This window comes from Pseudomonas sp. GL_103, assembly GCF_057835175.1.
The window spans coordinates 6099077-6153629 of the sequence record NZ_CM174420.1 but is presented as its reverse complement, the minus strand read 5'-3'; the positions used below and the strand labels follow the sequence as shown (position 1 = coordinate 6153629).

Annotated in this window: 55 protein-coding genes and 1 pseudogene (2 of these 56 cut by a window edge); 25 read left to right on the top strand and 31 right to left on the bottom strand. The window is 60.7% G+C overall.

The genetic code is table 11. From position 1 onward, the window contains the following. The 3 genes from phoU to AC3IP0_RS27885 form a co-directional block, all read left to right on the top strand. Positions 1 to 556: the 3' portion of a phosphate signaling complex protein PhoU gene (gene phoU / locus AC3IP0_RS27895; protein WP_046038908.1), read on the top strand. It extends 206 nt beyond the left edge of the window; 556 of the gene's 762 nt are visible here — the last part of the coding sequence; its start codon lies beyond the left edge, outside the window; its stop codon occupies positions 554 to 556. A 169-nt stretch (positions 557 to 725) separates the two neighbouring features. Beyond that, on the top strand, positions 726 to 1628 hold the full coding sequence (locus AC3IP0_RS27890; RefSeq protein WP_489317702.1) for a response regulator: 903 nt from the start codon (positions 726 to 728) through the stop codon (positions 1626 to 1628). 209 nt (positions 1629 to 1837) lie between these two features. Beyond that, complete coding sequence (locus AC3IP0_RS27885; protein ID WP_489317701.1) at positions 1838 to 2734, top strand: peptidoglycan DD-metalloendopeptidase family protein; 897 nt, start codon at positions 1838 to 1840, stop codon at positions 2732 to 2734. Positions 2735 to 2849: 115 nt separating this feature from the next. On the opposite strand, the gene AC3IP0_RS27880 is transcribed toward AC3IP0_RS27885, so the two are convergent. The 3 genes from AC3IP0_RS27880 to phoB all read right to left on the bottom strand — a co-directional run bounded on the left by AC3IP0_RS27880 (position 2850) and on the right by phoB (position 6371). After that, complete coding sequence (locus AC3IP0_RS27880; protein ID WP_489317700.1) at positions 2850 to 4190, bottom strand: hemolysin family protein; 1341 nt, start codon at positions 4188 to 4190, stop codon at positions 2850 to 2852. A gap of 124 nt (positions 4191 to 4314) precedes the next feature. Then, positions 4315 to 5601 (bottom strand): phosphate regulon sensor histidine kinase PhoR, encoded by a 1287-nt coding sequence (gene phoR, locus AC3IP0_RS27875; protein ID WP_489319831.1) that lies wholly within the window; start codon positions 5599 to 5601, stop codon positions 4315 to 4317. A gap of 80 nt (positions 5602 to 5681) precedes the next feature. Then, positions 5682 to 6371, bottom strand: a complete 690-nt coding sequence (phoB, locus tag AC3IP0_RS27870; RefSeq protein WP_003229608.1) for a phosphate regulon transcriptional regulator PhoB — start codon at positions 6369 to 6371, stop codon at positions 5682 to 5684. A 153-nt stretch (positions 6372 to 6524) separates the two neighbouring features. Here phoB and AC3IP0_RS27865 point away from each other — a divergent pair, with 153 nt between their 5' ends. Beyond that, positions 6525 to 6908: a COG4315 family predicted lipoprotein gene (locus tag AC3IP0_RS27865; protein ID WP_489317699.1), complete on the top strand. Its 384-nt coding sequence runs from the start codon at positions 6525 to 6527 to the stop codon at positions 6906 to 6908. Positions 6909 to 6968: 60 nt separating this feature from the next. On the opposite strand, the gene ubiA is transcribed toward AC3IP0_RS27865, so the two are convergent. Then, complete coding sequence (ubiA, locus tag AC3IP0_RS27860) at positions 6969 to 7859, bottom strand: 4-hydroxybenzoate octaprenyltransferase (protein WP_489326354.1); 891 nt, start codon at positions 7857 to 7859, stop codon at positions 6969 to 6971. Next, the gene (locus tag AC3IP0_RS27855) at positions 7859 to 8422 is read right to left on the bottom strand and encodes a chorismate--pyruvate lyase family protein (RefSeq protein WP_489326352.1); all 564 of its coding nucleotides are present in this window, start codon (positions 8420 to 8422) and stop codon (positions 7859 to 7861) included. Before AC3IP0_RS27855 ends, ubiA begins: the two co-directional genes overlap by 1 nt. Positions 8423 to 8621: 199 nt before the next feature. Here AC3IP0_RS27855 and AC3IP0_RS27850 point away from each other — a divergent pair, with 199 nt between their 5' ends. The 3 genes from AC3IP0_RS27850 (at position 8622) to AC3IP0_RS27840 (ending at position 10429) form a co-directional block, all read left to right on the top strand. After that, positions 8622 to 8792, top strand: coding sequence for a rubredoxin (locus tag AC3IP0_RS27850; RefSeq protein WP_007995385.1), 171 nt, complete (start codon positions 8622 to 8624; stop codon positions 8790 to 8792). 18 nt (positions 8793 to 8810) lie between these two features. Further along, a complete protein-coding gene (locus AC3IP0_RS27845) occupies positions 8811 to 9959 on the top strand; it encodes an NAD(P)/FAD-dependent oxidoreductase (protein ID WP_489326351.1) in 1149 nt (382 codons plus the stop codon). Between the two features lie 194 nt (positions 9960 to 10153). Continuing rightward, positions 10154 to 10429, top strand: a complete 276-nt coding sequence (locus AC3IP0_RS27840) for an HU family DNA-binding protein (RefSeq protein WP_003195589.1) — start codon at positions 10154 to 10156, stop codon at positions 10427 to 10429. Between the two features lie 89 nt (positions 10430 to 10518). Here AC3IP0_RS27840 and AC3IP0_RS27835 read toward each other — a convergent pair whose 3' ends face one another. Next, positions 10519 to 10911: a DUF6124 family protein gene (locus AC3IP0_RS27835; protein WP_489317695.1), complete on the bottom strand. Its 393-nt coding sequence runs from the start codon at positions 10909 to 10911 to the stop codon at positions 10519 to 10521. Between the two features lie 388 nt (positions 10912 to 11299). Between AC3IP0_RS27835 and AC3IP0_RS27830 the strand changes: the two genes are divergently transcribed. Then, entirely contained in the window at positions 11300 to 11683 is a 384-nt protein-coding gene (locus tag AC3IP0_RS27830; protein ID WP_489317694.1) for a helicase, read from the top strand. Between the two features lie 98 nt (positions 11684 to 11781). Here AC3IP0_RS27830 and AC3IP0_RS27825 read toward each other — a convergent pair whose 3' ends face one another. From AC3IP0_RS27825 to exbB, 6 genes are all read right to left on the bottom strand, one after another. After that, positions 11782 to 13185: an aminoacyl-tRNA deacylase and HDOD domain-containing protein gene (locus AC3IP0_RS27825; RefSeq protein WP_489317693.1), complete on the bottom strand. Its 1404-nt coding sequence runs from the start codon at positions 13183 to 13185 to the stop codon at positions 11782 to 11784. A 78-nt stretch (positions 13186 to 13263) separates the two neighbouring features. After that, complete coding sequence (gene recG, locus AC3IP0_RS27820) at positions 13264 to 15339, bottom strand: ATP-dependent DNA helicase RecG (protein WP_489317692.1); 2076 nt, start codon at positions 15337 to 15339, stop codon at positions 13264 to 13266. 9 nt (positions 15340 to 15348) lie between these two features. Then, entirely contained in the window at positions 15349 to 16278 is a 930-nt protein-coding gene (locus AC3IP0_RS27815) for a hydrogen peroxide-inducible genes activator (RefSeq protein ID WP_253558150.1), read from the bottom strand. A 285-nt stretch (positions 16279 to 16563) separates the two neighbouring features. Then, positions 16564 to 17313 (bottom strand): energy transducer TonB family protein, encoded by a 750-nt coding sequence (locus AC3IP0_RS27810; RefSeq protein ID WP_489317691.1) that lies wholly within the window; start codon positions 17311 to 17313, stop codon positions 16564 to 16566. Then, entirely contained in the window at positions 17310 to 17738 is a 429-nt protein-coding gene (gene exbD, locus AC3IP0_RS27805; protein WP_007975187.1) for a TonB system transport protein ExbD, read from the bottom strand. Before exbD ends, AC3IP0_RS27810 begins: the two co-directional genes overlap by 4 nt. 6 nt (positions 17739 to 17744) lie before the next feature. Further along, positions 17745 to 18716, bottom strand: coding sequence for a tonB-system energizer ExbB (gene exbB, locus AC3IP0_RS27800; protein ID WP_489317690.1), 972 nt, complete (start codon positions 18714 to 18716; stop codon positions 17745 to 17747). A 187-nt stretch (positions 18717 to 18903) separates the two neighbouring features. Between exbB and AC3IP0_RS27795 the strand changes: the two genes are divergently transcribed. After that, positions 18904 to 19761: an SDR family oxidoreductase gene (locus AC3IP0_RS27795; protein ID WP_489326350.1), complete on the top strand. Its 858-nt coding sequence runs from the start codon at positions 18904 to 18906 to the stop codon at positions 19759 to 19761. A gap of 88 nt (positions 19762 to 19849) precedes the next feature. Here AC3IP0_RS27795 and AC3IP0_RS27790 read toward each other — a convergent pair whose 3' ends face one another. The 6 genes from AC3IP0_RS27790 to AC3IP0_RS27765 form a co-directional block, all read right to left on the bottom strand. Then, positions 19850 to 20590 (bottom strand): hypothetical protein, encoded by a 741-nt coding sequence (locus tag AC3IP0_RS27790; RefSeq protein WP_489317688.1) that lies wholly within the window; start codon positions 20588 to 20590, stop codon positions 19850 to 19852. Between the two features lie 68 nt (positions 20591 to 20658). After that, positions 20659 to 21039, bottom strand: a complete 381-nt coding sequence (locus tag AC3IP0_RS27785; protein WP_003229509.1) for a RidA family protein — start codon at positions 21037 to 21039, stop codon at positions 20659 to 20661. Between the two features lie 24 nt (positions 21040 to 21063). Next, on the bottom strand, positions 21064 to 23169 hold the full coding sequence (gene spoT, locus AC3IP0_RS27780) for a bifunctional GTP diphosphokinase/guanosine-3',5'-bis pyrophosphate 3'-pyrophosphohydrolase (RefSeq protein WP_008047084.1): 2106 nt from the start codon (positions 23167 to 23169) through the stop codon (positions 21064 to 21066). Positions 23170 to 23226: 57 nt separating this feature from the next. Next, positions 23227 to 23490: a DNA-directed RNA polymerase subunit omega gene (gene rpoZ / locus AC3IP0_RS27775; protein WP_007921129.1), complete on the bottom strand. Its 264-nt coding sequence runs from the start codon at positions 23488 to 23490 to the stop codon at positions 23227 to 23229. A gap of 167 nt (positions 23491 to 23657) precedes the next feature. Next, complete coding sequence (gmk, locus tag AC3IP0_RS27770; RefSeq protein ID WP_489326349.1) at positions 23658 to 24278, bottom strand: guanylate kinase; 621 nt, start codon at positions 24276 to 24278, stop codon at positions 23658 to 23660. Positions 24279 to 24291: 13 nt separating this feature from the next. Next, positions 24292 to 25155, bottom strand: coding sequence for a YicC/YloC family endoribonuclease (locus tag AC3IP0_RS27765; RefSeq protein ID WP_489326347.1), 864 nt, complete (start codon positions 25153 to 25155; stop codon positions 24292 to 24294). 268 nt (positions 25156 to 25423) lie between these two features. Between AC3IP0_RS27765 and rph the strand changes: the two genes are divergently transcribed. Together rph and AC3IP0_RS27755 are read left to right on the top strand one after the other, a co-directional pair. Then, positions 25424 to 26146 carry a ribonuclease PH gene (gene rph, locus AC3IP0_RS27760; protein ID WP_007989575.1) on the top strand — a complete coding sequence of 241 codons (723 nt, stop codon included), beginning with the start codon at positions 25424 to 25426 and terminating at the stop codon, positions 26144 to 26146. 28 nt (positions 26147 to 26174) lie between these two features. Next, positions 26175 to 26543 (top strand): DUF4870 domain-containing protein, encoded by a 369-nt coding sequence (locus AC3IP0_RS27755; RefSeq protein ID WP_489326345.1) that lies wholly within the window; start codon positions 26175 to 26177, stop codon positions 26541 to 26543. Between the two features lie 90 nt (positions 26544 to 26633). Here AC3IP0_RS27755 and crc read toward each other — a convergent pair whose 3' ends face one another. Further along, positions 26634 to 27413 carry a catabolite repression control protein Crc gene (gene crc / locus AC3IP0_RS27750; RefSeq protein ID WP_053163881.1) on the bottom strand — a complete coding sequence of 260 codons (780 nt, stop codon included), beginning with the start codon at positions 27411 to 27413 and terminating at the stop codon, positions 26634 to 26636. Positions 27414 to 27495: 82 nt separating this feature from the next. Between crc and pyrE the strand changes: the two genes are divergently transcribed. Next, a complete protein-coding gene (gene pyrE, locus AC3IP0_RS27745) occupies positions 27496 to 28140 on the top strand; it encodes an orotate phosphoribosyltransferase (RefSeq protein WP_008047079.1) in 645 nt (214 codons plus the stop codon). A gap of 184 nt (positions 28141 to 28324) precedes the next feature. Here the strand turns inward: pyrE and argB are convergent, their stop codons facing one another. The 4 genes and pseudogenes from argB to coaBC form a co-directional block, all read right to left on the bottom strand. Beyond that, positions 28325 to 29230, bottom strand: a complete 906-nt coding sequence (argB, locus tag AC3IP0_RS27740; protein WP_008047078.1) for an acetylglutamate kinase — start codon at positions 29228 to 29230, stop codon at positions 28325 to 28327. Positions 29231 to 29247: 17 nt separating this feature from the next. Continuing rightward, a pseudogene (locus AC3IP0_RS27735) lies at positions 29248 to 30624 on the bottom strand (phosphomannomutase/phosphoglucomutase); the annotation flags it as partial. Between the two features lie 257 nt (positions 30625 to 30881). Further along, positions 30882 to 31337, bottom strand: coding sequence for a dUTP diphosphatase (dut, locus tag AC3IP0_RS27730; protein WP_007975171.1), 456 nt, complete (start codon positions 31335 to 31337; stop codon positions 30882 to 30884). 5 nt (positions 31338 to 31342) lie between these two features. Further along, positions 31343 to 32551 (bottom strand): bifunctional phosphopantothenoylcysteine decarboxylase/phosphopantothenate--cysteine ligase CoaBC, encoded by a 1209-nt coding sequence (gene coaBC / locus AC3IP0_RS27725; protein ID WP_489326344.1) that lies wholly within the window; start codon positions 32549 to 32551, stop codon positions 31343 to 31345. 135 nt (positions 32552 to 32686) lie between these two features. On the opposite strand from coaBC, the gene radC reads away from it, so the two are divergent. Then, on the top strand, positions 32687 to 33361 hold the full coding sequence (gene radC, locus AC3IP0_RS27720; RefSeq protein ID WP_489317685.1) for a RadC family protein: 675 nt from the start codon (positions 32687 to 32689) through the stop codon (positions 33359 to 33361). Between the two features lie 133 nt (positions 33362 to 33494). On the opposite strand, the gene AC3IP0_RS27715 is transcribed toward radC, so the two are convergent. Further along, entirely contained in the window at positions 33495 to 35081 is a 1587-nt protein-coding gene (locus tag AC3IP0_RS27715; RefSeq protein ID WP_489317684.1) for an ABC transporter substrate-binding protein, read from the bottom strand. Positions 35082 to 35526: 445 nt separating this feature from the next. Between AC3IP0_RS27715 and rpmB the strand changes: the two genes are divergently transcribed. Further along, positions 35527 to 35760: a 50S ribosomal protein L28 gene (rpmB, locus tag AC3IP0_RS27710; protein ID WP_007975166.1), complete on the top strand. Its 234-nt coding sequence runs from the start codon at positions 35527 to 35529 to the stop codon at positions 35758 to 35760. 11 nt (positions 35761 to 35771) lie between these two features. After that, positions 35772 to 35927 (top strand): 50S ribosomal protein L33, encoded by a 156-nt coding sequence (gene rpmG / locus AC3IP0_RS27705; RefSeq protein ID WP_003177274.1) that lies wholly within the window; start codon positions 35772 to 35774, stop codon positions 35925 to 35927. A 123-nt stretch (positions 35928 to 36050) separates the two neighbouring features. Here rpmG and AC3IP0_RS27700 read toward each other — a convergent pair whose 3' ends face one another. Further along, on the bottom strand, positions 36051 to 36413 hold the full coding sequence (locus AC3IP0_RS27700) for a cupin domain-containing protein (protein ID WP_489317683.1): 363 nt from the start codon (positions 36411 to 36413) through the stop codon (positions 36051 to 36053). 233 nt (positions 36414 to 36646) lie between these two features. Between AC3IP0_RS27700 and AC3IP0_RS27695 the strand changes: the two genes are divergently transcribed. After that, positions 36647 to 38140 carry an aldehyde dehydrogenase gene (locus AC3IP0_RS27695; protein WP_489317682.1) on the top strand — a complete coding sequence of 498 codons (1494 nt, stop codon included), beginning with the start codon at positions 36647 to 36649 and terminating at the stop codon, positions 38138 to 38140. A 190-nt stretch (positions 38141 to 38330) separates the two neighbouring features. Further along, positions 38331 to 39476 (top strand): MFS transporter, encoded by a 1146-nt coding sequence (locus AC3IP0_RS27690; protein ID WP_489326343.1) that lies wholly within the window; start codon positions 38331 to 38333, stop codon positions 39474 to 39476. A gap of 126 nt (positions 39477 to 39602) precedes the next feature. On the opposite strand, the gene AC3IP0_RS27685 is transcribed toward AC3IP0_RS27690, so the two are convergent. Beyond that, the gene (locus AC3IP0_RS27685) at positions 39603 to 41183 is read right to left on the bottom strand and encodes a phospholipase D family protein (RefSeq protein WP_489317680.1); all 1581 of its coding nucleotides are present in this window, start codon (positions 41181 to 41183) and stop codon (positions 39603 to 39605) included. 60 nt (positions 41184 to 41243) lie between these two features. Next, positions 41244 to 42677, bottom strand: a complete 1434-nt coding sequence (locus tag AC3IP0_RS27680; protein WP_489326341.1) for an aminotransferase-like domain-containing protein — start codon at positions 42675 to 42677, stop codon at positions 41244 to 41246. A gap of 179 nt (positions 42678 to 42856) precedes the next feature. Here AC3IP0_RS27680 and AC3IP0_RS27675 point away from each other — a divergent pair, with 179 nt between their 5' ends. Then, positions 42857 to 43102 carry a DUF1127 domain-containing protein gene (locus AC3IP0_RS27675; RefSeq protein WP_489317678.1) on the top strand — a complete coding sequence of 82 codons (246 nt, stop codon included), beginning with the start codon at positions 42857 to 42859 and terminating at the stop codon, positions 43100 to 43102. A gap of 143 nt (positions 43103 to 43245) precedes the next feature. Here AC3IP0_RS27675 and AC3IP0_RS27670 read toward each other — a convergent pair whose 3' ends face one another. After that, complete coding sequence (locus AC3IP0_RS27670; RefSeq protein WP_489317677.1) at positions 43246 to 44553, bottom strand: NAD(P)/FAD-dependent oxidoreductase; 1308 nt, start codon at positions 44551 to 44553, stop codon at positions 43246 to 43248. 147 nt (positions 44554 to 44700) lie between these two features. On the opposite strand from AC3IP0_RS27670, the gene AC3IP0_RS27665 reads away from it, so the two are divergent. After that, entirely contained in the window at positions 44701 to 45054 is a 354-nt protein-coding gene (locus AC3IP0_RS27665) for a YkgJ family cysteine cluster protein (RefSeq protein WP_489326340.1), read from the top strand. Between the two features lie 80 nt (positions 45055 to 45134). On the opposite strand, the gene AC3IP0_RS27660 is transcribed toward AC3IP0_RS27665, so the two are convergent. Next, positions 45135 to 45623 carry an Lrp/AsnC ligand binding domain-containing protein gene (locus AC3IP0_RS27660; protein ID WP_007975155.1) on the bottom strand — a complete coding sequence of 163 codons (489 nt, stop codon included), beginning with the start codon at positions 45621 to 45623 and terminating at the stop codon, positions 45135 to 45137. Positions 45624 to 45780: 157 nt separating this feature from the next. On the opposite strand from AC3IP0_RS27660, the gene dadA reads away from it, so the two are divergent. From dadA to AC3IP0_RS27630, 6 genes are all read left to right on the top strand, one after another. Then, entirely contained in the window at positions 45781 to 47085 is a 1305-nt protein-coding gene (gene dadA / locus AC3IP0_RS27655) for a D-amino acid dehydrogenase (RefSeq protein ID WP_489317675.1), read from the top strand. Further along, on the top strand, positions 47057 to 47410 hold the full coding sequence (locus tag AC3IP0_RS27650) for a RidA family protein (RefSeq protein WP_489317674.1): 354 nt from the start codon (positions 47057 to 47059) through the stop codon (positions 47408 to 47410). Before dadA ends, AC3IP0_RS27650 begins: the two co-directional genes overlap by 29 nt. A 98-nt stretch (positions 47411 to 47508) precedes the next feature. Next, positions 47509 to 48582 carry an alanine racemase gene (gene alr / locus AC3IP0_RS27645; protein ID WP_489317673.1) on the top strand — a complete coding sequence of 358 codons (1074 nt, stop codon included), beginning with the start codon at positions 47509 to 47511 and terminating at the stop codon, positions 48580 to 48582. Positions 48583 to 48709: 127 nt separating this feature from the next. Then, positions 48710 to 49258, top strand: coding sequence for a cupin domain-containing protein (locus AC3IP0_RS27640; protein ID WP_008023455.1), 549 nt, complete (start codon positions 48710 to 48712; stop codon positions 49256 to 49258). Between the two features lie 182 nt (positions 49259 to 49440). Beyond that, positions 49441 to 49860: a c-type cytochrome gene (locus AC3IP0_RS27635; protein WP_150725225.1), complete on the top strand. Its 420-nt coding sequence runs from the start codon at positions 49441 to 49443 to the stop codon at positions 49858 to 49860. Positions 49861 to 50011: 151 nt separating this feature from the next. Beyond that, positions 50012 to 51934: an acetyl-CoA hydrolase/transferase C-terminal domain-containing protein gene (locus AC3IP0_RS27630; protein WP_489326339.1), complete on the top strand. Its 1923-nt coding sequence runs from the start codon at positions 50012 to 50014 to the stop codon at positions 51932 to 51934. 130 nt (positions 51935 to 52064) lie between these two features. On the opposite strand, the gene AC3IP0_RS27625 is transcribed toward AC3IP0_RS27630, so the two are convergent. Continuing rightward, positions 52065 to 52637, bottom strand: coding sequence for a xanthine phosphoribosyltransferase (locus AC3IP0_RS27625; protein WP_046038985.1), 573 nt, complete (start codon positions 52635 to 52637; stop codon positions 52065 to 52067). Between the two features lie 57 nt (positions 52638 to 52694). Further along, on the bottom strand, positions 52695 to 54553 hold the 3' portion of the coding sequence (gene rep / locus AC3IP0_RS27620) for a DNA helicase Rep (RefSeq protein ID WP_046038986.1). Its footprint extends 151 nt past the window's final position; 1859 of the gene's 2010 nt are visible here — the last part of the coding sequence; its start codon lies beyond the right edge, outside the window; it ends in the stop codon at positions 52695 to 52697.

The following is a 54553-nucleotide window of genomic DNA, read 5'->3' as shown; positions in this document are numbered from 1 at the left end:
CGACGAAGAATGCCTGCGCATTCTGGCCCGTCGCCAGCCGGCGGCTTCCGATCTGCGCCTGATCATCAGCATTTCCAAGTCGGTGATCGACCTGGAGCGCATCGGTGACGAAGCGACCAAGATCGCCCGTCGTGCCATCCAGCTGTGCGAAGAAGGCGAAGCGCCGCGCGGTTACGTGGAAGTGCGCCACATCGGTGACCAGGTGCGCAACATGGTCCGCGACGCACTGGACGCCTTCGCCCGTTTCGACGCCGAACTGGCCTTGTCGGTGGCGCAGTACGACAAGATCATCGACCGCGAATACAAGACCGCCCTGCGTGAGCTGGCCACCTACATGATGGAAGATCCGCGTTCCATTTCGCGGGTTCTGAGCATTATCTGGGTGCTGCGTTCGCTGGAGCGTATCGGCGACCACGCGCGCAATATCTCGGAGCTGGTGATCTACCTGGTACGCGGCACCGACGTGCGGCACCTGGGTCTCAAGCGCATGAAGGAAGAAGTCGAAGGAACCAGTGGCGAAAGCGCTAATGTTCCGGGCAAAACTGACGATAAGTAAGGTTGCCCAAGTAAAGCGCCCGGCCTTTTGGCCGGGCGTTTTTGTTTGCGGCGTACGAATTCGAAAAGCAGCACCCCGCGAACGAAAAGTCCGGCGTGACTGAAGGTTTTTTGGCAATGTGCCATCAGCAAGGCGGTATGCTGGCCGGGATTTTTTAAAGGGGTTTTGGATGAGTAAGGTCAGTGTGTTGGTCGTGGACGATGCGTCGTTCATTCGTGATCTGGTGAAAAAGTGCCTGCGCAATTATTTCCCGGGCATGCGGATCGAAGATGCGATCAACGGCAGAAAGGCCCAGGCCATGCTGGCCAAGGAAGCTTTCGACCTGGTCCTGTGTGACTGGGAAATGCCGGAAATGTCCGGCCTGGAATTGCTGACCTGGTGCCGCGAGCAAGACAACCTCAAGGCCATGCCTTTCGTGATGGTGACCAGCCGTGGCGACAAGGAGAACGTTGTCCAGGCGATCCAGGCCGGGGTATCCGGCTACGTCAGCAAGCCGTTCACCAACGAGCAACTGATCACCAAGGTCAAGCAGGCGCTGCACAAGGTCGGCAAACTCGACGCCTTGATCAACGTAGCCGCGACCAAAACCAGCCCTGCCTTCGCTAACGACTCCCTCGCCGCATTGACCGGTGGCAAGGCCCCCGTCGTTACGCCAACGGCCGCACCCGCACCGTCCAAAGGCTTGCTCAACAGCCCGCCGGTCAAGGCGCCTGCGGCCTCTTCGGCACCCACCAGTGGCCGTGGCCAGGGTCAACTGCGTTTGCCCAACGGTATCGCGCAATGCGTGATCAAGGCCTTGAGCCTCAAGGAAGCCCTGTTGGTGGTCAAGCGCACCGAGGCCTTGCCGCAGATCCTCGACAGCGCCGTGCTGGACCTGGAGCAGGGCGACAACGCCGAGATCGCCCGCCTCAACGGTTACCTGCACGCCGTCGTGGCCCACGAACCGAAGCCCGACAGCGACTGGCTGCAACTGACCTTCCGATTTGTCGACCAGGATGCACAGAAGCTCGATTATATTTCGCGCCTGATTGCGCGTGGTACGGCGCAGAAGCACTTCATTCCTGGCGCTTGATCCAGCGCCGTCTGCGAGTTCGCCTTCGCGAGCAAGCCCGCTCCCACATTTGAAATGCATTCCAATGTGGGAGCGGGCTTGCTCGCGAAGGGTCCATTGGCCTTGCCGAAAATCTTCTGAACGGCCCATTTTGAAACATCTGCCGACTACCCGGGTCCATTGCAGCTGCTAGGCTCCATCCCAGATCTCACTCGACAGAATCCTTGCTCATGTTCTCGCGCCTGCTGCTTTTATGTGGCCTGTTCATGGTCGCCAACTCGGCCATGGCCATGACCATCTACAAATCCAAAGATGCCTATGGCGTGGTTTCCTACAGCGACCGCCCCAGCAAAGGCGCCCATGTGTTCGTTTTTCGCGATGGCATGGTCGAGCACCTTGAGCGTCAGGTGCGCCTCATCATCATGAAGAAGAACGGCGTGCACAGCGTGTACGTGCGCAATGACCTGTATGCGCCGGTAGAAGTCGAATTGAGTTTTGCCGGGGTGAAGAACGCCAGCGGTGTGCCGGGCGGGACGATTCGGCGGGTGATACCGCTACGCAGCAGCGTTCGTCTGGCGCAGCTCACGGCGGCTAAAGGTGGGAGGTCCCTCGCGTACGTCCCGAAGTTCAAATACTCCCTGGGCGACCCCTCAGGGCCCACGGTGGGCTATCGGTACCCGTTGCCCTGGCGTGGCGGACCGTTCCGGATAAGCCAGGGCGCCAATGGCCCCTACAGCCACTTCGGGCCCAAGAGCCGTTACGCCATAGACATCGCAATGCCTGAGGGCACGCCGATCATTGCCGCGCGAGGCGGGGTGGTGGTGAAAACCGAGAACAGACAGAGCGGGCGCGGCACCGACGCATCCGGCAATTTCGTGCGGGTGCTGCACGATGACGGGACCATGGGGGTTTACCTGCACCTGAAGAAAGGCTCGGTCTGCGTTCGGGAAGGTCAGCGGGTAACGGTGGGCAGTGCGTTGGCGTTGTCGGGCAACACCGGCAACAGCACCGGGCCGCATTTGCACTTCGTGGTGCAGCGCAATACCGGGTTGGGGCTGGTATCGATTCCGTACCAGTTCAACCAGCCGGTCGGCGCGCTGCCCAACTTTGCGTTGGGCAAGCAGTGAAGCCTTGAAGCAAAAGATCGCAGCCTTCGGCAGCTCCTACAGGGTCATGTGTACACCCTGTAGGAGCTGCCGAAGGCTGCGATCTTTTGGGATCAATGCGGTTTAACGAATCGCATCAATCCAGCATCAACACCTTGGCCAGTACGATCTTCGGCCCTTTCATCTTCTTGATGATGATCCGCAGGCCTTCGACTTCCAGCACTTCTTCCTCTTCAGGAACGCGCTTGAGGCTCTCATAGACCAGCCCGGCAAGGGTTTCGGCTTCGACGTGGTCGAGGTCGATGCCCAGCAGTCGTTCAACCTTGAACAGCGGCGTATCGCCCCGCACCAGCAGCTTGCCCGGCTGATACGCGAGGATCCCGCGTTCGGCCTTGCGGTGTTCGTCCTGGATGTCGCCCACCAGCACTTCCAGCACGTCTTCCATGGTCAGGTAGCCGATGATGTTGCCGTCGGCCTCTTCGACCACGGCGAAGTGCGAGCCGCCCTTGCGGAACTGCTCCAGCAACTGCGACAGCGGCATGTGCCGCGACACGCGCTCCAGCGGGCGGGTCAGTTCGGCCAGGTTGAACGACTCGGGAATGTGGTCCAGCGCCGCCAGTTCCAGCAGCAGATCCTTGATGTGCAGCAGGCCGACGAACTCCTGGCGTTCGCTGTCGTACACCGGGTAGCGGCTGAACTTGTGGCGACGGAACATCGCCAGGATCTGCTTGAGCGGCGCGTTGAACTCCAGGGTCACCAGGTCTTCGCGGGAGTTGGCCCAGTCGACCACTTCCAGTTCACCCATTTCCACTGCCGAGGCCAAGACACGCATGCCTTGGTCGCTCGGGTCCTGGCCACGGCTGGAGTGCAGGATCAGTTTCAGTTCTTCACGGCTGTAGTGGTGCTCGTGATGCGGGCCGGGCTCACCTTGCCCCGCAATGCGCAGGATGGTGTTGGCGCTGGCGTTGAGCAGGTAGATGGCCGGGTACATGGCCCAGTAGAACAGGTACAGCGGCACCGCGGTCCACAGCGACAGCAACTCGGGTTTGCGGATCGCCCAGGATTTGGGGGCCAGCTCGCCGACCACGATGTGCAGGTACGAAATGATGAAGAAGGCGGTGAAGAACGAGATGCCTTTGACCACTTCGGCCGATTCAACGCCCACGGCACTCAGCAACGGCTCAAGAATGTGCGCAAACGCCGGTTCGCCGACCCAGCCAAGGCCCAGCGAGGCCAGGGTGATACCCAACTGGCAGGCGGACAGGTAAGCATCGAGCTGACTGTGTACGGTGCGCAGGATGTGGCCGCGCCAGCCGTGTTGCTCGGCGATGGCTTCGACCCGGGTCGAGCGCAATTTGACCATGGCAAATTCCGCCGCAACGAAAAATCCGTTGAGCAAAACCAGGATCAGAGCAAAAAGAATCATGCCGAAGTCGGCGAAAATTGTAGCGAGGGTCAAGCCAGGGGAAGGGTCCATGATGGAGTTTTGCGGGTTCCGTATATTCGAGAGGGAAGTAAAAAGCCGCGCCTGAAAGGCAGGCACAAGTCAGCCAATGTAGCGGCTGACCGGCCAGTTGCCTAGTGGTGCGTGCTGACCGGTATCAGTCAGCGGTGCTGATAACCCGTGATTTGGTGACCTGGGCCGGGGCAAAGTGGCAGGTAAAGGTGCTGCCGTGGCCCGGTACGCTGCTGATTTCCATCCGTGCCCGATGTCGTAACAGGACGTGTTTGACGATCGCCAGCCCCAGGCCGGTGCCCCCGGTGTTGGAGTTGCGGCTGGAGTCGACGCGATAGAAGCGTTCGGTCAGGCGCGGCAGGTGTTTGGCATCGATGCCGATCCCGGAATCCTGCACGCTCAGGTGCGCCCCCTGGTCATCGGCCCACCAGCGAATGCGGATATTGCCTTCGGCCGGGGTGTATTTCACCGCGTTGAATACCAGATTGGAAAACGCACTGCGCAACTCAGCTTCGCTGCCCTTGAGCAGAATCGTCGGGTCGGCTTCCAGGGTGATTTTCTGGTTTTTCTGGCCGGACAACTGCTGCGCATCGCTCTTGATCGATTGCAGCAAGCCGTCGATCGGCACCGGCTGGTTGTCCGACGGATAATCGGTGGCTTCCAGCTTGGCCAGCAACAACAGATCGTTGAGCAGGGTCTGCATGCGTCCGCCTTGCTGCTGCATCTGCTGCAAGGCGCGGCCCCAGCGCGGGTTCACCTCGTCGACGTTGTCGAGCAAGGTTTCCAGGTAACCGCAGATCACCGTCAACGGCGTGCGCAGTTCATGGGAAACGTTGGCGATGAAGTCTTTGCGCATCTGTTCCAGCTGATGGATGCGCGTCACATCGCGCACCAGCATCAAGTGTTCGTTGTTGCCGTAGCGGGTGATGTACAGCTGAATGCGCACGCGGTCGTTGGTCGGCGAGGGGATTTCCAGCGGCTCGGCGTAGCTGTCTTGCTCGAAGTATTCCTTGAAGCGCGGATGGCGCACCAGGTTGGTCACCGGTTGGCCGCTGTCCTGTGGCGTCTTGAGGCCCAGCAGGGTTTCGGCGGCGCGGTTCCACCATTCCAGGTTGCCGTCGGTGTCGAGCATGATCACCGCATCCTTGAGCGCGGCGGTGGATTCCTGAACCCGGTCGATCACCGCTTGCAGGCGCCCGCGTACCCGTTGGTCGCGGCGTTGCAGGTGGTAGATGCTGTCGAACACCTCGCCCCACAGGCCGTAGCCGTCGGGTGGCGCTTCATCGGGTTTGTGCAGGCGCAGCCACTCGTGCAGACGCAGCAATTGCTTGAGGGTCCATGCCAGGTAAAGACCCAGGCCTGCGGCGAGGCTCCAGCCGTAATAGCCGGTGATCAGGCCGATCACCAGGCAGGCGGTGACCAGCAGCAGCATGTGGCGAATCAGGGTGCCATGCCAGTTTTGGTTCACTTGACGCGCGTCCTTGTCAGCTTGTCGGGCGGTAAAGGTCCGGGTCAGGCTTTGGTAGAAAAGCGGTATCCGGTGCCGCGCACGGTTTGTACCAGATTTTCGTAAGCATCGCCGAGGGCTTTGCGCAGGCGTCGAATGTGCACATCAACGGTGCGCTCTTCGACGTAGACGTTGCCGCCCCAGACCTGATCCAGCAACTGGCCACGAGTGTAGGCGCGTTCCTGGTGGGTCATGAAGAATTGCAGCAGGCGGTATTCGGTCGGGCCCATCTCGGCAGGACGGCCGTCGATGGTCACGCGGTGGCTGATCGGGTCCAGCAGCAGGCCGCCGACTTCGATTGGCGCCTCGCCATCGGTCGGGCCGGCGCGACGCAGCACGGCCTTCAGGCGCGCCACCAGCTCACGGGGGGAAAACGGCTTGGTGATGTAGTCGTCGGCACCGACTTCCAGGCCCTGGATCTTGTTGTCCTCTTCACCCTTGGCGGTGAGCATGATGATCGGGATGTCCCCGGTCAGTTCATCACGCTTGAGACGACGGGCCAGCTCGATGCCGGACGTGCCGGGCAGCATCCAGTCGAGCAGGATCAGGTCCGGTTTGCGGTCGACGATAATGGCGTGGGCCTGCTGGGAGTTCTCAGCCTCCAGGCAGTCATAGCCGGCCATTTCCAACGCAACGGCGATCATTTCGCGAATAGGCGCTTCGTCGTCGACGATCAGAATGCTCCTGCCAACCATGCCCTTAATCCTCTTGTCATTTAACTGTCTTGCGCCGCATTAGATAACGGAATTATTGCAGTCGTGTGACAGTATTTTAGTCGACCGGCGATTGGCTGGATCCTGGGCTAAGCTCTAAGTCCGAATCCTGACAACCACAAAGGAAGGTTTCAAATGAATCGACACTCGCATTCCATCAAGGCCCTGCTGCTGGCCGCGGCCCTGGCATTGCCTTCGATGGCCTTCGCCGCCGAACCGGGCATGATGAAAGACGGCATGATGACCGACCACAAAGGGATGACCCTGTACACCTTCGACAAGGACTCAGGCGGCAAATCGGTCTGCACTGGTGAGTGTGCAGAGTACTGGCCACCGCTGAAGGCGGAAGCAGGCGCAAAGGCTGAAGGTAAATGGTCAGTCATCAAGCGTGACGATGGCACGATGCAATGGGCCTACGACGGCAAGCCGCTTTACTACTTCCAGAAGGACAAGGCACCCGGAGAAATGAAAGGCGACAAGATGAAAGACGTCTGGCACGTCGTTCGTGAGCACATGTAACACTGCAAGAAGATCGCAGCCTCCGGTAGGAGCTGCCTTGGGCTGCGATCTTTTCAACGGTCAACGCAACGCGTAGTCCAGCACAATCCCGACGAAAATCGCCAACCCCGCCCAGTGATTGTGCAAAAACGCCTTGAAGCAACGCATCCGGTCCTTGCCGCGGGTGTACCAGAACTCCCACGCAAAGCAGCCCGCCGCCACCAGTAATCCGAGGTGGAACCAGCCACCAAGGTCGAACTTCGAACCCGCCAGCAACAGGCAACCCAGCGCCAGCCCTTGCAGGGTCAGGATGATCGCCCGGTCCGCGTCGCCGAACAGGATTGCCGTGGACTTCACGCCGATCTTCAGGTCGTCATCGCGGTCGGTCATCGCGTAATACGTGTCGTAACCCACTGTCCACATCAGGTTGGCGATCCACAGCAGCCACGCGGCAGCCGGCAATTCACCGGTTTCTGCGGTGAACGCCATCGGCATCCCCCACGAAAATGCGGCGCCCAGCACCACTTGCGGGTAATAGGTGTAGCGCTTCATGAACGGGTAACTGAACGCCAGCGCCAGGCCGCCCAACGACAGCCAAATGGTCGCGGCATTGGTGCACAGCACCAGCAGGAAGCTCACGCCCATCAGCAATGCGAAGAACACCAGCGCCTCTTTGGAGCTGATCTTGCCGCTCACCAGCGGTCGCTGCTCGGTACGCTTCACATGACCATCGACCTTGCGGTCCGCCCAGTCGTTGATCACGCAGCCGCCGGCGCGGGTCAGCACCACGCCGAGGACGAAAATCACAATGTTGGCCAAGGACGGCGAGCCCTTGCCGGCAATCCACAGCGCCCACAGCGTTGGCCAGAGCAGCAGGTAAATGCCGATCGGTTTGTCCATGCGGGTCAGCTGAATGAAATCCCAGGCCCGAGGGTTCAAGCGGTTTAAGGACTTGAGCAGGCTTTGGTACATCAACGGTTCTCCGATTGGGCGCAGGCGGCGTCCCACAGGGAAGGCAGGAATATTTCGGCCACCAAGACGCTCAAGGCACCGCGGTCGAAGCGCGAGCGGCGGCCCCACAGCTCAGGCGATTGCACCTCGGCGGGCAGCCAGGCTTGCGGATAATGGCAAACCTCGATGGCTCGGCGCTGGAAGGCCTGATCGCAAAACAGCAATTCGCCCAGCGAGCGGCTGCCCAGTTCGTCCATGTGCAAGCCGTCGCCTTGCAATGCACTGCGTGACGCCACGCTGCGCGCAAACACCCACGCCTGGCCATGACCGCGCAAATACACCTCGCGCACCCAGCCCTCACTGCCATCGGCCAGGTCCAGCGCTGCGCATTCGTCGGCACGCAGGGGTTGCCAGCCTTCGAACATCGGCGAGACGCTGAAGGCATCATTCGACAGATGAATCAGACGTCTGGTCAGCGAGCCTTCGTCGAACAGCCAGTCGAGGGTGGAGGCATCGGGGAGGGGCGCCAGTTCGCTGTGCGAGAGCCAGAGAGGAGCTGGAGAGGGGGATTCTGTGTGATGCACAATGAGTCATTATTGGCAGCAAATGAGGCAGCGAGCTTAACATGTCAGCCGCCGATATCGATTGAAATGGCCTGCCGTTGCGCCGAACAGACTTGCATCCGACGGCCCCGATCAGTACAAAACGCGCTGAGTCGGACGGCAGTGCTGCAACCATCGACCGTCCGGCCGGCAAAACGCCTGAACCCTGAGGAAGTACCTGATGAAAAAGTGGCAATGTATCGTCTGCGGCCTGATCTACAACGAAGCCGACGGTTGGCCGGATGACGGCATTGCGCCGGGCACCCGTTGGGAAGACGTCCCGGCAGACTGGCTGTGCCCGGACTGCGGTGTGGGCAAAATGGATTTTGAAATGATCGAAATCGCTGCCTGAATAATTGAGGAGTAAGGAATGAACGCACCTGTCGTAATCATTGGCACCGGCCTGGCGGGCTACAACGTGGCCCGCGAGTTTCGCAAACTCGATAGCGAAACCCCGCTGCTGCTGATTACCGCCGATGACGGGCGCTCCTACTCCAAGCCGATGCTCTCCACCGGCTTCGGCAAAAACAAAGATGCCGACGGCCTGAGCATGGCCGAACCCGGCGCCATGGCCGAGCAGCTCAAGGCTGAAATACGCACCCACACGCGCATTAGCGGCATCGACCCGGGCCACAAACGCCTGTGGATCGGTGAAGAAGCGGTGATCTACCGCGACCTGATCCTGGCCTGGGGCGCCGAAACCGTGCGCGTGCCCATTGAAGGCGACGCGGCGGATTGCGTATTCCCGATCAACGACCTGGAAGACTACGCACGCTTCCGTGCGGCGGCGGCCGGCAAGCGCCGCGTGCTGCTGCTTGGCGCCGGCCTGATCGGCTGCGAGTTCGCCAACGACCTGACCCTGGGCGGCTACGAAGTGCAACTGGTTGCACCGTGCGAACAAGTCATGCCGACCCTGCTGCACCCGGCGGCCGCGGCGGCCGTGCAGGCTGGCCTCGAAAGCCTCGGAGCGCGCTTCCACCTCGGGCCGGTGCTCAACCGCCTGCAACGCGTGGCTGACGGTCTGGAAGCGCACCTGTCCGATGGCCAAGTGATCCCGTGCGACGTGGTGGTCTCGGCCATTGGCCTGCGCCCGCGCGTCGACCTGGCGGCAGCGGCCGGTCTGCAGGTCAACCGCGGCATCATGGTCGATCGGCACCTGAAGACCTCCCATGCCAACATCTACGCCCTGGGCGACTGCGCCGAGGTCGACGGGCTGAACTTGCTGTACGTGATGCCCCTGATGAGCTGTGCGAGGGCGCTGGCGCAAACCCTGGCCGGCAACCCGACCGCCGTCACCTATGGCCCGATGCCGATCACCGTCAAAACCCCGGTCTGCCCGCTGGTGGTGTCCCCGCCTCCACGGGGCGCGGAAGGCATCTGGACAGTCGAAGGGCAGGGCGCCGACATCAAGGTTTTGTGTCGCGATGCCGCGGGCAAGCTGCTCGGTTACGCCCTCACCGGTACCGCCGTGATGGAAAAACTGGCCCTGAACAAAGAGCTTCCGGCCTTGTTGGCGTAAATACCGGTCGTTCTGTCGGAATCACCCCCCTTTTGTCCTAACAATGGCCGCGCCGATACTGGCGCGGGGCCTCACTGCGTGCCATCCTCACTCCCGTCTGCCGCAGAGTAGAGCACCTGCGGCGCTTTTGGCGCTGCTCCGCAGAGAGCAGCACGGACATAACAACAACAAACCGTCAAAGGGGCTTCACTCACATGCGTAAACCAGACCTCGCTGCAGCCATTGCTGAAAAAGCAGACCTCACCAAAGAACAAGCCAACCGCGTTCTCAACGCCGTTCTTGAAGAAATCACCGGTGCCCTGCACCGCAAAGACAGCGTGACGCTGGTGGGCTTCGGTACCTTCCTGCAACGCCATCGCGGTGCCCGCACCGGCAAAAACCCGCAAACCGGTGAACCCGTCAAAATCAAGGCCAGCAACACCGTTGCGTTCAAACCAGGCAAGTCGTTGAAAGACAGCGTTAATCCGTAATCCGTTTTCACCTCCCGCGCAGCGGGGGAGTGGAATAAAAAATGGGCACGCCAACCAGGGTTGGGTGCCCATTTTTTGTGGGTGGCGAATCAGCCGAGCCCGCTTTGTTGCTTGGCGAGAATCGCCGCCATTTGCGGCTCATCCAGATGATCCAGCGCCCGCTCTACCAGCAAATGCGCCCCCTCAGCCACGCGACTGATCGCCAGGGCTACTGAGCGGCGTGATCCGTCTACATCGTCGGCCAGGTCAGCGGCGATGGCGCTGATGGACAGCAGATCTTCCGAGGCGTTGGCCAGGAGTGCTTCGGTATTGATGTCTGGGCAGACACTGAAGAGTTGGCCGCTGCGTTTCGTTGTTGTTTGTTTTGGTGGGGCGAGATAGTGATCGAGGGCGCGTTCGGCGGCTTCGTGGAGTTTTTTGGAATCGAGGGATTCGTAGGGGGATGTGGCTTCGTTTTCGGATGCGTCGGGTGGCGGAGTCATTGGTGTAAATCCTTGGTTAAGAAGTTTTGCTCCCGATTTCGGACTTGCACATCCGGTCGCCGTTTTTGGCGGTGACGGTCAGAGGTTATCGATGAATCCAAAATTCGCCTAGTTCATGCATGGCGCAGCATTTTGAAGGAAGTTTCCGATAGGTTTGCAGGGTGGGGGGATCAAAAGTTCGCAGCCTTCGGCAGCTCCTACAGAATGTGTTTCTTCAGGTGCAGAAGTGGCGTGTGGAGTGGCCGGAGTGATGTGCTGATAATTGTGACTTAGTAGTCATCGTGCAGGTAATGGTAATGATCTTCTCCTAATGCAGCTGGATACTGGTGTTATCCTCTGAAGCCGTTAAACTGCCCCAGCCGTTCATTTTTCTCTTGAGGCTGTGCGCATGAAATTTCGTTTTCTGCTGTGGATGCTGGGTTTGTTGATGGGTAAGGCCAGCCGGACCAATCCGGCGTTTCAGCAGCAGTTGGGTGACAAGGACCTGGTGTTTCAGCTGCAGACCCTGGACGGGAAAGTGGCGCGGCATTTCCGCGTGAAGGACCAGCGCATCACCAGCCAATCGGGTGTGTATGCCGAGCCTGCGTTTGCGATTGCCTTTAAAGACGCCGCGTACGGCTTTGCCACGATGCAGGCGAAGAACAAGCAACTGGCGTTCATGACGGGGATTCAGGACAAGTCGATCCAGATCAAGGGCAACCCGGCGTTGGTGATCTGGTTCCAGGGGCTGACCAAGTATTTGAAGCCGAAGAAGGCCAAGCCCAAGGCTTGAGGTCTTTCAGGTAGACCGAGTGATATTCATCGCGGGCAAGCCCGCTCCCACAGGATTCAGGTGATCCATGTGGGAGCGAGGCTGCTCGCGATTGGTTTTCAGCCTTGGGTGAACTGCGAAGCCAGTTCGCGCAGCAGCACTTCGGCCTCGAGGACTTTGCTGACCACGTCGTTGGCTTTTTCGCGGCTCAGGCCAAGGCGTTCGAGCAGGGCGTCGGGGATGTCTTCGTCCGGGCCGGAGCCGATGCCTCGGCTGCGCAGCAGGCGCACAGACAGGCATACCAGGTTCGGGTACTCAGCGAAGTCGCCGTCGTAGTGTGGATCGTGCTGGAAGCGCAGGGCGGTGGCCAGTTCTTCAGGCATGTCCCAGTAGCGCATCAGCCACGAGCCGATCTGTTCCCGGCTGATGCCCAGCAGGTGTTGTTCCACGAAGCTGTGGCACAGGTGCGGGTTGACCTCCAGGTGGCGGCAGATCAGCGAGAAGTGCGGCGGGAACACATGGGCCAGCAGCAGGTAGCCGAAGTTGTGCAGCAGGCCGGCGAGATAGGTCAGGCCGGCTTCCGGACGCTGGGCGCGTGGCATGGCGCGGGTCAGGCCTTCGATAACGGCGGCGGTGTAGATCGATTGCTGCCAGTACGGCGTGGAGTGTTGCGGGTGGTCCTTGGGCAGGCTCAGGGTTTTGCCCAGGGCCAGGCCCAGCGCCAGGTTGATCACCAGGTCGAAACCCAGTACCCGGACGATGGCATCTTCCACCGAGCGGATCTTGCCCGGCGAGGCGTAGTACGGCGATGCCGCCCAGCTCACGACTTGTGCGGCCAGCGCCGGGTCGGTTTCGACCACGCCGGTGATGTCGTCGATGGTGGCGTTGGGGTCGACGCGCAGCTTGATGATTTTTTGCGCGGTTTCGGCCAGCGGCGGAATCTCGATGGTCGCCTCCAGACGCTGCTGGATGCGCCGTGCGGTGAACGCCTGGACGGCCTGGGTGATTTCCTCGCGATCGTCATCGGGGCGGTCGAGGTTGGGGCGGATGCTGGTCAGGTTTTCGCCGAAGTTGGCGGCGCTGGCCTTGGTCAGCATGGTCGCCTTGAAGTCTTCGCTGGTGATTTCCAGCAGCACGCCCGGCTCACCGGAGTTGATCAGCAACTTCGGCTCGCGCAGCAGGCTTTCGTCGTACAGGCACGGTGAACTGCTCAGCGCCGGCAGGCCCGGCAGCAAGCTGAGGTTGTGCTTGCCGAGCATTTTTGTCAGGCGTTCGGTGGGTACGGCGGCGAGGCGGCGACCGGTGAGTTCGGTCAGGCGATTAAGGTCCAGCAATTGGCTCTGCGGGAACAGCACCATCAATACGCCAACGCTGTCATCCAGCAGAACGGCCTGCACTTTGCGCGCGGCATTGAGGCCGTGACGGTCCAGCACTTCTTCGTAGGCAATGCCCAACTTGCCCAGCATCAGCCGAATAACCGACGGAGCGTGCGGGGTGTCGGGTGCGAAGGCAACTTCGGTCATGGTCTGTATCCGTACTTAAACAATTGCGGGAGTATAACCAGCTTGCTTGGGACCACGCCTCAGAAACCGTGACGGTTGTCACACTTGGCCGTATTGTTGGCCATGACGCAGCCATCGGTCGAGCAGCGGGCTGACGTGGGTCGGCCAGCGCTCGAGCAATGCCTGGGCGGCATCGCGCACGGCGGGCAGCAAATCGGCATCGCGCATCAGGTCGGCGACCTTGAATTGCAGCAAGCCAGTCTGCCGGGTGCCGAGCATTTCGCCGGGGCCGCGCAGTTCCAGATCCTTTTCGGCAATGACGAAACCATCGTTGGTTTCGCGCATGATGCCCAGGCGCTGGCGGCCGATCTGCGACAGCGGCGGATGGTAGAGCAGCACGCAATGGCTGACGGCGCTGCCCCGACCGACGCGGCCGCGCAACTGGTGCAATTGCGCCAGGCCCAGGCGCTCGGGGTTCTCGATGATCATCAGGCTGGCGTTGGGCACGTCCACGCCCACTTCGATCACCGTAGTCGCGACCAACAATTGCAGGTTGCCGGCCTTGAACTCGGCCATCACCGCGGCTTTTTCCGCAGGCTTCATGCGGCCATGGATCAGCCCGACCTTCAGCTCGCCGAGGGCGGCGGTGAGGTCCTCGAAGGTGGTTTCGGCGGCCTGGCAGGTCAGCTCTTCCGACTCTTCGATCAGTGTGCACACCCAATACGCCTGACGCCCTTCGGAGCAAGCGCTGCGCACCCGTTCGATGACTTCGACCCGCCGGGTGTCGGTGATCAGCACGGTGTTGACTGGTGTTCGACCGGGGGGCAGTTCGTCGAGGATCGAGGTGTCGAGGTCGGCGTAAGCGCTCATGGCCAGCGTGCGCGGAATCGGCGTGGCGGTCATGATCAGCTGATGCGGGCACATGCGCCCGCCGACGCCTTTCTGCCGCAAGGCCAGACGCTGCTGTACGCCGAAACGGTGCTGTTCGTCGATGATCACCAGCGCCAGGTTCTTGAATTGCACTTCGTCCTGGAACAGCGCGTGGGTGCCGACCACCATCGGCGTGCCGCTGGCGATTTGCTCCAGAGCGGCTACGCGGTTCTTGCCCTTGAGCTTGCCGGCCAGCCACGCGACTTCAATGCCCAGCGGCTCGAGCCAGCGCTTGAAGGTGATGAAGTGCTGCTCGGCGAGAATCTCGGTGGGCGCCATCAGCGCGACCTGATAACCGGCCTCCAACGCTTGCAGCGCGGCGAGGGCGGCGACCACGGTTTTGCCGGCGCCGACGTCACCCTGGATCAGCCGCAGCATCGGTTCATGCTGGCTGAGGTCGTAGGCGATTTCGTTGCCTACCCGTTGCTGGGCACCGGTCGGGCTGAAGCCGAGGTTGGCCAGGTATTTGGCCGGCAGCTTGGTGGCTTTGGGCATCGCGGGCGCACGCAGGGAGCGCATGCTTTCGCGCAGGCGCTGTTGCGACAGCTGATGGGTCAGCAGTTCTTCGAAAGCCAGACGGTGCTGCGCCCAGTGGTGACCGAGGGCCAGTTCATCGACGTCGGCATCGGCGGGAGGGTTGTGCAGGTAGCGGATCGCATCGGCCAGCGGCGCCAATTGGTAGTCGCGGGCCAGTTCGTTCGGCAGCCAGTCGGGCAGGCTGCTGGGGCCGAGCAGGGTGAGGGTCTGCATGCACAACTGGCGCAAGCGCTGTTGGGTCAGGCCTTCGGTGAGCGGGTAGACCGGGGTCAGGGTTTCATCCACCGGCGGCGGTTCGTCGCCGGTGATGGCGCGGTATTCCGGGTGGTAGATCTCCAGCCCCGAAGCACCGGGCCGCGCCTCGCCGTAGCAGCGAATCCGCGTGCCGCGTTTGAGGCCTTCTTTCTGCGCGTTGCTGAAATGGTAGAACCGCAGGCTCAAGCCCCCGGTGCCATCCTGCAACCGGACCACCAGGCTGCGCCGCCGGCCCATGACCACATCGGCGCCGCTGACGGTGCCTTCGATGACCGCATCCTGCCCGGGCCGCAGTGCACCGATCGGCACGACGCGAGTGCGATCCTGATAACGCAGGGGCAGGTGAAACAGCACGTCCTGGAGGTTTTCCAGGCCGACCTTGGCCAGTTTCTCGGCCATGGCTTCACCGACACCTTTGAGTGCCGTCACCGACACTTGCGACAACTCGCTCATGACCGTTGCTTAGCCCGCAGCGACTTGCGCCGCTGGCTTGGCCACCGAGCACAGGCGAATGGAGTCAGCGAGGATTTCAATCGCTTTCGGACGCGGGAAGCTGGCGCGCCAGGCAATGGCCACGGTGCGGAACGGTACGGGTGCCGACAACGGACGCACTTCGATCACGCCGGGGGCGTAGTGATGGCTGTCGACCGCCGACAACGGCAGGATCGAAATCCCCAGGCCCGAGGCGACCATGTGGCGAATGGTTTCCAAGGAACTGGATTCCACCGTGGTGTGCTTGGCGCCGTCGTTGCCTTTGGCCAGGGTCGGGCAGGCTTCCAGTACCTGATCGCGGAAGCAGTGGCCTTCGCCGAGCAGCAGCAGGCTCTTGTCGTTGAGCAGGCTGGCGTCGATGGATTCCTTTTGTGTCCACGGGTGCTGCGCCGGCATCAGCACGTAGAACGGCTCATCGTAGAGCTGCAGGGTCAGCACGTCGGCTTCATTGAACGGCAGGGCGATGATGATCGCGTCGAGTTCGCCGTTGCGCAGTTTGTCGCGCAGCACGTGGGTGAAGTTTTCTTCGATGTACAACGGCATCTGCGGGGCGACCCGGTGCAGTTGTGGAATCAGGTGCGGAAACAGGTACGGCCCGACGGTGTAGATCGCGCCGACCTTGAGTGGGGCTGTCAGCTGGTTCTTGCCGGCCTGGGCCAGTTCGCGGATGCCTTGGGCCTGTTCCAATACCTTTTGGGCCTGGGCCACGATGCCTTCGCCGACCGGCGTCAGGCGCACGGCGCTTTTGCTGCGCTCGAAAATCAGCACACCGAGTTCGTCTTCAAGCTTTTTCACACCCACCGACAGGGTCGGCTGGCTGACGTGGCAACGCTCGGCCGCATGGCCGAAGTGCTGCTCTTGGGCGAGGGTAACGATGTAGCGTAATTCTGTGAGGGTCATAGCAAGCGTCCATGTAGTTGCGGGCCAAGCATACCGGCTGCAATCGATAGACGCACGTTATCAGACTGAGTACGTCGAGTGACACCGGGCAATGCCGGATTGCCGCTGGCAGATATGCAAAAGGCACCTTTCGGTGCCTTTTTGGCTTGGCGCGCGACCTTCCAGCTGGCGGAAAACTCTGTGGGAGCGAGCTTGCTCGCGATAGCGGAGTAACAGTCAACGAATAAGTTGAATGTGAGGCCGTCATCGCGAGCAAGCTCGCTCCCACAGGGATTGGCGGTGTTATCAGCGTCGGCGTTTTTCCAGCGAATACACAAAGGGTGCAACGATTTCGATGGAGCCGTTGGTCAGCATGTCGGCCGGTGGCTTGGGCAGCGGTTGGGCGCGGCGGATCATTTCCAGGGTGGCCCGGTCCAGATCGGCAGTGCCCGAGGCACCTACCAGTTCAAACGACAACACATTGCCTTCGGCATCCACGACGAAACGCAGACGATTCATGCCTTCCTTGCCCCGCGCCTGGGCACTTGCAGGGTACTTCTTGTACTTCTGCAGGTGTGCCAACAGCGTGCCTTGCCAGCTGGCCTTGGCCGCCATTTGAGCAGGCGACGGGCCCGGCGCAGGCTGGGCGGATTTCTCCGTCGGCGTCTGAGTCTGCTGGGTTTCGGCCGGTTTTTCTTCGGCCGGTTTTTCCTTCGGCGGCTCGGGTTTCTTCTCTACCGGCTTGGGCGGCTGCGGCTTGGGCTTTGGCTTGACGGGCTTGGGCACGGCAATTTCAGCTTTCGGCGCTTCAGCGAGCTTGGGAATCGGCAGTTCTTCAACCGGAGCCGGTGGCTGCGGCGGGGTGACGACCTTCGGCGGAGCAGGCGGTGGCGGAGCAGGAATCGGTGCCAGTTCGACCATCATTGCCTGAGGGGGCAATTCGATGGGCGGACGGGCGGACCAGTTCAGCGCCAGCGCAATGGCTAGCGCGTGAACACCCAGCACCACAGCCAGGCTACCGCTGTAACGCGTCAACTTATGGCGCGTCGTGATCATTTCTTGGCTGCCGTCTCGAGTCCGACCAGACCTACCTTCAGGTAACCGGCAGAGCGCAGGTTGTCCATCACGCTCATCAGGTCGCCGTAATCCACGCCTTTGTCGGCCTGGAAGAAGATTGTCGTGTCTTTCTTGCCCTGGGTCCTGGCGTCGAGGGTGGCGCCGAGTGCTTCGGCCTTCACTTCGTCTTCACCGAGGAACAGGCGCTGGTCAGCCTTGACGCTGAGGAACACCGGTTTCTCTGGCCGCGGCGCCGGTTTGGCGGTCGAGGCGGGCAGGTCGACCTTGATGTCCACGGTGGCCAGCGGGGCCGCCACCATGAAGATGATCAACAGCACCAACATCACGTCGATGAACGGCGTAACGTTGATTTCGTGGTTTTCGGACAGATCGTCGTCTGCCCCTTCTTTCAAATGCAGGCCCATGGCCGATTACCCCACTTTCACCATGTGCGGTTGCGAGCTGCGCTCAGGCTGGTGGTCGAGGTCGCGGCTGACCAGCAGCAGGACCTGTGCCGACGCGTCGGACACCTGAGCCTTGTAACCGGCGATGGAGCGGGCAAAGACGTTGTAGATCACGACCGCAGGGATCGCTGCAACCAGGCCCAGCGCGGTAGCCAGCAGGGCCTCGGCGATACCGGGGGCGACGACGGCGAGGTTGGTGGTCTGGGTCTTGGCGATGCCGATGAAGCTGTTCATGATGCCCCACACGGTACCGAACAGGCCGACGAATGGCGCGGTGGAACCAATGGTGGCCAGCACGCCGGTACCGCTGCTCATGTTGCGACCGCAGGCCGCGACCAGGCGCTCAAGACGGAAGCTGACGCGTTCCTTGATGCCTTCTTTCTCACGGCTGTTGACCGACAGGCGCATCTCTTCAAGGGCGTCATGTACCAGCAGGTTGGCCAGGGTGCCTTCCTTCGCCGCGGTGGCGCTGGCTTCCTTGAGGGAGGCGGATTTTTTCAGTTGGGCGATTTCACCGCGCAGACGACGCTTGGCGCCCATCAGCTCAAGACCCTTGGCGATCCAGATGGTCCAGGTGATGATCGAGGCAATGGCCAGGCCGATCATCACGATTTTCACGATGATGTCGGCATTCTTGTACATGCCCCACGGCGACAGGTCGTGGGCCATGCCCAGGGTGTTGTCGGCTTCGAGGACTTCAGGGACGTCTTCACCCAGCGTTTCTGCCGGTGCGGCCTGGGCCGGATCGGTCGCGACCGGAGCAACGGCCGGGGCGGCGTGATCGGCCGGAGCAGGTGCGGTGGCGGCCGGTGTGGCTGGCGCCTGTGCATCGGCGAAAGCGGCGACTGGCGCGAGCATCAGGCTGAGGAGCAGGGCGGCCACCGCGCTCCAGGCGCGAGGTCGTTTGGTTGGCGAAGCGGAGAATTGATTGCGTGTCATGCTGGCCGGACCTGAGAGAAAAAACGGGTGATGTTCTTCCAGGCCTCGAAGGCCGAGAACAAAAGTGGGAGGCATTATTGCAATTAATTCTTGTTAACAAAAGTAATAGCGTCTCTTTTTTTCCTGCATTGCTAGCCGCCTGTCTATTGCCGGCGCTAGTCTGTGGCTTTGCGATGGGAGTTTTCTGATGTCTGCGCCTACTGTTTTGATCGCCGGCTGCGGTGATGTCGGCAGCCGCTTGGCCACACAATTGCTGGCGGCGGGGTGGGAGGTTCATGGCCTGCGACGCGACGTTTCACGCCTGCCCAAGGGCGTCATCGGCGTGGCCGGTGACCTGTTCAACAAAGCCTGCCCGGACACTTGGCCAATCGGCGCTGTGGATTACCTGGTGTATTGCGCGGCGGCCACCGATCACGACGAAGCCGGTTACCGCGCTGCGTATGTCCAGGGCCTGGAGCATGTGCTGGAGTGGCTGGGCGACTACGGGCAGATGCCCAATCGCCTGTTGTTCGTGTCCAGCAGCAGTGTTTACGGTCAGCAGAATGGCGAATGGGTCGACGAGGCCTCGCCAGCCGTGGCGGCGGGCTATTCCGGGCGTGTGATGCTCGAAGCCGAGCAACTTGCCCTCAAAAGCGGCATTCCGGCGAGCATCGTGCGTCTGACCGGCATTTATGGTCCGGGCCGTGAGTGGCTGCTGACTCAGGTTCGTCGGGGGTATCGCGTGGTAACCGATCCGCCGTTGTATGCCAATCGGATTCATGCCGACGACGCCGCAGGGTTGATGGCGTGCCTGCTTGAGGCGGATCGGCGTGGCGTGGCGCTGGATGATGTCTACATCGGCGTCGATGACACGCCTGCAGCGCTGGCCGATGTGGTGGGCTGGTTGCGTGAGTATCTGGGTGTGACCGAATGGGCCGATGACGACAGCGTGCGTCGCACCGGCAGCAAACGCTGCAGCAATGCACGGGCAAAAGCGTTGGGCTGGACGCCGAAGTACCCGAGTTTCCGCGAGGGGTATGCGGCGATTCTTGAGGGGCGCTGCTGATAGCAAAAGATCGCAGCCTGCGGCAGCTCCTACAGGTGTACATATAACCTTTGTAGGAGCTGCCGAAGGCTGCGATCTTTTCAGGGATTTATTGCTTTTCCAGCAGCCACTTGCGCTCACCTGGGGTGAACGAGGGCATCTCGTCCGCCTGCGCCGTGTTCACGGTCTGGAAAATCTCCAGCTCCTTGCCCTTGCGCGCAAAGATCCAGGCGTTGCCCTGGCCATTGAGTTGCAGCCACATGTTGTCATTGCCACCGCTCATGGAGGCGCAATCACCGGCCAGGCACAACGCATAGCGATCGCTGCCGGGAAGGCCGGTCACCTGGCCGTCGGGCTGGAATTGAACCGTGTTGCCTTCGCCTGGACCGTTGACGATTGTCCAGCCGCCGCCCATGTAGGCTGAATACAGCGCACGTTCGAAACTGGCGCCCATCGGTGCGCCATCCGGTACCTGGATCTGTACGCGGTCGAAGACTTGCTCAGGCTCGTTGTCGCTGGCGGACTGGCTCAGTTGCTTGCCGTCACGCTTCAGCTCACTGGCCGAGCTGCCATAAAAGTCGACTTTCCAGGCGCCGGACTGTTCACCCAGCAGCTTGCCATCGACATTTTCAAAACCGTTGGTGTAGCGGGCCTGACTGGCCTTGGTGTTGATGTCCCATTCCAGGTTGGGGCCATAGGCCTGGAGCGCTTCACGCAGGGGGACGCCTTTGGCGGCAGCATCGATCGCCACCTGGTTGATCCAGGTGCCGCTGATGTCGCGGTCGGCAGGGTTGCTGGCACATCCGCCCAGGAACAGGGCGAGCAGCGAGAGAACAAGCGCGTTGCGCATGGGTGGAATCCTTTCAAGCATTCTTTACAGCAGAGCAGTCGGCGCAGCCCGAGGCTGCGCCGTACGCATTACTCGATGACCAGGATGGCATCCATTTCAACCTGCGAACCCTTTGGCAGGGCTGCTACGCCGATGGCGGCGCGGGCAGGGTAGGGCTGGTCGAAGTACTTGCCCATGATCTCGTTGACCTTGGCGAAGTGGCTCAGGTCGGTGAGGAAGATGTTCAGCTTGACGATGTCCTTGAACGAACCGCCAGCGGCTTCAGCCACGGCCTTGAGGTTCTCGAACACCTGGACGGTCTGGGCTTCGAAGCCTTCGACCAGTTCCATGGTTTTTGGGTCCAGGGGAATCTGACCCGACATGTAAACGGTGTTGCCAGCCTTGATCGCCTGGGAGTAAGTGCCGATGGCGGCCGGGGCCTTGTCGCTGGTGATAACAGTCTTGGTCATGTAGGACTCCTTGTAATTAGGGGCTTAGGCGCGCATGCGGGTGATGCGAATCACCCCGGTCAAGGCGCGCAGTTTCTTGATCACGCGGGCCAGGTGCACGCGGTCGTGCACGCTGACCACCAACTGGACCACGCTGATGCGACCATCGCGTTCGTCCATGCTGATTTTCTCGATGTTGCCGTCGGCGGCGTTGACGCTGCTGGCCAGCAGGGCGATCAGGCCGCGTTGGTGTTCCAGTTCGACGCGCAGCTCGACGTTGAATTCGCCGGTAACGTCCTTGGCCCATGAGAGCTGGATGCATTTTTCCGGGTTGTGACGGATTTCGCTGATGTTGCGGCAGTTGTCCAGGTGCACGACCATGCCTTTGCCAGCGGACAGGTGGCCGACAATCGGGTCGCCCGGGATCGGCGTGCAGCACTTGGCGTAGCTGAGTACCAAGCCTTCGGTGCCGCGAATCGCCAGCGGGCCTTCAGGGCTAGGCAACTGTTCGCCTTCGCCCAGCAACCGGCGGGCCACCACATAGGCCATGCGATTGCCCAGGCCGATGTCTTCGAGCAAATCTTCGATCAGTTCGAGGCGGTACTCGACGAGCATGGCCTTGACGCGCTCGGCCGGGATTTTCTCCAGCGAGCTGTCGAAACCGTTGAGAACCTTGTTCAGCAAGCGCTCGCCGAGGCTGATGGATTCGGAGCGGCGTTGCAGTTTCAGTGCATGGCGGATGTGCGTGCGCGCCTTGCCGGTGACCACGAAGTTGAGCCAGGCCGGATTCGGCCGCGCGCCGGGAGCGCTGACGATCTCGACCGTGGAGCCGCTTTGCAGCGGTTCGGACAGCGGTGCGAGACGGCGGTTGATTCGGCAGGCAATGCAGCTGTTGCCGACGTCGGTGTGCACCGCGTAAGCGAAGTCGACCGCCGTGGAGCCCTTGGGCAGCTCCATGATCCGGCCTTTGGGCGTGAACACGTAGACCTCGTCCGGGAACAGGTCGATCTTCACGCTTTCGATGAATTCCAGCGAGTTGCCGGCGCGTTGCTGCATTTCCAGCACGCCCTTGACCCACTGGCGGGCGCGGGCGTGAGTGCCTTTTGGCTGCTCGTCGCCGCTGGACTTGTACAGCCAATGGGCGGCGATGCCGTTGTTGGCCATCTCTTCCATTTCACGGGTGCGGATCTGGATCTCGATCGGAACACCGTGCATGCCGAACAGCGTGGTGTGCAGCGACTGATAGCCGTTGGCCTTGGGGATCGCGATGTAATCCTTGAAGCGCCCCGGCAATGGCTTGTACAAATTATGTACAGCACCCAACACGCGGTAGCAGGTATCGACCTTGTCGACGATGATCCGGAACGCGTAGACGTCCATGATCTCGTTGAAGGCCCGACGCTTGCCGCGCATTTTCTTGTAGATGCCGTAGAGGTGTTTCTGGCGACCGCTGACCTCGCCCTGGATGCCATCGATGGCCAGGCAGTGGCTTAAGGATTCTTCGATCTTGTTGACGATTTCCTTGCGGTTGCCCCGGGCGCGCTTGACCGCCTGGTAGATCCGCGCAGAACGCATCGGGTGCATGGCCTTGAAGCCGAGGTCTTCGAACTCTATGCGGATGGCGTGCATGCCCAGCCGGTTGGCGATGGGCGCATAGATTTCCAGGGTTTCCTTGGCGATGCGCCGGCGTTTTTCACCGGACAGCACTTCCAGCGTGCGCATGTTGTGCAGGCGGTCGGCCAGCTTGACCAGGATCACGCGAATGTCGCGGGCCATGGCCATGGCCATTTTCTGGAAGTTTTCGGCTTGTGCCTCGGCCTTGGTCTCGAAGTTCATCTGGGTCAGTTTGCTGACCCCGTCGACCAGTTCGGCCACGGTTTCGCCGAACTGCGCTTGCAGCGCTTCCTTGGCAATACCGGTGTCTTCGATCACGTCATGCAGCATCGCAGCCATCAGGCTCTGATGGTCCATGTGCATGTCGGCAAGAATATTCGCAACCGCGAGTGGGTGCGTGACGTACGCCTCGCCGCTACGGCGGCGTTGGCCGTCGTGGGCTTGTTCGGCGTAGAAATACGCTCGGCGGACCAGGTTGACCTGGTCCTTGCCGAGGTAGGTCGATAAGCGATCGGCGAGGGCGTCTATGCTCGGCATGATGTCTCCTGCCGTAAGCTTTTATCCCGCGCCGTGCTACGTCGACCAGGCATAGGCTTAGACGGCCTCGTTGGACTCGTCCTCGAATGCAGCAAAAAGCGGTTCATCTTCAACGATTTCGGCTTCGGCGATAGCTGCGTAGTCGATCAGGCCTTCAGCGATTTCACGCAGGGCGACGACGGTAGGCTTGTCGTTTTCCCATGCTACTTTCGGCTCTTTGCCGCCGGTGGCCAGTTGACGGGCACGCTTGGTAGAGAGCATGACCAGCTCAAAGCGGTTATCCACGTGTTCTAGGCAGTCTTCAACGGTTACGCGGGCCATGGTCTTCCTCGTAGCAAATGCAATATGCGCGCTGCCCGGATGGGCGAGCGGACTCAACAGTTTAAAAAATCACCAGCGTTTAGGGAAGCGCTGATTTTTTGACCAAGCCCTTCAACGCGCTACAAGTGCCAATGTAAAGCCCTTGCAGCGGTTTTGGGAAGAGCTGATTAACCGAGCAATTCAGCCAGCAATTTGCCGTGACGCTGCTGCTGACGCTTCTGGATCAGCTGATTGGCGCGGAAAATCGCCTTCAGGTCGTGCAGCGCGTGGGCGAAATCGTCGTTGATGATCAGGTAGTCGTAGTCGACGTAGTGGCTCATTTCGCTGACGGCTTCGCGCATCCGGCCGTCAATGACTTCGTCACTGTCCTGGCCGCGATTGGTCAGGCGCTGGTGCAAAGCCTGCAATGACGGCGGCAGAATGAAGATCGAGCGGGCCTGAGGCATCAACTTGCGCACTTGCTCGGCACCTTGCCAGTCGATTTCCAGAATCAGGTCGTGGCCTTCGTCCAGGGTCTGCTGCAGGTGGCTTTGCGAAGTGCCGTAGAGATTGCCGAACACTTCGGCGCGCTCGAGGAAATCCCCGTGCTCGATCATCTTCACGAACTCGCCGCGGTCGACGAAGTGATAGTTCACGCCATTCACTTCACCGGGGCGCATGGCACGGGTGGTGTGGGAGACCGAGACGCGGATCTCCGGATTTGCGTCGGTCAGGGCCTTGACCAGGCTGCTCTTGCCCGCGCCCGAAGGGGCGGAAATGATGTACAGGGTGCCGGTGCTGTGTGTCATGTCGGGGGTAGCCTTACTCAATATTCTGCACTTGTTCGCGCATCTGCTCGATCAACACCTTGAGGTTGACCGCAGCCTGGGTGCTGCGCGGGTCGAAGGCTTTGGAGCCCAGTGTATTGGCTTCGCGGTTGAGTTCCTGCATCAGGAAGTCCAGGCGCCGACCGGCGGCACCGCCGGATTTGAGCACCCGGCGAACTTCGATGATGTGAGTGCTCAGGCGATCCAGTTCTTCGGCGACGTCGCTTTTTTGCGCGAGCATGACCATTTCCTGCTCCAGGCGCTGCGGGTCCATCTCGGTCTTCATGTCGGCGAAGCGGTCGAGGACTTTCTGGCGCTGGGTGGCGAGCATTTGCGGAACCAGTTCGCGCAAGGTCACCACGTCTTCTTCGATGGCGCTCAGGCGCTCGTTGATCAGCCGCGCCAGCTCCGCACCTTCGCGCTCGCGGCCGGCCTTCAGTTCCTTGAGGCCCTGATTGAACAGTGCCAGCGCTTCGGCGTTCAAGGCTTGCGGGTCGGTGGCGTCGCCTACCAGTACGCCGGGCCAGGCCAGGACTTCCAGCGGGTTCAGCGCTGCCGGGTTCTTGATCAGGCTGGCGATGGTCTCGGCGGCGGCGACCAGTTGCGCGGCGCGCTCCTGATCGATTTGCAGTGCTTTGCCGGTGTTTTCTTCGGTGAAGCGCAGGGTGCATTCGAGCTTGCCCCGCGATACACCCTGGCGCAGGGCTTCACGAACAGCGCCCTCGAGGTCGCGGAAGGATTCCGGCAGGCGCAGGTGGGGTTCCAGGTAGCGGCTGTTGACCGACCGCAGTTCCCAGCTCAGGGTGCCCTGGGCGCCGGCTTTCTCGACGCGGGCGAAGGCGGTCATGCTGTGCACCATGGAGGTACCTCGCAAGGCAGATCGGCACAGAACCGAGGTTCCGGGAATCCGATATCAATGAATTAAAGCCGACTGGCAGCAAAGGCGCAGGATTGTAGCGCAGTGGCGCGGATGCGCCCAAACACACAGTGTGACAAAGAGCGGCAGGCCTGCACCGACGCGCGGTGCAGAGCCCTCGGTCGTCGGCGGAATTTTTTAGAAGTGCCCAGTGGCGGCCGTCGGCTCTATAATGCTCCGCAGTTTTCCGTCCCCAGTACAGGTACTCCCTATGATACGTCCAAGTGGTCGCGCTGCCGATCAGCTCCGCTCGATCCGCATCACCCGCAACTACACCAAACACGCCGAGGGTTCTGTGCTGGTCGAGTTCGGCGATACCAAGGTCATCTGCACCGTCAGCGTTGAACCGGGCGTACCGCGTTTCCTGAAAGGCCAGGGCCAGGGTTGGCTGACCGCCGAGTACGGCATGCTGCCGCGCGCTACCGGCGAGCGTAACCAGCGTGAAGCCAGCCGTGGCAAGCAAGGCGGCCGCACCCTGGAAATCCAGCGTCTGATCGGTCGCTCCCTGCGCGCTGCGCTGGACATGTCCAAGCTGGGTGACGTCACCCTGTACGTCGACTGCGATGTGATCCAGGCTGACGGTGGCACCCGCACTGCGTCGATCACCGGTTCCATGGTCGCGCTGATCGATGCCTTGAAAGTCATCAAGAAGCGTGGCGGTCTGAAGGGCGGCGACCCGGTCAAGCAAATGATCGCTGCGGTTTCCGTGGGCATGTACAAGGGCGAGCCTGTGCTCGACCTCGACTACCTTGAAGACTCGGCCGCCGAGACTGACCTGAACGTGGTGATGACCAGCGCTGGCGGTTTCATCGAAGTCCAGGGCACCGCCGAAGGCGCGCCGTTCCAGCCTGAAGAGCTGAACGCCATGCTCGAACTGGCCAAGAAAGGCATGAACGAGATCTTCGAACTGCAAAAGGCCGCACTGGCCGACTGACCGGACTGCTCCAGACAAGGAGGACACCATGAGTGACGAGCAACTGCCGCTGCCCACGCCGAGCCAGGAGGTGCGTCAGTGGGCCATGTTTTGCCACTTGTCCGCCTTGCTGGGGATCTGGATTCCGTTCGGCACGATCATCGGCCCGCTGATTCTCTGGCAGATGAAGCGCGAGATGGACCCGTTCATTGATGCCCAAGGCAAGGAAGCGCTGAACTTTCAGTTAACCGTGGCGATCGCCTCGGCTGTCTGCTTCCTGCTGATGCTGGTGATTATCGGGTTCTTCCTGTTTGGCCTGGTCGCGATCGGTGCGCTGGTGCTGACAATCATTGCCGGGGTGAAGGCCAATGAAGGGCAGCCTTATCGGTATCCGTTCACCTGGCGGTTGATCAAATAACGAGCAGGCTCGCTCCCACAAAGAGCAAGAATCTGCGTCCACAAAAAAGCCGACATTGCTGTCGGCTTTTTTGTGTCTGCGAAACGACGCTTAAATGGTCAGCGTCCAGTCGTAGTCCACAATCAGCGGTGCGTGTTGCGAGAACCGCGGCTGGCGTGGCAGGCGTGCGCTGCGTACGAACCGGCGAAGGCCAGGGGTCAGCAACTGATAGTCGAAGCGCCAACCGAGGTTGAGCATCTCCGCCTGTTCGTTGTCCGGCCACCAGCTGTACTGGTCGCCTTCACGGCTGACTTCACGCAGGGCGTCGACATAACCCATGTTGCCGACAATCTCGTCCATCCAGGCACGTTCAGGTGCCAGAAAGCCCGGAGATTGCTGGCTGTCGCGCCAGTTCTTGATATCCAGCTTCTGTTGCGCCACGTACAGTGAGCCACAGTAGATGTACTCGCGGCGTTTGCGCCGCTGCTTGTCCAGGTATTTGGCGAAGTCGTCCATGAGCTTGAACTTCTGGTTCAAGTCCTCATCGCCGTTCATGCCGGACGGAAGCAACAAGGTTGCAATACTGACTTTGTCGAAATCTGCTTGCAGGTAGCGCCCGTAGCGGTCGGCCGTCTCGAAACCGAGACCGCTGATGACAGCCTTCGGTTGCAGCCGCGAATACAAAGCCACGCCACCTTGGGCGGGAACTTCGGCATCGCAGGCATAAAGGAAGTATCCATCCAGTTGGAAGGCTGGATCGTCCAGTTCAAAGGCGGAGGCACGGGTGTCCTGCAGGCAGATGACGTCGGCATTCTGTGCCTGCAGCCAACTGAGCAAACCTCGCTCGACTGCAGCCTGAATACCATTGACGTTCACACTGATGATCCGCATAAATGGCCCCAAAAATCGCGTGCGTGTATGATACACGGCGTCTACCTAATTAGCTAAATCCGTGGTATCTGGGGTTTTTTTCATGCAAGCGTATCAGCGCGATTTCATTCGTTTTGCCATCGATCGCGGCGTTTTGCGCTTCGGTGAGTTCACCCTGAAGTCCGGGCGCACCAGTCCTTACTTCTTCAACGCAGGCCTGTTCAACTCAGGTTCGGCCCTGGCGCAGCTGGGGCGCTTCTATGCCGCTGCCATTGCCGAGAGCGGCATTGCGTTCGACGTGCTGTTTGGCCCGGCCTACAAGGGCATCCCTTTGGCGGCGACCACCGCGGTGGCCCTGGCCGAGCATCACAACCGTGACCTGCCATGGTGCTTCAACCGCAAGGAAGCCAAGGCCCACGGCGAAGGCGGCAGCCTGGTTGGTGCACCGCTGACCGGCGACGTTCTGATCATCGACGATGTGATCACCGCTGGCACCGCGATCCGTGAAGTGATGCAGATCATCGCCTCCCAGGACGGCGCCAAGGCCGCTGGCGTGCTGATCGCCCTGAACCGTCAGGAGCGTGGCAATGGCGAGTTGTCGGCGATCCAGGAAGTCGAGCGTGACTTTGGCATCCCGGTCATCAGCATCGTTTCGCTGAACCAGGTGCTGGAATTCCTGGCGGATGACCCGCAGCTCAAGCAGCACTTGCCAGCCGTGGAAGCGTACCGCGCCCAGTTCGGCGTCTGACACGGCGACCTGTAGGAGCTGCCGAAGGCTGCGATCCTTTGATCTTGTTTTAAAATAGCCAAAGTCAAAAGATCGCAGCCTTCGGCAGCTCCTACTGGGATGTACAAAATCCCGCAGGGATCGCAGGCAAAAAAAGACCCCGCTCAGCCAGGCCGAGCGGGGTCTTTTTTGTATGCGCTATCGCTTAAGGACGCTTGCGATTGCTGATCAAGGTGCCAACGCCGGTATCGGTGAAGATTTCCAGCAGGATCGCGTTCGGCACGCGACCGTCGATGATCAGCGAGCTGCCCACACCGCCCTGGACCGCTTCCAGTGCGCAACGGATCTTCGGCAGCATGCCGCCGTAGATGGTGCCGTCGGCGATCAGGTCGTCGACTTGCTGGGTTGTCAGGCCGGTCAGGACCGTGCCCGACTTGTCCATCAGGCCGGCGATGTTGGTCAGCAGCATCAGCTTCTCGGCTTTCAACGCTTCGGCGACTTTACCGGCCACCAGGTCAGCGTTGATGTTGTACGACTCGCCGTTGGCACCGACGCCGATGGGCGCGATCACCGGAATGAAATCGCCCTTGACCAGCAGGTTCAGCAGGTCGGTATTGATGCCGACTACTTCGCCCACGTGGCCGATGTCGATAATTTCCGGAGTGGTCATTTCCGGCGTCTGACGGGTAACGGTGAGCTTCTTCGCACGAATCAGCTCGGCGTCTTTACCGGTCAGGCCGATGGCGCTGCCGCCATGACGGTTGATCAAGTTGACGATGTCCTTGTTGACCTGGCCGCCGAGGACCATTTCCACCACGTCCATGGTCGCGGCGTCGGTGACGCGCATGCCGTCGACGAAATGGCTCTCGATCGACAGGCGCTTGAGCAGGTCACCGATTTGCGGGCCGCCACCGTGAACCACCACCGGGTTGATGCCCACGGCCTTCATCAGCACGATGTCGCGGGCGAAGCCGGTTTTCAGCTCCTCGCTTTCCATCGCGTTGCCGCCGTATTTGATCACCAGTGTCTTGCCGACATAACGGCGGATATAAGGCAACGCTTCGGACAGGACCTTGGCGGTGTTGGCGGCGGCTTCGCGTTCGAGGGTCATTCAGGGCTCCGGGTGAATCAGAACGGTAGTTGGAGATCAGGTGCAACGCGCTTGAGCTGGATGCGGAACACATCCTTGATGCGTTGCAGTTCAGCCTCGTCATCGGCCTCGAAACGCAGCACCAGCACCGGTGTGGTGTTGGATGCGCGTACCAGGCCCCAGCCTTTGGCATAGTCGACTCGCACGCCGTCAATGGTGGTCAGGTCAGCGCCTTCGCCCCACTGCGCATCGTGCAATGCATCAATGATGCTGAATTTGCTCTCTTCGGTCACATGGATATTGATTTCCGGCGTAGAAATATCGTTCGGGAAGGTCGCGAACAGCTCTTCGGCCGAGGATTTTTCCTTGCTGAGGATCTCCAGCAAGCGTGCGGCGCTGTAGATGCCGTCGTCGAAACCGAACCAGCGCTCCTTGAAGAAGATGTGCCCGCTCATTTCGCCAGCCAGCAGGGCGCCGGATTGTTTCATTTTCTTTTTGATCAACGAGTGACCGGTCTTCCACATTAACGACCGGCCGCCGTATTCCTTGATCAGCGCAAACAGGCGGCGGGTGCATTTGACGTCGAAGATGATCTCGGCGCCCGGGTTGCGCGCCACGACGTCGCGGGCGAACAGCATCAGCAGGCGGTCCGGGTAGACGATGCTGCCGGTGTTGGTCACCACGCCGACGCGGTCGCCATCGCCGTCGAAGGCCAGGCCGATGTCAGCGTTGGTTTCCTTGACCTTGGCGATCAGGTCCACGAGGTTTTCAGGCTTGCCCGGGTCCGGGTGGTGGTTCGGGAAGTTGCCATCCACTTCGCAGAACAGCGGGATGACTTCGCAGTTCAGTGCTTCGATCAGTTGCGGTGCGATTACGCCGGCCGCGCCGTTGCCGCAGTCGACGACCACTTTCAGGCGACGGGCCAGCTTGATGTCCTGGACGATTTCGGTGGTGTAGCGGTCGAGGATCTCGACCTGGGTGATGCTGCCCTGGCCGCTGCTCAGGTTGCTGGTCTTGAGGCGGTCGTGCAGGGCCTGGATCTGTTCGTTGGCCAGGGTGTCGCCGGCAATGACGATCTTGAAGCCGTTGTAGTTCGACGGGTTGTGGCTGCCGGTGAGCATCACGCCGGATTTGCCGGCCAGTACGTTGGCGGCGTAGTAGAGCGCCGGAGTCGGGACCAGGCCGACATCACTGACGTGGCAGCCGCTGTCGGCGATGCCTTTGATCAGTTGCGCGACCAGTTCCGGGCCGGACAGACGGCCATCGCGACCGACGGACACGTTTGGCTCGCCCTGGGCCAGGCTTTGGGAGCCGACGGCGCGGCCGATCCAGTAAGCGGTTTCAGCGTTCAGGAATTCCGGGACGGTGCCGCGGATGTCGTAGGCGCGGAAGATGCTGTCAGGGAACTTGGGTGCGACTTTGGCCGGGGTGTTCATCTGTGGAAATGCTCCATCTCGAAAGTGACTGGACAGGCCGCCGATTCATTTGGCGACAGGTTCAAACTGAAGGGTATGACGGCGTTTTCCACAGAGAGTTCGTGGTATGAAAGGGCCATGACGCCCCTGGCGGCGGGGGATTTACCGGGCAATGCCTTGATTTTCGGAGCTAAACCTTGCAGATGACAATTTGAATTTTGTGGCGAGCTCCCTCGCCACAATGGATCTCTATCGAATCAACGGGTACCGGTATGGCCGAAACCGCCAGTGCCGCGCTCGGTTTCAACAAACTCTTCAACCATCTCGAAGTGAGCCTGCACCACCGGCACCAGCACCAGTTGCGCCAGGCGCTCGCCGACCGGCATGGTGAATTCGGTCTGGCCACGGTTCCAGCAGGAAACCATCAATGGGCCCTGGTAGTCGGAGTCGATCAGCCCCACCAGGTTGCCCAGCACGATGCCGTGCTTATGGCCCATCCCCGAGCGCGGCAGAATCAGCGCCGCCAGGTTCGGGTCGCCGATGTAGACCGACAGGCCGGTGGGGATCAGTACGGTTTCACCCGGTTTGATCACGGTGTCCTGTTCCAGCATGGCGCGCAGGTCGAGGCCGGCGGAGCCCGGTGTGGCGTATTGCGGCAGCGGGAATTCGGTACCGATGCGGGGGTCGAGGATCTTGGCTTGCAAAGCGTGCATGTAAATTAAACCTGGTTCAGACGTTCGGCGATAAAAGTGATCAGCTGGCGAGCAATCTTGCTCTTGCTGGTCTGGGCGAAGAGTGTGGCGTGAAGTTCACGGTCGATGACGCTGCAGGCGTTTTCTTCGCTGTTGAAGCCAATGCTCGGATTGGCGACGTCGTTGGCGACGATCAAATCGAGGTTCTTGTCTTTCAACTTGCGTGCAGCGTAATCGAGCAGGTGTTCGGTCTCGGCGGCGAAACCGACACTGAACGGGCGGTCGGGGCGGGTGGCGATGGTGGCCAGGATGTCCGGGTTGCGCACCATCTGTAGCAACAAGCCGTCGCCGTTCGTAGGATCTTTCTTGAGTTTCTGTGGGGCAACGACTTCCGGGCGGTAGTCCGCGACTGCTGCCGATGCGATGAACAGGTCACAAGGGATCGCCGCTTCGCAGGCAGCGAGCATGTCGCGGGCGCTGACCACGTCGATGCGGGTGACACGATCCGGGGTCTGCAGGTGCACGGGACCGGTGATCAGGGTCACGCGGGCACCGGCCTCCACCGCGGCTTCGGCCAAGGCAAAGCCCATTTTCCCGGAGCTGTGGTTGGTGATGTAGCGCACCGGGTCGATGTTTTCCTGGGTCGGGCCGGCCGTGATCAGCACGTGTTTGCCGGTCAGTGCCTGACGCTGGAAGCAGTCAGCGGCGCACTGGGCCAGTTCAATGGCTTCGAGCATGCGCCCCAGGCCGACATCGCCGCAGGCCTGGCTGCCGGAGGCCGGGCCGAAGACCTTGATGTCGCGGCTTTCGAGGGTTTGCAGGTTGGCCTGGGTCGCCGGATCGCGCCACATCGCCTGGTTCATTGCCGGAGCAACGGCGACCACCGCGTCGGTGGCTAGCACCAGCGTGGTCAGCAGATCATCGGCGATGCCTTGGGCCAGGCGGGCGATCAGGTCCGCCGTGGCGGGGGCGATCAGCACCAGGTCGGCCCATTTGGCCAGTTCGATGTGGCCCATGGCCGCTTCGGCCGCCGGGTCCAGCAGGTCCAGGTGGACCGGGTGCCCGGACAGGGCCTGCATGGTCAGCGGGGTGATGAACTCTGCGCCGCCACGGGTCATGACCACGCGCACTTCGGCGCCCTGATCGATCAGGCGGCGAACCAGGTCGGCGCTCTTGTAGGCAGCGATACCGCCGCCGACGCCCAGAACAATGCGTTTCCGATACAGCCGCTGCATAGGCCTGCCTTTCAATTCGTTGGTGACATACGTGGCGAAACCCCCTCCCCAGGGTGAATTCGCCCGCAAAAAAGATGGGCTACGATATCACAGCGACCGCTACGGAACAGCGGTGCCCACAGACAGGGAGTTGCTATGAGTATTCGCGATTGGCCGGCGACGGAACGGCCGCGGGAGAGGTTGCTTGAACAGGGCGCGGGAAGCCTTTCGGATGCCGAACTGCTGGCGATCTTTTTACGCACGGGCGTGGTGGGTAAAAGTGCGGTAGATCTGGCGCGACACCTGTTGAATCAGTTTGGCAGCCTGCGTTTGCTGCTTGAGGCCGATCAGGAAACGTTCAGCAAGCAGCTGGGGCTTGGTCCGGCAAAATTTGCACAATTGCAGGCTGCGCAAGAAATGAGCAGGCGTCATCTGGCCGAACGTGCGCGCCAAAAATCGGCACTGGAGAATCCGCATGCGGTTCGCGAGTACCTGAAGTCGATGCTGCGCCACGAGCCACACGAGGTGTTTGGTTGCCTGTTTCTTGATTCCAGGCATCAGGTACTGGCGTTCGAGATACTGTTCCGCGGCTCCATCGACAACACCAGCGTTCATCCGCGAGAGGTGGTCAAGCGCGCCTTGGCCAACAACGCAGCGGCATTGATCCTCTGCCACAACCATCCTTCGGGCAACACCGACCCCAGTCAGTCCGACCGGGTGCTGACCAAGCGCCTGCAAAAGGCGCTGGAGTTGATTGACGTGCGGATACTCGACCATTTCATCATTGGTGACGGCGATCCGTTGTCGATGGCTGAGTATGGGTGGATGTAGGGGCTGTGAAGTTAGCGAAACCCATGTGGGAGCGGGCTTGCTCGCGAAAGCAGTGTATCAGTCGGCATTGATGGCGACTGACACTCCCTCTTCGCGAGCAAGCCCGCTCCCACAGGGTTTTGTGTGTGGCGGGTTATTTGATGTTGACCTTGGAATAGTCCTGCCGCCCGAACGGGCTGACCGAATACCCCTCGACATCCTTGCGCGTCAGCGCGAACGCAGTCGGGTGAGCCAGTGGTAGCCACAGCGCCTGCTGCTGGATCTGCGCCTGGGCCTGTTCGTAGAGCTTGCTGCGCACACCTTGCTCGCCGGTGGTCTTGCCAGCGCTGATCAACTTGTCCAGATCCTGATTGCAGTAGCGGGCGAAGTTGGTGCCAGACTTGACCGCGGCGCAGGAAAACTGCGGCGTGAGGAAGTTGTCCGGGTCACCGTTGTCACCGGCCCAGCCCATGAACAGCAAGTCGTGTTCACCGGCCTTGGCGCGGCGGATCAGTTCGCCCCATTCGATCACCCGGATTTCGGCCTGAATGCCGATTTCCGCGAGGTCAGACTGAAGCAGTTGAGCGCCAAGGCTTGGATTGGGGTTAAGCAGGCTGCCGGAAGGGCGGGTCCAGATGGTGGTCTGGAAGCCGTCCTTGAGTCCAGCCTTGGCCATCAAGGCTTTGGCCTTCGCGATGTCGTGAGGGTAGCCCGGCAGGCCTTTCGCGTAGCCCCAGGTGTTGGGCGGATACGGACCGTTGGCCGCCTCGGCGGTGTCTTCGAACACGGCTTTGACATAGTTGGCCTTGTCGAAGGCAAGGTTGATGGCCTGGCGGACTTCAGGCTTGTCCAGTGGCGGATGCTGGCTGTTGATGCCGACGAACGCGGTCATGAACGCGTCAGTCTTTTCGACTTTCAGCGTCGGCTCTTTCAGCGCTTCCTGTACGTCCAGTGGCTTGGGCGACAGGGCGATCTGGCATTCGTTACGGCGCAATTTCTGCAGGCGCACGTTGGCGTCCGGGGTGATAGCGAAGATCAGCGGATCTACAGAGGGTTTGCCACCGAAGTATTCGGGGTTGGCCTTGTAGCGAACCGAGGCGTCCTTCTGGAAACGGGTGAAAACGAACGGCCCTGTGCCGACCGGCTGGCTGTTGAGCTTCTCGGGTGTGCCGGCCTTCATCAGTTTGTCGGCGTATTCGGCCGAGTAGATCGAGGCGAAGCCCATGCTCAGGGTCGCCAGGAAGGTCGAATCCGGATGGTCGAGGGTGAAACGCACGGTCTGCGGATCGAGGGCGTCGATCTTCTTGATCAGTGCAGGCAACTGCATCGATTGCGCATGGGGGAAGCCGCTCTGGGCGACTTTGTGCCACGCATTGGCCGGGTCGAGCATGCGGTCGAAGCTGAAAATCACGTCTTCGGCGCTCAGGTCGCGCGTTGGGGTGAAATACTCGGTGCGATGGAACTTCACCTGCGGGTGCAACTTGAAGACGTAGGTCAGGCCGTCGGGGCTGACTTCCCAGCTGTCGGCGAGGCTGGCGACCACTTTGCCACTGGCCGTATCAAAGTCCACCAGGCGATTCATCAACACATCGGCCGAGGCGTTGGTGGTGGTCAGCGAGTTGTACTGCACCACGTCGAAGCCTTCAGGGCTGGCCTCGGTGCAGACGCTCAGGGCGGCGGCAAAGGCCTGTGGGCTCAGCAGAAGCGGGGCGAGCAATAGCGGTAGGGCAGCGAGGCGCATGGTCGGCTTCCTTTACAGATCGAAGGCCCATCTGCAAGTGCAGTCTGGAAAAGGCTTACCCTAGTGGGCTCTTTTGCAAATGACTATCCCCTTTTTCATTTTGAGGGGACTATAGCGCCTGAATTTGCTGTCAGGCGGGCGAGCAAAATCCTGATTTGGCCGGTTGGCCGATTCTCTGCGACGAGCGGTCGCCATCGATGATAGCCTTTGTCCAAGGCGCTCGGAGCCCGGAAAATGGGGTTTTTGTGAATTCAACGCACACCGAATGTTGTTGCTCTCCAGTCTTTCTGGTATAAAGCAGCGCTCTTTTCTAGGGGCCCGGTTCCTTCACTGTAGGTGTAGCCGGTAAGACCTCTAAAGAAACGCGGCGCCTGGCGCCAAATGACTGAGAGATTAAGCGGCCAACCCATGCCGGGTTGGGCATGTGGTTTTAGAGGGCTGAGGCATGTCTAGAGTATGTCAAGTTACCGGTAAGGGTCCGGTGACTGGGAATAACATTTCCCACGCAAACAACAAAACCCGTCGTCGTTTCCTGCCGAACCTGCAGCATCACCGCTTCTGGGTTGAAGAAGAGAAACGTTTTGTGCGTCTGCGCGTATCTGCCAAAGGCATGCGTATCATCGACAAGCGTGGCATCACTGTCGTGCTGGCCGAACTTCGCCGCGATGGCAAGGTTTAAGGGAGCTAATCATGCGTGAATTGATTCGTTTGATTTCGAGCGCCGGTACTGGTCACTTCTACACTACCGACAAGAACAAGCGTACTACCCCGGACAAAATCGAGATCAAGAAATATGATCCGGTTGTTCGCAAGCACGTGATCTACAAAGAAGGCAAAATCAAGTAATTGATTTTTCCCTCTTACGAAAAAGGCCCGTATCGCGAGATACGGGCCTTTTTTGTTGCCGGGTTTTTTGTATTGTCTGTCGAGGCCTGCTCGCGAAAGCGTCAGCCCAAACAGCGCAAATCTTCAGGCCTTCTGTTCAAACGCCACGTAGATCTTGCGGCATGGCTCCAGCACTTCCCAGGTGCCTTTGAATCCGGCGGGGATCACGAAGCGGTCACCTGCGCGCAGGGTCTTGGCATTGCCGTCGTTGTCACGCAGCACCGAAACCCCTTGCTGGATCTCGCAGTATTCGTGCTCGGTGAAGTTCACTGTCCACTGCCCGACCGCACCTTCCCACACACCAGCGTTCAACTGGCCACAAGGGCTGTTGTAGTGGTTGTAAACGGCTTGTTCCGGGTCGCCCTTGAGCACCTTGGCTGCATCTGGGCGGTAGCGTTCGGCGGCGGTGGTGGCCTGGCTGAAGTCGACGACGTTCTGGATGTTCATTGTTGTTATCTCCCGTGATTACGGCGCGAGTGGTAGAAAGGTCCAAAGTCTATGTTTATTAAAATGAACATCGCAAGGCCGTTTGCCGGTGTTATGTCAAATATATTGAAACTTCATGTGCGGCTGGTTTAGGGTGGTGGATGCCTTGGGCCGAAAGCAGGCTGGCCGGGCAGAATTCCTGACAGCGCCCGCGAAGAACGCGGGTGTCGTATCAATAAGAGGAGGACACTCGCATGACCACCCTGACCCGTGCCGACTGGGAACAACGTGCCCGCGACCTGAAAATCGAAGGCCGCGCCTATATCAATGGCGAATACACCGACGCCGTTTCCGGCCAGACCTTCGAATGCATCAGTCCGGTCGATGGCCGTCTGCTGGGCAAGATTGCCAGCTGTGACGCCGCCGATGCCCAGCGCGCTGTGGAAAACGCTCGCGCCACGTTCAATTCCGGTGTCTGGTCGCGCCTGGCACCGACCAAGCGCAAATCCACCATGATCCGTTTCGCCGGCCTGCTGAAACAGCACGCCGAAGAGCTGGCCCTGCTTGAAACCCTGGACATGGGCAAGCCGATCAGCGATTCCCTGTACATCGACGTTCCTGGCGCGGCGCAAGCCCTGAGCTGGAGCGGCGAAGCCATCGACAAGATATACGACGAAGTAGCAGCCACTCCGCACGATCAACTGGGTCTTGTGACCCGTGAGCCGGTGGGTGTTGTTGGCGCCATCGTGCCGTGGAACTTCCCGCTGATGATGGCGTGCTGGAAACTCGGTCCTGCGCTGTCCACCGGTAACTCGGTGATCCTCAAACCGTCCGAAAAATCCCCGCTGACCGCCATCCGCATCGCCGAGCTGGCTGTCGAAGCCGGCATCCCGAAAGGCGTGCTGAACGTGCTGCCGGGTTATGGCCACACCGTCGGCAAGGCCCTGGCCCTGCACAACGACGTTGATACGCTGGTGTTCACCGGTTCGACCAAGATCGCCAAGCAACTGCTGATATACTCCGGCGAGTCGAACATGAAGCGCGTCTGGCTCGAAGCCGGCGGCAAGAGCCCGAACATCGTGTTCGCCGATGCGCCGAACCTGCAAGACGCTGCCGAAGCCGCAGCTGGTGCCATCGCCTTCAACCAGGGCGAAGTCTGCACCGCCGGTTCGCGCCTGCTGGTGGAGCGTTCGATCAAGGACAAATTCCTGCCGTTGGTGATCGAAGCGCTGAAAACCTGGAAACCGGGCAATCCGCTGGACCCGGCGACCAATGTTGGCGCGCTGGTCGATACCCAGCAGATGAATACCGTGTTGTCCTACATCGAGTCCGGTCATGCCGACGGCGCCAAGCTGGTGGCCGGTGGCAAACGTACGCTTCAGGAAACTGGCGGCACTTACGTTGAGCCGACGATTTTCGACGGCGTGAGCAACGCGATGAAAATCGCCCAGGAAGAAATCTTCGGCCCGGTACTGTCGGTCATCGCATTCGACAGCGCCGAAGAAGCCATCGCGATCGCCAACGACACACCGTACGGCCTGGCCGCTGCGGTCTGGACGGCCGACATCTCCAAGGCGCACCTCACCGCCCGCGCCCTGCGTGCCGGTAGCGTTTGGGTCAACCAGTACGATGGCGGCGACATGACCGCACCGTTCGGTGGCTTCAAGCAGTCCGGCAACGGTCGCGATAAATCGCTGCATGCTTTCGACAAGTACACCGAGCTGAAGGCGACCTGGATCAAGTTGTAAGCGTTAAGGGAGGCCTGTTTTAGAGCAGGCCTCCTGAAACGACACAGATCCCTTGTGGGAGCGAGCTTGCTCGCGATAGCGGTGTAACAGTCGACTTCAGTGTTGAATGTTGTACCGCAATCGCGAGCAAGCTCGCTCCCACATTGTTTTGTGTGGCCTCAAAAAATAACAATCCACAGGAGCGTGGAGCATGCGTTGGGCGACTTATTTCGCCGTTTTGGCATCTGTCCTGAGTGTCGGCCTGGCCCTGGGTGTCAGCATGCCGCTGGTGTCGTTTCGCCTGGAAAGCTGGGGTTACGGCTCCTTTGCCATTGGCGTGATGGCGGCGATGCCGGCCATCGGCGTCCTGTTGGGGGCGAAAATCTCCAGCCATCTGGCGGCGCGATTCGGCACGGCCAATCTGATGCGCCTGTGCCTGTGGGCCGGGGCGGTTTCGATCGGTTTGCTGGCGCTGTTGCCGAGCTATCCGATCTGGTTGGTGTTGCGGCTGATGATCGGGGTGATCCTGACCCTTGTATTCATTATCGGTGAAAGCTGGATCAATCAACTGGTGGTCGAGCAATGGCGCGGGCGGCTGGTGGCGCTGTATGGCAGCAGCTACGCATTGAGTCAGTTGGCGGGGCCGGTGTTGCTGGGCTTTCTTGGCACCGAGCACGATTATGGCTTTTGGGTGGGTGTCGGTTTGCTGATGGCTGCTCCGTTTCTGTTGCTGGGCCGCAGTGGCGCGCCGAGCAGCGAGGCCAGCAGTGTGACCCTGAGTGATTTGCTTGAGTTCTGTCGTGGCCTGCCGGCGATTGCCTGGGCGGTGTCGCTGTTCGCCGCGTTCGAGGCGATGATTCTGACGCTGTTGCCGGTCTATTGCCTGCGCCAGGGCTTCACCACGGAGATCGCGCTGGCGATGGTCAGTACGGTGGTGGTCGGCGATGCGGTGCTGCAATTGCCGATTGGTGCGTTGGCCGATCGCTTGTCGCGACGCGCGTTGTTCACCGGTTGTGCGGTGGTCCTGCTGATGTCGAGCCTGGCAATCCCGCTGCTGATCGACACACTGCTGATCTGGCCTTTGTGGGTGCTGTTCGGTGCCAGCGCTGGCGGGTTGTTCACCTTGTCGTTGATCCTGATCGGCGAGCGTTATCGCGACGATGCGCTGGTGCGGGCCAACGCGCACATTGCTCAGCTGTGGGGGATCGGTTGCCTGATCGGGCCGCTGCTGGCGGGTGCCGGCAGCCAGTGGATCAACGGCCATGCGTTGCCGTTGCTGATGGCGGTAGGGGCCTTGGGCGTGCTGATAGTGGTGTCGCGGCAAGGGGCGTTTGGCGCGGCTGCAGAACCAGCCTGAAGAACAACAAAAAACTGTGGCGAGGGAGCTTGCTCCCGCTGGGCTGCGAAGCTGCCCCAAAGATTCTGTGGGCGCTGCGCACCCAAGCGGGAGCAAGCTCCCTCGCCACAATGGATCATTGGCTGGCTACAACATCTTCTCTAGGCCCACCGTATTGCTCATCCACGCATTGAAGCGCCGCCACCAACTCCCTGGCTCCTTGGTCAGGGTGTGCATTTTGCCGTCGTCTTCTGTGGTCCAGACGATCTGGTCGTTTTCCAGCTCCACCTGATAACTCAGGGCCGGTGCCATACCCTGCAGCGCCAGTTCACGGACCCGTGCGGCCAATTCCGGGCTGTCCACCAGTACGCCGACTTCGGTGTTCCACAGCACCGAGCGCGGATCGAAATTGAACGAGCCGATAAAGGATTTCTGCTGGTCGAAGATCATCGCCTTGCTGTGCAGGCTGGAGTCAGAGCTGTGATAGGCGCTGCTGGAAAACAGATGCGGCCCGCTACCGCTACCGCTGCCGCCTCCCTCGTCGGGCTGGCTACGCAATTCGTACAGCTTCACGCCATGCTCCAGCAGCGCCCTGCGATAGGGAGCGTAGCCACCGTGTACGGCGGGAACGTCCGTGGCTTCCAGTGAGTTGGTCAGCAAACTCACGGAAACGCCGGCATCGGCGCGCCCGGTCAGGTACACCAGTCCCGGCTGGCCGGGCACAAAGTAGGCCGAAATCATGATCAGCTCTTTGCTGACGTTATTGAGTTCAGGTGCGAGTTGCGTGGTCAACAGCAACTGCGGATCGGGCTCGCCCTTGGCCAGTACCTTGCTCGGTGCATCCCACAATGCCTGGTTCCAGGCCCAGATCAGTTCGCGGCGCCAGATGTCCAGGCGTGGGTGGGTGGTGAAGGTCATCAGGTGTTTGTAGAGCGTGTGATTCTGCTTGCGTGTCTCCGCCAGGGACTCTTCGAGTCGGGCGCGGGTGTTTTCCAGGTCCCGGGGGGTGGGTTTGCTCGACAGGAATTCGTCGATCGGCTTGCTCAGGGCGCTGTTCCAGTACTGGTCGAAACTGTGCCCGAGTTGCTCGGCGATCGGGCCGACACCGAGCATGTCGATGTCAGTGAAATTCATGTTGGGCTCGGCATCGTAATACTCGTCCCCCAGATTGCGCCCGCCGACGATGGCCATGCTGTTGTCCGCCAGCCACAACTTGTTATGCATGCGTCGATGCTGTTGCGACAGGTTGAACAGCCGGCCCACCGTGCGTGTCACACCCGTACTGCGGCCCAGATTCAGCGGATTGAACACGCGGATCTGAATGTTCGGGTGTGCGGCGAGGGTCGCAATGACCCGGTCCAGGCCGTCGCTGGCGGTGTCGTCGAGCAGTACCCGCACCCGGACGCCCCGGTCGGCGGCCTTGAGCAACTCCTCGATCAACATGCGCGTGCTGATACCGTCGTGCACGATGTAGTACTGCAAGTCGAGGCTGCTTTGGGCGTTGCGGATCAGTTCGGCGCGGGCGGTGAAGGCCTCGGTGCTGTCCGATAGCAGGCGAAAGCCCGATTGTCCGTTGTAGGGTGCGGCTTGCGCCTGGACCGAGCGGCCGAATGCGGAGTCTGCAGCCGGCAGCGCCTGGCTCGGCACACGCTGAACGTCGAAGCTGGAGCAACCGCCCAGGAACGCAGCGAATAGCAGAAGAGCAAGCAGGGGCTGTCTGACTCTCACGTAGGATCGTTCCGTTTGGCGGCGCAGATAGGCATATGGACGCTGATTCCCGAAGAAAAGTCAGTCGCTGAGCTGATCGGTTTCCGCCAGAAGTTTGATCGCTGTCGCACCGACCTTGCGCACCGCGTCTTCGATCTGCGGTGTTGGCTTGGCAGCGTAGTTCATGCGCAGGCAATTGCGGTACTTGCCCGAGGCGGAAAAAATGCTGCCGACGGCAATCTGTACGCCCTGGTCGTGCAATGCACGATTCAGTTTCAGGGTGTCGAATCCTTCCGGCAGTTCGACCCACAGCATGAAGCTGCCTTGTGGGCGACTGGCGCGGGTGCCGACCGGGAAGTAGCGGGTCACCCAATCAATCATCACGTCGCGATTGCGCTGGTATTGCGTGCGCATCCGCCGCAAATGCGGTTCGAAATGGCCGCCCTTGAGAAACTCGGCGATGGCGATCTGCGGTTGTGGCGCGGTGGATCCGGTGCTGATGTATTTCATGTGCAGCACCCGTTCCAGATAGCGGCCGGGCGCGACCCAGCCGATGCGCAGGCCCGGCGCCAGGGTCTTGGAAAACGAGCTGCACAACAGGACGCGACCGTCCTCGTCGAAGGACTTGATCGTGCGCGGACGCGGGTAGGTATAGGCCAGTTCGCCATACACATCGTCCTCGATGATCGCCACGTCATAGCGCTGCGCAAGCGTCAGCAACGAGCGTTTGCGCGACTCCGGCATGATGTAGCCCAACGGGTTGTTGCAGTTGGGGGTCAACTGTATGACCTTGATCGGCCACTGTTCCAGGGCCAGTTCCAGCGCCTCGAGGCTGATGCCGGTCAGCGGATCGGTGGGGATTTCCAGGGCTTTCATGCCCAGGCCCTTGAGGGTTTGCATGGCGCCGTGAAAGCTCGGCGAGTCCACCGCGACAATGTCGCCGGGCTCGCAGATTGCGCGAATGCTGGTGGACAGCGCTTCGTGGCAACCGGTGGTGACCACCAGTTCGCTGGCGCTCAACTGGCAGCCGGAATCGAGCATCAGGCGAGCGATCTGTTCGCGCAGTTCGAGGTTGCCGTGGATGTTGTCGTAATACAGACCGGGCATGTCCTGCCGCCGGCTGATTCGCGCCAGGTCACGCAGCAGCGGTTTCATGGTCGGGCTGGTGATGTCCGGCATGCCGCGGCCCAGTTGCACCACGTCTTTGCGCGGCACGGCGCGGATCAGCTCCAGCACTTGATCCCACTGGGAAATATCCACCGGACGCTGGGCCGGGCGGCCCACGGCGGGCAGGTCGGGCAGTTCACGGCTGGCTGGCACGAAATACCCAGACTTGGGCTTTGGCATCGCCAGGCCGCTGTCTTCCAGCACCCGATAGGCCTGCTGCACCGTACTCAGGCTTACGCCGTGCTCGACGCTCAGCGCCCGTACCGAAGGCAGCCGGTCACCGGGGCGATAGAAGCCCTGTTCGATACGTGTGCCGAGCAATTCGGCGAGGTTGACGTAAAGGGTCATGGTGCAGCCTCGATAGGGGTGATTCGGTTAACCAGTACAGATCGGGCAAAAAATCGGGATTCAGTGGCGGAATCGGCAAAACTGTATGGAGTTAATACAGTTGCTTTGAATCTGTAATGCTTTTGCGCGCCCACGCATCATGGAACCTCTGGCTACCCAAGTAAACAGGAGCATCCAAGATGAACGGTTTGAGCGATGTGCGGCTGACGTTACACAGTCAGGAACTGGCGACCGGGCAGAACAACGGCACGCGGGAGGCGGGCATGGGCAATGCATCGTCCGGCCTGAGTCGCTGGGACCAGTTCTGGCGTCGCCTGCACACGCGCAAGGACTTGTTGGCGCTGACGGCTGACCAGCTCAAGGATATCGGGCTGACGCGGGAGCAGGCGCGGGAGGAGGGGCTGAAGCCTTTCTGGCGGATCTGAGTTTTGCAGTGTTCTTCAGGGCCTCATCGCGAGCAAGCTCGCTCCCACAAGGAGCGGTGGTGAACGCAAATCTTGTGAACGCCGTCAAACACTGTGGGAGCGAGCTTGCTCGCGATAGCGTCGGCAAAGACGCAGGGAATCTTTCAGACCAACTCTTTAAGCCGATGCCACAACATCCCCAACGCCAGCAACGGCGAGCGCAAATGCTTGCCGCCGGGGAAAGTGATGTGCGGCACCTTGGCAAACAAGTCGAAGCCGCCGCTGTGCTGCCCGCTGATGGCTTCGGCCAGCAGCTTGCCGGCCAGGTGCGTGGCATTCAGGCCATGACCGGAATAGGCCTGGGCGTAGTACACGTTCGGCTGGTCCATGAGTCGGCCGATCTGCGGCAGACGGTTGGCGCCGATGCCGATCATGCCGCCCCATTGGTAATCGATCTTCACTGCGCTCAGCTGCGGGAAAACCTCGAGCATTTTCGGGCGCATGTACGCGGCGATGTCTTTCGGATCGCGGCCCGAGTAATGACAGGCGCCGCCAAACAGCAGGCGCCGGTCCGCCGAGAGCCGGTAGTAGTCCAGCGCCACCCGCTGGTCACAGACCGCCATGTTCTGCGGCAGCAGGGCGTGAGCCAGTTCTTCGCTCAACGGTTCGGTGGCGATGATGTAGCTGCCGGCGGGCAGGACTTTGCCGCTGAGCTCTGGGTTGAGGTTATTGAGGTAGGCATTGCAACCCAGCACCAGGGTCTTGGCGCGCACTGAGCCCTCGGCGGCATGGACCTTGACCTCGGGGCCATAGTCGATGCGGGTCACGGCCGAGTGCTCGAACAGCCGGACCCCCAGTCGTTGTGCCGCAGCTGCTTCGCCCAAGGCCAGGTTCAGTGGATGCAGGTGCCCCGAGCCCATGTCGATCAGGCCACCGACGTAACGCGTGGAGCCGACCACGGTGTGCATCTCGTTGGCTTGCAGCAAACGGGTTTCGTAGCGGTAGCCGAGGCTGCGCAGCTCTTCGGCGTCCTCGGCGAAGCCTTCAAGGTCACGGGGCTTGTTGGCGAGGTCGCAGTAGCCCCAAGTCAGGTCGCAGGGGATCTGGAAGCGCTCGACCCGTTCCCGGACGATTTCCACGGCTTCCAGGCCCATGAGTTTCATTTGCCGAACACCTTCGGCACCGATGACGCTGGTGAACTGATCGAGGCCGTGGCCGACGCCGCGAATCAGCTGCCCGCCATTGCGTCCACTGGCGCCCCAGCCGATTTTATGGGCTTCAAGCAACACCACGCTGAGGCCGCGTTCGGCCAGTTCAAGCGCCGTGTTCAACCCCGAAAACCCACCGCCCACCACACAGACATCGGCCAGCACTTCGCCTTTGAGCGCCGGAAGTTCGGGCTGCGGCAGGCTGCTGGCGGCGTAGTAGGACGCGGTGTGGTTCAGAGCAGGCTGTTGAGCACGGGCATTCATGTGCGTGTTCCTGATTTTTGCGTTTGGAAAACCTGACGGAGCATAAGCCGGACCTTCCCGGGCGGGCAACATTGGTCGGCTGGTGCTGTCTGGATCGGTGCTTTTGCGTCAGAATCCCGCTCTATTCCGCTATTGGTCACCGTTTCAATGAGCTGCAACAGCCAGACAATCCGCACATTGCGACAACAGATTCCCTCGTTCGAGTGCGTTCCCGGCTGCCATGACTGCTGCGGGCCGGTGACCACCTCGCCAGAAGAAATGTCGCGCCTTCCACGCAAGACCCGCGCCGAGCAGGATGCCGCCATCGAAGAGCTCAATTGTGTGCATCTGGGGCCGAATGGTTGCACGGTGTATGACGAGCGGCCGCTGATCTGCCGGTTGTTCGGCACCACCAAGACCTTGCCGTGCCCCAATGGGCGTGGGCCGGTGGAGTTGATTCATCCACGGGTGGAGAAGCAGGTGTTCGAGTACATGGCCAGCACTCGGCAGGTGTTGGTTTAAAAGATCGCAGCCTGCGGCAGCTCCTACAAAAAGCGTGTGTACACCTGTAGGAGCTGCCGCAGGCTGCGATCTTTTGATCTTCAATCCGGAATCGGCAAAGTCAGGCTCTCTTTCACCTCTTCCATCACGATATAGCTCTTGGACTCGCGCACATGCGGCAACTTGAGCAGGATGTCGCCCAGCAACTTGCGGTACGAGGCCATCTCGGAAATCCGCGCTTTCACCAGGTAGTCGAAATCCCCTGACACCAGATGACACTCCAACACATGGGGCAATTTCAGCACCGCACGTCGGAACTCTTCGAAAGTATCGCCGGATTTGTAGTCCAGGCTGATCTCGACGAACACCAGCAAACTACCCTTCAGGTGCTGCGGATTGAGCCTGGCGTTGTAGCCCATGATGATCCCTTCGCGCTCCAGACGCCGGACCCGCTCGGTACAGGGCGTGGTCGAGAGCCCGACCTTTTCCCCAAGCTCCGTAAAGGAAATCCGCCCGTCCGCTTGCAGGATCCGCAGGATGTTGCGGTCGATCTTGTCCAGCTCACGTTTGGTCTGAGTGTTGGTACGCATAGGGGATGCGCCTCCGTGAAAAGGGTTTTTGCCGAGAATTGTCGCCAAATATAGGCGCTTATATAGTGAAAAGCACTGGCAAATCTTTTTTACACTGCGCGCATCTAAAGCTCTGAATAACAAACGTCAGCGGTTAGCCGCGATGAGGGATATGAAAATGCGCGTCATGGTCTTGGGTAGCGGCGTCATCGGTACCACCAGTGCTTATTATCTGGCCCGTGCCGGGTTTGAAGTGGTGGTTGTGGACCGGCAGCCAGCTGCTGCCATGGAGACCAGTTTCGCCAATGCCGGGCAGGTTTCGCCGGGTTATGCCTCGCCGTGGGCCGCGCCGGGTGTGCCGCTCAAGGCCATCAAGTGGCTGTTGCAGCGCCACGCGCCCCTGGCGATCAAGGCCACTGCCGACATCGACCAGTACCTGTGGATGGCACAGATGCTGCGCAACTGCACCGCCAGCCGTTACGCGGTGAACAAGGAGCGCATGGTCCGTCTGTCCGAGTACAGCCGTGACTGCCTTGACGAACTGCGTGCCGAAACCGGCATCGCCTACGAAGGCCGCAGCCTTGGTACGACCCAACTGTTCCGCACCCAGGCTCAACTCGACGGCGCCGCGAAAGACATCGCCGTGCTGAAAGAGTCCGGCGTGCCGTTCGAGCTGCTTGACCGCGATGGCATTGCCCGTGTTGAACCGGCCCTGGCCAGCGTCACTGACATCCTCGCCGGTGCCTTGCGCCTGCCGAACGACCAGACTGGCGACTGCCAGATGTTCACCACCAAGCTTGCCGAGATGGCCGCGAACCTCGGTGTGCAATTCCGTTTCGACCAGGACATTCAGCGCCTCGACTTCGCCGGTGACCGCATCAACGGCGTGTGGATCGACGGCAAGCTGGAAACCGCCGACCGCTACGTGCTGGCCCTCGGCAGCTACTCACCGCAACTGCTCAAGCCACTGGGGATCAAGGCGCCGGTGTACCCGCTCAAGGGCTACTCCCTGACCGTGCCGATCACCAACCCGGCGATGGCTCCGACTTCGACCATTCTCGACGAGACCTACAAGGTCGCGATCACCCGTTTCGACAACCGCATCCGCGTTGGCGGCATGGCCGAGATCGCCGGTTTTGACCTGTCGCTGAACCCGCGCCGGCGTGAAACCCTGGAGATGATCGTCAACGACCTTTATCCTCAGGGCGGCGATCTGGCCCAGGCTGATTTCTGGACCGGCCTGCGTCCGACCACTCCGGACGGTACCCCGATCGTCGGCGCCACCCCGTTCAAGAACCTGTTCCTGAACACCGGTCACGGCACGCTCGGCTGGACCATGGCCTGCGGCTCCGGTCGCTTGCTGGCTGACCTGATGGCGAAAAGAAAGCCGCAGATCAGCGCCGAAGGCCTCGATATTTCCCGTTACGGCAACAAACGACAGGAGTCCGCAAAACATGTCAGTCCAGCGCCAGCTCACCAATGAGCGCATGAGTCAGATCGTCACCCATAACGGCACGGTGTACCTGGCCGGACAGGTCGGTGACGACATGAACGCCGGGATTGAACAGCAGACCCGTGAAACCCTCGCCAATATCGAGCGTTTGCTCGATCTGGCCGGCACCGACAAGCGCCATCTGCTGTCGGTGACGATTTACCTGAAAGACATCGACGCGCATTTCGAAGGTATGAACGCGGTATGGGACCAGTGGCTGCCAAAAGGCGTCGCCCCGGCCCGCGCCACGGTTGAATCGAAATTGTGCGAACCGGAAATCCTGGTCGAGCTGTCGGTTGTCGCCGCTCTGCCATAAGCCTGTCAGAAAGATCCCTCTCCCGGCGCTGTTGGCGGTTCACGCCACCAGCCAGCGCCGGTTTTTCTTCCCGATAACCCGACCAGAAGTCTGCCGCCATGCGTCCTGCCCGTGCCCTGATCGACCTTCAAGCCCTGCGCAACAACTACCGAATCGCCCGTGAACTCACGGGGGCCAAGGCCCTCGCGGTGATCAAGGCCGATGCCTATGGCCATGGCGCGGTGCGTTGCGCCCAAGCGCTGGAAGCCGAGGCGGACGGGTTTGCCGTGGCCTGCATCGAAGAGGCGTTGGAGCTGCGGGCGGCGGGCATTCGCGCGCCGATCCTGCTGCTGGAAGGTTTTTTCGAAGCCGATGAGCTGGCGCTGATCGTCGAGCATGATTTCTGGTGCGTGGTGCATTCGCTGTGGCAGCTCGAAGCCATCGAGAAAGCGGCGTTGAGCAAGCCGATCACCGTGTGGCTGAAGCTCGATTCGGGCATGCACCGCGTGGGTCTGCACCCGGCGGATTATCAAGTGGCCTATCAACGGCTGCTAGCCAGCGGCAAAGTCGCGAAAGTGGTGCTGATGAGCCACTTTGCGCGTGCCGACGAACTGCACGAGCAGGCCAGCGCCGATCAGGTGGCGGTATTTGAAGCGGCGCGCAAGGGCTTGTCCGCCGAGGTCAGCCTGCGCAACTCGCCGGCGGTGCTCGGTTGGCCGCAAATTCTGAGCGATTGGGTGCGCCCGGGCATCATGCTCTATGGCGCCACGCCCTTCGAAGAAGCCAACGAAACTGCATCGCGCCTCCAACCGGTCATGACCCTGGAATCGAAAGTGATCAGTGTGCGCGAGTTGCCGGCTGGCGAGCCCGTCGGTTACGGCGCCAAATTCATCACCCCTAAACCGATGCGCATTGGCGTCGTGGCCATGGGTTACGCCGACGGCTACCCGCGTTTGGCTCCGACCGGCACGCCAGTGCTGGTGGCGGGACAGCGCAGCCAGTTGATCGGCCGGGTATCGATGGACATGCTCTGTATCGACCTGACCGATGTGCCGCAGGCCGGCCTCGGTTCGACCGTCGAATTGTGGGGCAAAAACATCCTCGCCAGTGATGTGGCCATGGCTGCCGGCACGATTCCTTACCAGATCTTCTGCAACCTGCGCCGAGTGCCACTGCTCTATTCCGGGGCTTAGTGAGCCGGGCTCCAGACCGGAAGTCGCCTCGCTGAGCAGGATTCAGGTCAAGGTGTTGTAAATACTGAACGCTGTCGCCATGATAACGCTCACTATTCCAACAATCTGAATCCTGGAGGCGCAAGCTTTGGACGTCGGTGAACGACTGCAATCCATCCGTAGGCTCAAAGGCCTTTCCCAGCGTGAGCTCGCCAAACGGGCGGGGGTCACCAACAGCACGATTTCGATGATCGAGAAGAACAGCGTGAGCCCTTCGATCAGTTCGCTGCGCAAGGTGTTGGGCGGGATTCCCATGTCCATGGTCGAGTTCTTTTCCGAAGAAATCCTGCAGGAAAAACCGACTCAGATCGTCTACAAGGCCAACGAGCTGATCGATATTTCCGATGGCGCGGTGACCATGAAGCTGGTCGGTCGGGCGCACCCGAGCCGGGCCATCGCATTCCTCAATGAAATCTATCCGCCAGGCGCCGACACCGGTGACGAGATGCTCACCCATGAGGGCGAGGAAACCGGCATTTTGGTCGAAGGAAAACTGGAGCTGGTGGTCGGTCTCGAAACTTTTGTCCTCGAAGCCGGCGATAGCTACTACTTTGAAAGTACCAAGCCACACCGTTTCCGTAATCCGTTCGATGTGCCGGCGCGACTAATCAGCGCAGCCACGCCGGCGAATTTCTAAGAAAAGAGGCGTCCTGCCAGCATCGCAGAGGCGCCCGGGCAGTTTTTCTGTCGCGGCCTAAGACCCCTCCGACTTTGGGGTTGTTTCAGTGCGACGGGCTTACCGCTATACTTGCGCCCGCCTGCGAACCGTGGCCGTAGGCGTGACTAGCCACCATTGAGGGTGAACGCGTGAACCTAATTATGAAAATGCTGGCTGCACCAGCAACCGTATTGGCCCTATGGGCTGTCAGTGTCAGCGCTCAGGCTGCGACCAACGACGAAATTGCCAAACGCCTTGAGCCAGTTGGCCAGGTTTGTGTTCAGGGTAAAGAGTGCAAGGGCATGGAAGTGGCCGCTTCGGCCGGCGGCGGTGGCGGTGCCAAGGCGCCTAAAGATGTTATTGCCAAACATTGCAACGCTTGCCACGGCACCGGCCTGCTGGGCGCGCCGAAAATCGGCGACAAAGCGGCCTGGAAAGAACGCGCCGATCACCAGGGCGGCCTCGACGGCATCCTGGCCAAAGCCATTACCGGCGTCAACGCGATGCCGCCTAAAGGCACCTGCGCCGACTGCTCCGACGACGAGCTCAAGGGCGCCATCAAAGAGATGTCCGGTCTGTAACTCAGCCCGCCTCGTTCGCAAAAAAGCCGCTTTCGAGCGGCTTTTTTGTGCCTGCGATTCAGCAGACGCCGCTCCCACAGGGCTGTTCATTGCAGCAAAGACCCGGCAAGCTCGGTCCAACCCCATACCATGGAATGCAAGGGAGGATCGAATGGTTCAGCTGTGCTCTATCGAACAGGCAGTCGATGACGTCTTGGCACGGTTGCCGGCGCATATCCACATGGGCCTGCCTCTGGGGTTGGGCAAACCCAATCACTTCGTCAACGCGCTGTATCGACGAATCGCACAGTCGCCCGAGCGACGGCTGACGATCTACACCGCGTTGTGCCTGGGGCGCCCGCCCTTGGGCGATGGTTTGCAAAAGCGCTTTCTCGAACCCTTTGTCGAGCGGGTCTTCGGCGATTATCCGGAGCTGGAATTTCTCGCCGATCTGCGCCGCGACAGTCTGCCGGTCAACATCCACATCCAGCAGTTCTTCATGCAGCCTGGCAGCCTGCTCAACAGTGCCACGGCGCAACAGGATTACGTCAGCAGCAATTACAGCCATGCGGCGCGGGACATCAATGCCGCCGGGTTGAATCTGGTGGCGCAACTTGTGGCCAGTCATGCCGAGCATCCTGACCGCTTGAGCCTGAGCTGCAACCCGGACATCACCCTCGACCTGTCGCCGATGATCGCCAAGCGCCGCGCTGCCGGAGAAACCATCCTGATGGTCGGCCAGGTGCACAACGATCTGCCTTACATGCCCGGCGATGCGGAACTCGGCATCGACACCTTTGACCTGCTGATCGATGAGAAGGACAACACCACGCTGTTTTCCACGCCGAACATGCCAGTGGGGTGTCAGGACCATTCCATCGGCCTGCACGCCAGCACCCTGGTGCGTGACGGCGGCACCTTGCAGATCGGCATCGGTTCCATGGGCGATGCGCTGACGGCGGCGCTGCTGGCGCGGCAAGCCGACAACGACGGATACAGGGCTTTGCTGGCAGACGTAAACCTCAGCCAATGGGCGCAACTGATCGAGCGCGAAGGCGGCATCGACCCCTTCGCCAAAGGCCTGTACGGTTGCAGCGAAATGTTCGTCAACGGCTTGCTGGTGCTGGCCGATGCCGGGATTGTGCGGCGCAAGGTCTACCCGGACGTGGCGACCCAACAGCAGGCGAATGCCGGCACCCTCGACGAGACTGCGCAAACCGATGGCATCTCGGTGCACGGCGGTTTCTTTCTTGGCCCGCGCAGCTACTACGAACGCTTGCGCGAATTGCCACAAAACAAGCGGCTCGAATTCAACATGACCCGCATCAGCTACATCAACGAGCTCTACGGCCAGGAAGAACTCAAGCGCTTGCAGCGCCTGGATGCGCGGTTCATCAACACCGCGTTTACCGTGACCTTGCTCGGTGCCGCGGTGGCGGATCAGCTCGAAGACGGACGTGTGCTCAGCGGCGTAGGCGGGCAGTACAACTTCGTGGTTCAGGGTCATGCGTTGGCAGGCGCGCGCTCGGTGTTGCTGCTGCGCAGCTGGCGCGAGTCTGGCGGCGACGTCAGCTCGAACATCGTCTGGGAATATGGTCACTGCACGATTCCCCGGCATTTGCGGGACATCGTGGTCACCGAATACGGCATCGCCGATCTTCGTGGCAAAACCGATGCGGCAGTGATCGAGGCCTTGCTCAATATCAGCGACTCGCGTTTTCAGCCGGGATTGATCGAACAGGCGCAGAAGGTCGGCAAGCTGCCCAAGGACTTTTGTCTCGATCCGCGCTTTACCGATAACAGTCCGCAGCGTTTGCAGGCGATTCAGGCGCGGCATCCGCAGCTGTTTCCGGAGTATCCGCTGGGCTGTGATTTCACCGAGGTCGAGCGGGATCTGTTGCGGGCGCTGAACTGGCTCAAGAGCAAGTTCAAGCTGAGCGAGGTGCTGGAGTTGGGCAAGGCAGCGCTGGATGCGCCGGAGCCTGCGTTGTTCCAGGAGCATCTGCAACGCATGCAACTGGCCAACCCGGAGGGGATGAAGGAGGATTTGTATCAGCGGTTGCTGCTCACAGGCCTCAAGGCCACCGCGCAATAACAGCCAACATAAATCAAATGTGGGAGCGGGCTTGCTCGCGAATACGTAGTGTCAGTCGACATATTCTTTGACTGATACACAGCATTCGCGAGCAAGCCCGCTCCCACACTGGTTTTGCGGTGTGGCGGCTTTACTCGATAAAGGTCACGACACCATCGGCCAGCGACTTCACGCGGGCCAGGGACTCTACGCGATAACCCTGCGAGTCCAGTTCAGCACGGCCGCCCTGGAACGACTTCTCGATCACGATACCCAGGCCCGCCACGGTGGCGCCGGCCTGCTTGATGATCGAAATCAGTGCCTGGGACGCCTTACCGTTGGCCAGGAAGTCATCGATGATCAGCACGCGGTCGCTGCTGGTCAGGTGGCGCGGGGAGATGGCCACGGTGCTTTCGGTCTGCTTGGTGAACGAGTACACGGTCGCCGACAGCAGGTTTTCGGTCAGGGTCAGGGACTGGTGCTTGCGGGCGAAAATCACCGGCACACCCAGGTTCAGGCCAGTCATGATCGCCGGGGCGATGCCCGAGGCTTCGATGGTGACGATCTTGGTGATGCCCGAGTCCTTGAACAGCGTGGCGAATTCGTCGCCGATCAGCTTCATCAGGGCCGGGTCGATCTGGTGGTTCAGAAAGGCGTCGACTTTCAGGACCTGGTCGGAAAGCACTATGCCTTCTTCGCGAATTTTCTTGTGCAGGGCTTCCATGAAGCTGTCCTCTGTTGGCGCCTTGTGCGCCCTAAGGTTTTAAAAAAGTGGTCAATTCTAGCGCTTTAACATCGCGCGTATATCCGCCAATGCGTTGTTGCCCCGCACGGCTTTGACTTCGGTCGGTGTGTCGTCGTTGCCTTCCCAGGCCAGATCGTCCGGCGGCAACTCATCGAGGAAGCGGCTCGGTGCGCAATCGATGATCTCGCCGTACTGCTTGCGCTTGGCGGCGAAAGTGAAGGCCAGGGTCTGGCGCGCGCGGGTAATGCCCACGTAGGCCAGGCGGCGTTCTTCTTCGATGGTGTCGGCTTCGATGCTGGAACGGTGCGGGAGGATTTCCTCCTCCATGCCCATGATGAACACGTAGGGAAATTCCAGGCCCTTGGACGCATGCAAGGTCATCATCTGCACGCCTTCGGCGCCGTCTTCCTCTTCCTGCTGACGCTCGAGCATGTCGCGCAGGACGAGTTTGCCGATGGCGTCTTCGACGGTCATCTCGCCTTCTTCGTCTTTCTCCAGGGTGTTCTTCAGCGCCTCGATCAGGAACCAGACGTTACCCATGCGGTAGTCGGCGGCCTTGTCGCTGGAGCTGTTGGTGCGCAGCCAATTCTCGTAGTCGATGTCCATGACCATGCTGCGCAGGGCCGAGATCGGATCTTCGCCGGCGCACTGCTCGCGCACTCTGTCCATGAAGCGCTTGAAGCGCGACAGGCGATCGGTGAAGCGGCTGTCCAGATGCTCACCCAAACCCATCTCGTCGGTGGCGGCGTACATCGAGATCTTGCGCTCGGTGGCGTAGTTGCCCAGCTTCTCCAGCGTGGTCGAGCCGATCTCGCGGCGCGGCACGTTGATCACCCGCAGGAACGCGTTGTCGTCGTCCGGGTTCACGATCAGGCGGAAGTAAGCCATCAGGTCTTTCACTTCCTGACGCCCGAAGAAGCTGTTGCCACCGGACAGACGATACGGCACCTGGTGATGCTGCAACTTCAGTTCGATCAGCTTGGCCTGGTAGTTGCCGCGATACAGGATCGCGAAATCGCTGTACGGGCGGTCGGTGCGCAAGTGCAGGCTGAGAATTTCCATGGCCACGCGCTCGGCTTCGGCGTCCTCGTTGCGGCAACGGATCACGCGGATCTCGTCGCCGTGGCCCATTTCACTCCACAGCTGCTTTTCGAACTCGTGGGGGTTGTTCGAGATCAGCACGTTGGCGCAGCGCAGGATACGGCTGGTGGAGCGGTAGTTCTGCTCCAGCATCACCACTTTCAAGGACGGATAGTCTTCCTTGAGCAGCATCAGGTTTTCCGGGCGAGCGCCGCGCCAGGCGTAGATCGACTGGTCGTCGTCGCCCACCACGGTGAACTGGTTGCGTTTGCCGATGAGCATTTTCACCAGCAGGTACTGGCTGGCGTTGGTGTCCTGGTATTCGTCGACCAGCAGGTAACGCACCTTGTTCTGCCACTTTTCCAGGATGTCGGCGTGCTCTTCGAACAGCTTCACCGGCAGCAGGATCAGGTCGTCGAAGTCCACCGCGTTGAACGCCTTGAGCGTGCGCTGATAGTGGGTGTAGACGATGGCCGCGGTCTGTTCCTTGGGGTTGCGCGCGTTTTCCAGGGCCTGGGCCGGCAGGATCAGGTCGTTTTTCCAGGCGCCGATCATGTTCTTGATCTCGTCGACGCCGTCGTCGCCCGAGTATTCCTTCTGCATGATGTCGGTCATCAGGGCCTTGACGTCGGTCTCGTCGAAGATCGAGAAGCCCGGTTTGTAGCCCAGCCGTACGTGCTCCTTGCGGATGATGTTCAGGCCCAGGTTGTGGAACGTGCAGACCGTCAGCCCGCGCCCTTCACCGGCACGCAGCAGGGTGCCGACCCGTTCCTTCATTTCGCGGGCGGCCTTGTTGGTAAAGGTCATGGCGACGA

Excerpts from the sequence above, each read along its gene's own strand:
- AC3IP0_RS27890 (WP_489317702.1), top strand. The coding sequence starts at position 726 with ATGAGTAAGGTCAGTGTGTTGGTCGTGGACGATGCGTCGTTCATTCGT.
- AC3IP0_RS27885 (WP_489317701.1), top strand. The coding sequence starts at position 1,838 with ATGTTCTCGCGCCTGCTGCTTTTATGTGGCCTGTTCATGGTCGCCAAC.
- AC3IP0_RS27880 (WP_489317700.1), bottom strand. The coding sequence starts at position 4,190 with ATGGACCCTTCCCCTGGCTTGACCCTCGCTACAATTTTCGCCGACTTC.
- phoR (WP_489319831.1), bottom strand. The coding sequence starts at position 5,601 with ATGCTGCTGCTGGTCACCGCCTGCCTGGTGATCGGCCTGATCACCGGC.
- phoB (WP_003229608.1), bottom strand. The coding sequence starts at position 6,371 with ATGGTTGGCAGGAGCATTCTGATCGTCGACGACGAAGCGCCTATTCGC.
- AC3IP0_RS27865 (WP_489317699.1), top strand. The coding sequence starts at position 6,525 with ATGAATCGACACTCGCATTCCATCAAGGCCCTGCTGCTGGCCGCGGCC.
- ubiA (WP_489326354.1), bottom strand. The coding sequence starts at position 7,859 with ATGTACCAAAGCCTGCTCAAGTCCTTAAACCGCTTGAACCCTCGGGCC.
- AC3IP0_RS27850 (WP_007995385.1), top strand. The coding sequence starts at position 8,622 with ATGAAAAAGTGGCAATGTATCGTCTGCGGCCTGATCTACAACGAAGCC.
- AC3IP0_RS27845 (WP_489326351.1), top strand. The coding sequence starts at position 8,811 with ATGAACGCACCTGTCGTAATCATTGGCACCGGCCTGGCGGGCTACAAC.
- AC3IP0_RS27840 (WP_003195589.1), top strand. The coding sequence starts at position 10,154 with ATGCGTAAACCAGACCTCGCTGCAGCCATTGCTGAAAAAGCAGACCTC.
- AC3IP0_RS27835 (WP_489317695.1), bottom strand. The coding sequence starts at position 10,911 with ATGACTCCGCCACCCGACGCATCCGAAAACGAAGCCACATCCCCCTAC.
- AC3IP0_RS27830 (WP_489317694.1), top strand. The coding sequence starts at position 11,300 with ATGAAATTTCGTTTTCTGCTGTGGATGCTGGGTTTGTTGATGGGTAAG.
- AC3IP0_RS27825 (WP_489317693.1), bottom strand. The coding sequence starts at position 13,185 with ATGACCGAAGTTGCCTTCGCACCCGACACCCCGCACGCTCCGTCGGTT.
- recG (WP_489317692.1), bottom strand. The coding sequence starts at position 15,339 with ATGAGCGAGTTGTCGCAAGTGTCGGTGACGGCACTCAAAGGTGTCGGT.
- AC3IP0_RS27815 (WP_253558150.1), bottom strand. The coding sequence starts at position 16,278 with ATGACCCTCACAGAATTACGCTACATCGTTACCCTCGCCCAAGAGCAG.
- AC3IP0_RS27810 (WP_489317691.1), bottom strand. The coding sequence starts at position 17,313 with ATGATCACGACGCGCCATAAGTTGACGCGTTACAGCGGTAGCCTGGCT.
- exbD (WP_007975187.1), bottom strand. The coding sequence starts at position 17,738 with ATGGGCCTGCATTTGAAAGAAGGGGCAGACGACGATCTGTCCGAAAAC.
- exbB (WP_489317690.1), bottom strand. The coding sequence starts at position 18,716 with ATGACACGCAATCAATTCTCCGCTTCGCCAACCAAACGACCTCGCGCC.
- AC3IP0_RS27795 (WP_489326350.1), top strand. The coding sequence starts at position 18,904 with ATGTCTGCGCCTACTGTTTTGATCGCCGGCTGCGGTGATGTCGGCAGC.
- AC3IP0_RS27790 (WP_489317688.1), bottom strand. The coding sequence starts at position 20,590 with ATGCGCAACGCGCTTGTTCTCTCGCTGCTCGCCCTGTTCCTGGGCGGA.
- AC3IP0_RS27785 (WP_003229509.1), bottom strand. The coding sequence starts at position 21,039 with ATGACCAAGACTGTTATCACCAGCGACAAGGCCCCGGCCGCCATCGGC.
- spoT (WP_008047084.1), bottom strand. The coding sequence starts at position 23,169 with ATGCCGAGCATAGACGCCCTCGCCGATCGCTTATCGACCTACCTCGGC.
- rpoZ (WP_007921129.1), bottom strand. The coding sequence starts at position 23,490 with ATGGCCCGCGTAACCGTTGAAGACTGCCTAGAACACGTGGATAACCGC.
- gmk (WP_489326349.1), bottom strand. The coding sequence starts at position 24,278 with ATGACACACAGCACCGGCACCCTGTACATCATTTCCGCCCCTTCGGGC.
- AC3IP0_RS27765 (WP_489326347.1), bottom strand. The coding sequence starts at position 25,155 with ATGGTGCACAGCATGACCGCCTTCGCCCGCGTCGAGAAAGCCGGCGCC.
- rph (WP_007989575.1), top strand. The coding sequence starts at position 25,424 with ATGATACGTCCAAGTGGTCGCGCTGCCGATCAGCTCCGCTCGATCCGC.
- AC3IP0_RS27755 (WP_489326345.1), top strand. The coding sequence starts at position 26,175 with ATGAGTGACGAGCAACTGCCGCTGCCCACGCCGAGCCAGGAGGTGCGT.
- crc (WP_053163881.1), bottom strand. The coding sequence starts at position 27,413 with ATGCGGATCATCAGTGTGAACGTCAATGGTATTCAGGCTGCAGTCGAG.
- pyrE (WP_008047079.1), top strand. The coding sequence starts at position 27,496 with ATGCAAGCGTATCAGCGCGATTTCATTCGTTTTGCCATCGATCGCGGC.
- argB (WP_008047078.1), bottom strand. The coding sequence starts at position 29,230 with ATGACCCTCGAACGCGAAGCCGCCGCCAACACCGCCAAGGTCCTGTCC.
- dut (WP_007975171.1), bottom strand. The coding sequence starts at position 31,337 with ATGCACGCTTTGCAAGCCAAGATCCTCGACCCCCGCATCGGTACCGAA.
- coaBC (WP_489326344.1), bottom strand. The coding sequence starts at position 32,551 with ATGCAGCGGCTGTATCGGAAACGCATTGTTCTGGGCGTCGGCGGCGGT.
- radC (WP_489317685.1), top strand. The coding sequence starts at position 32,687 with ATGAGTATTCGCGATTGGCCGGCGACGGAACGGCCGCGGGAGAGGTTG.
- AC3IP0_RS27715 (WP_489317684.1), bottom strand. The coding sequence starts at position 35,081 with ATGCGCCTCGCTGCCCTACCGCTATTGCTCGCCCCGCTTCTGCTGAGC.
- rpmB (WP_007975166.1), top strand. The coding sequence starts at position 35,527 with ATGTCTAGAGTATGTCAAGTTACCGGTAAGGGTCCGGTGACTGGGAAT.
- rpmG (WP_003177274.1), top strand. The coding sequence starts at position 35,772 with ATGCGTGAATTGATTCGTTTGATTTCGAGCGCCGGTACTGGTCACTTC.
- AC3IP0_RS27700 (WP_489317683.1), bottom strand. The coding sequence starts at position 36,413 with ATGAACATCCAGAACGTCGTCGACTTCAGCCAGGCCACCACCGCCGCC.
- AC3IP0_RS27695 (WP_489317682.1), top strand. The coding sequence starts at position 36,647 with ATGACCACCCTGACCCGTGCCGACTGGGAACAACGTGCCCGCGACCTG.
- AC3IP0_RS27690 (WP_489326343.1), top strand. The coding sequence starts at position 38,331 with ATGCGTTGGGCGACTTATTTCGCCGTTTTGGCATCTGTCCTGAGTGTC.
- AC3IP0_RS27680 (WP_489326341.1), bottom strand. The coding sequence starts at position 42,677 with ATGACCCTTTACGTCAACCTCGCCGAATTGCTCGGCACACGTATCGAA.
- AC3IP0_RS27675 (WP_489317678.1), top strand. The coding sequence starts at position 42,857 with ATGAACGGTTTGAGCGATGTGCGGCTGACGTTACACAGTCAGGAACTG.
- AC3IP0_RS27670 (WP_489317677.1), bottom strand. The coding sequence starts at position 44,553 with ATGAATGCCCGTGCTCAACAGCCTGCTCTGAACCACACCGCGTCCTAC.
- AC3IP0_RS27665 (WP_489326340.1), top strand. The coding sequence starts at position 44,701 with ATGAGCTGCAACAGCCAGACAATCCGCACATTGCGACAACAGATTCCC.
- AC3IP0_RS27660 (WP_007975155.1), bottom strand. The coding sequence starts at position 45,623 with ATGCGTACCAACACTCAGACCAAACGTGAGCTGGACAAGATCGACCGC.
- dadA (WP_489317675.1), top strand. The coding sequence starts at position 45,781 with ATGCGCGTCATGGTCTTGGGTAGCGGCGTCATCGGTACCACCAGTGCT.
- AC3IP0_RS27650 (WP_489317674.1), top strand. The coding sequence starts at position 47,057 with ATGTCAGTCCAGCGCCAGCTCACCAATGAGCGCATGAGTCAGATCGTC.
- alr (WP_489317673.1), top strand. The coding sequence starts at position 47,509 with ATGCGTCCTGCCCGTGCCCTGATCGACCTTCAAGCCCTGCGCAACAAC.
- AC3IP0_RS27635 (WP_150725225.1), top strand. The coding sequence starts at position 49,441 with ATGAAAATGCTGGCTGCACCAGCAACCGTATTGGCCCTATGGGCTGTC.
- AC3IP0_RS27630 (WP_489326339.1), top strand. The coding sequence starts at position 50,012 with ATGGTTCAGCTGTGCTCTATCGAACAGGCAGTCGATGACGTCTTGGCA.
- AC3IP0_RS27625 (WP_046038985.1), bottom strand. The coding sequence starts at position 52,637 with ATGGAAGCCCTGCACAAGAAAATTCGCGAAGAAGGCATAGTGCTTTCC.